The following is a 56737-nucleotide window of genomic DNA, read 5'->3' on the forward strand; positions in this document are numbered from 1 at the left end:
AGATCACGACAGCGCTGAGTGCCGCCACCGCCGCGCCCACACCCAGCTTCGGGATGCCGAACGCACCTTCCACCGCCTCGGCGATGGAGTTGGCCTGCACCGCGTTGAAGACCAGGCCGAAGGCGATCAGCAGGCAGACCGAGAACAGCGTGCCGGCCCAGGCCGCCTTCAAACCGCGCGCCATGTAGAAGGCCGGTCCGCCGCGGAAATTGCCGTTCTCGTCGCGGATCTTGTAGAGCTGCGCCAGCGTGCTCTCGGCATAGGCAGTGGCCATGCCGACCAGCGCCACCATCCACATCCAGAACAACGCGCCTGCGCCGCCCAGGTACATCGCCACGGCGACGCCGGCCAGGTTGCCGGTGCCCACACGCGACGCCAGACTGGTGCACAGTGCCTGGAACGGCGTGATGCCGCCCGCATCGGTCTGCGGCGCGCGCAGCACGGAGCGGATCATTTCCGGGAAGTGGCGGATCTGCACGAAACCCAGACGCAGCGTGAAATAGACGCCTACCGCCAACAGGCCGTAGATGAGCACGTAGCCCCAAAAGACGGTGTTCAGAAAGTCGATGACAGTGTTCATGGCGCGTCCGCGTCTGCTGTTGTTGGTGTGGGTGCAGGCTAGCACGGGTCGTGCCATGCGCCGAGGCGCGGCGCTCAGGGCACGTCAGCTCAATGCGCCGCCTGCGCCCCCGGCCTTGCCTTGTAGAACGTCATCGGCTGCGCCTTCGCCTCGTTCAGCACCGCGCGTTTGATCTTGCCGACCACGTGCATCTCGCAGGGCTTGCAGTCAAAGCGCAGCGTGAGCTTCTCCTTTCCGTTGATCAGCGCCAGCGGCTCGGCCTTCACCTGGCCCTGCACGCCCACCACGCCCTTGGCCTGCTTGGGGCACAGCGAGAGCGAGAAACGCACGCAGTGCTTGGTGACCATCAGCGAGACCTCGCCCAGTTCCTCGTGCGCCTCGAACGCGGCGGCGATGACCTGCACGCCGTGGCGGGCGTAGAACTGGCGCGCCTGGTCGTTGAAGACATTGGCCAGGTACGTGAGCGTGTCTTCGGGGTAGAGCGCAGGCGGCTCGACGGGCGTGGCGCGTTGCGGGCGTTGATAGGCGGCCAAACGTGCAGCCTCCAACGTCTCGCAGGCCTCGCGGCGCAGCTGGTTCAACAGCGAGGCCGGCACGAACCATGGCTGTGACAGGTCGAGCGTGATGTCCAGCGGCGCGAAGTCGGAGCCGCCGAAGCGGCCCAGGTGCTCGCGCAAGCTGGCCAGGCCCTTAGCCGCATCGCGGGCCGGCTCGTGCGCGTGGCGAGCGCGGGCCTCGGCGCTGTGGCCGTCTTCATCGGTCAGCTGCAGGCTGAAGCCGGCCGCCGTCTGCGCGAAACGCACCCACACGCCGATGCGCCGCTCGCTGGATTTCTTGTCCAGCACGCGCACCCAGTCCATGTCGCGGTTGCGGTTCAGCTCGGTTCCTTTGCGCAGGTCGCGCAGCCCCGCCAACGCATCCTTGGGGAACACGCGCCAGCGCTTCGGCTGCTTCGCGGACACCGGCTCGGCGCGGTTGACGGCCAGACCCACCAGCTCCTTCTGCAGGTCGTAGTAGCACAGGCCGTCGCCGTTGTGCAGCACGGTGGTGGCGTCCAGGGTCTCCAGCTCCACCCAGTTCGGCCCCACCTGCGTGACCCAGCCGATGGCGCGGCCCGGGTTCTTGGGCGTGTCGAAAGCGCCGATGTCGTCCTGCCGGCCGTTGACGAAGTAGTCGGTGAACGCGCGGTTGAAGTTCTGGTCCGGGTCGGGCGTGAAGGTGAAACTCGTGCGGCCGCTCGATGCACGCGAGAGCGGCGCATGCGCCGGGTCGTTCTCGCGCGCCTCGATCAGCTCGTCGATCAGCTTGCGGTAGTGCGCGGTGATGTTCTTGACGTAGGCGATGTCCTTGTAGCGGCCTTCGATCTTGAAGCTGCGCACGCCGGCGTCGACCAGCGCCGCGATGTTGGCGGACTGGTTGTTGTCCTTCATCGACAGCACATGCTTGTCGTGCGCGACGAAGCGCCCCTTGGCGTCCACCACCTGGTAGGGCAGGCGGCAGGCCTGCGAGCAGTCGCCGCGGTTGGCGCTGCGGCCGGTGTGGGCGTGGCTGATGGTGCACTGGCCGCTGTAGGCCACGCACAGCGCGCCGTGCACGAAAAATTCGAGCTGGCAGCGGGCCGGGTCGATCACGGCATGGATGGCGCGGATCTGCTGCAGCGTGAGTTCGCGCGCCAGCACGATCTGCGAGAAGCCGGCGTCCTGCAGGAAGCGGGCCTTCTCGGGCGTGCGGATGTCGGTCTGCGTGCTGGCATGCAACTGGATCGGCGGCATGTCCGGCAGCTCCAACAGACCCATGTCCTGCACGATCAGCACGTCGGCACCGGCGTGGTAGACGTCCCAGGCCATCTGGCGTGCCGGCTCCAGTTCGTCGTCGCGCAAGATGGTGTTCAGCGTGATGAAGACCTTGCTGTTGAAGCGGTGCGCATGGCGCGCCAGGCGCTCGATGTCGTGCACCGAATTGCTGGCCGAGGCGCGGGCGCCGAAGCCCGGGCCGCCGATGTAGACCGCATCGGCGCCGTGGTCGATGGCAGCAATGCCGATGTCGGCGTCGCGTGCCGGCGCGAGCAATTCGAGCTGGTGGGAGAGCAGGGACATGGCGGTGCGGCGCTCACTGGGCGGGTGGCGGCGGGCTACGTGGGGGAGGCGGATTTTATCGACGACGCTGCGCGCAGCCCGACGTCAAAACGCTTCTTTGCCCTGTGCCGGACCGAAGTCGACCACTGCATGCCGGTTGTCGCCTGTGATGCCGGCCAGCAGCTGTTGGCGCAGATAGTCCCGCGCAGCCTCCTCGATGAAGCGCGACAAGCTCTTTTGGCCGTTGGCGCTTTGTGCCGCGAGGTGCTGGCGGACGTGTCGATCAAGCTCAGCCGACACGGAGAGGTTCCAGCGCACGTTCATCTCATTGCCTTGTTTCGTTTCTTGACGGTCGGTGGATCGCAGCAGATACTGATTGTAAATACAGTATTCTTGCAGTCTCATGCCCGCCCACCTTGCCATCCTGTCGTCCGACCATCCCGCCCTGTGGCGGGCGGATGCCTTGGCGCGGGTGGATGCAAGCGTGTTGCCCAGCCAGTATCAGGCGCTGGACGCCGAGCTGCCCGGCGGCGGCTGGCCGGCGGCCGGGCTCACCGAGCTGCTGCAACCGCTGCGCGCATCGGGTGCCTGCCACGACTGGCGTTTGCTGCTGCCTGCCTTGCTGGCGATGGGCGCGCCCGGCCCGCTGGTGTTGATCGGCTCGCCCGGCAGCCTGCACCCCTTTGCCCCGGCGCTGGCCGCGCAGGGCCTGCCGCCCGCGCGGCTGCTGTGGGTGCGGGCCGAAGACGACAAGGCCCGACTGTGGGCCTGCGAGCAGGCGGTGCGCTGCGCCGATGTGCCGGCCGTGCTGGCCTGGCTGCCGCGTGCGCGGGCCGACGGGCTGCGCCGCCTGCACCTGGCGGCGCTGGACCACGGCAAGCCGCTGTTCGCCTTCCGACCTGCTGCGGCGCAGGCCGAATCGTCGCCCGCGCCGCTGCGGCTGCTGGTGGAGGGGGGCGACACGCTGCAGGTGCGGGTGTTCAAGCGCCGCGGCCCGCCGATGGAGCACCCCATCACTTTGCCCGCCCACGGGCCGCGCCTGGCCGCCTTGCTGGCGCTGCGCCAGCAACGCCGGGTCGAGCAACCTGCCGCCAGTGAGGCGCTTGCGCTTCACGATGCGCCGCGCCCGGCTGTACGGGGGCTTGCCGATGCACTGGATCGCGCTGTCGCCGCCTGAGCCTGCCGCCGCCGTGCCGGCCCTTGCACCATCCGCCTCCCAAAACGCAGGGCAGGTGAGGGTGGTGGGGGATGTCGAGGCCTGGTGCTGGCACGCGCTGCAGTTCACGCCGCGCGTGGCCCTGGAGCAGGGCGCCGTGCTGCTCGACGTGTCGGCCTCGCTGCGGCTGTGGGGCGGGCTGCGCGCGCTGCTTGGCCACCTGTTGCAGCCCGAGGGTCTGCCGGCCTGCACGGCCTGGGCCCGGGCGGCCACGGCCCCTGTGGCATTGGCCCTGCTGCGGCTGAAGCTGGCCGGCCGCCCGCGCCCGCCGCAGGTCGACGATCTGCCGCTGGACACACTGGCCGCAGCCTGGCCGGCGCTGGATGTGCTGGAGCGCACTGGCTGCCGCCGCTTCGGCCAGCTGCGTGCGCTGCCGCGTGCCGGCGTGGCGCGCCGTTTCGGTGCCGAGCTGCTCGAATCGCTGGACCAGGCCTACGGCAATCGGCCCAGCCTGTACCCCTGGTGCCGCCTGCCGGCGGTGTTCGACCAGAACCTGGAACTGCCCGCCATCGCCACCACGGCGCCCGAGCTGCTGTGGACCGCCCAGCGCCTGCTGGCCGCGCTGCACGCCTGGCTGCGCGCCGGTCAGCACGGCCTGCTGGCGATGGAGCTGCAGTGGACACACGACCTGCGCCGGCTCGATGGCCGCGTGCTGCCGCGCCACGGCCAGTTGGCCATCCGCACCGCCCGCCCGACGCAGGACATGGCCCACCTGCGCCGTCTGCTGGCCGAGCATCTGGACAAGACGCCCCTGCAGGCCCCCGCCAACCATCTGCGCCTGCGCACGCTGGAGACCGCCGCCTTCGCGCCTGCCAGCACCAGCCTGTTGCCCGAAGACCAGATCAAGGGCGACCGCCTGCACGAACTCGTCGAGCGCCTGAGCGCCCGGCTGGGCGCCGACCGCGTGCTGGTGCCGCAACTGGTGGCCGACCACCGGCCCGAATGCATGCAGCGCTGGGTGCCGGCGCAGGGCGTCGCGCCGTCCCTTTCCCCGGGGTCGCAGCCGGGGGCGATGGCCGAGGCGAGGGCAGGGCGCAGGGCCAAAGCCAAGCCCGGCACCCCCGCCATGCCCGAGGTGGCCGCCGACGCCGCGCTTTACCCCGCCTGGCTGCTGCGCAAGCCGATCGCGCTGCGCATGCAGGCCGGCCAGCCCGTCTTCCACGGCCCGCTGCAACTGCTGGGCCGCCCGCGCCGCCTCGACGGCCCCGGCTGGTGGGATCTGGCGTCGCCCCAGCCCGCCGTGCGCGACGACCGCCTGGCGCTGAGCGAGCGCTTCGGCCTGCTGTGGCTGTACTGCGAACGGCCGCACAGCGGCCAGGCCGATCCGCGCTGGTTCCTGCAGGGGGTCTATGCCTGATCCCTCGCTCAACGCCCAGGAAAAGCAGGCCGAGCGCGACGCCTGGAAATGGCCGTTGCCCCAGCCTGTCCCCGCCCCATCCGGCGCTGGCGATGCCCGCGACGCTGCCGATACGCCGGACCCGCTGGGCACCTACACCGAGCTGCACGCCCTGAGCAACTTCAGCTTCCAGCGTGGCGCCTCGCACCCGGCCGAACTGGTGGTGCAGGCCTACCGCCTGGGCTACCGCGGCCTGGCGCTGACGGACGAATGCTCGGTCGCCGGCGTGGTGCGGGCCCACATGGCGCTGAAGGACTACGAAGCCATGCTGGAAGAAGCCGAACAAGCGCAGCCCGGCGTGCGCTACCGGCGCTCCTTCCACTTCCTGCCCGGCAGCGAATTCGCCTTGCCCGGCTGCCGGCTGGTGGTGCTGCCGCACGATCTGACCGGCTGGGGCCAGCTGTGCGAGCTGATCTCGCAGGCACGCCGGCACGCGGACATCGTGAAGGGCGACTACCGCGTCGACTGGGACGACGCCTGGAGCACGCTCACGCAGTGCGAAGTGCTGTGCGTGGCCGAGCGCCACCCCGCGCCGGACGAGATGGCCCTGCGCGCCACGTTGCGCCGCCTGCGCGCGCTGTTCGGCGCGCGGCTGTGGCTGGCCGTGGCCCTGGTGGGCGAGACCGACGACGCGCTGTGGCTGCGCCAGATGCGCCAGCTGGGCGCGTTGACCGGTGTGCCGCTGGTGGCCGCCGGTGGGGTGCTGATGCACGCCCGCTCGCGCAAGATGCTGCACGACGTGCTGACGGCCGTGCAGCGCGGCCAACCGGTGGCCGAGTGCGGCTTTGCGTTGCAACCCAATGCCGAGCGGCGCCTGCGCTCGCGCGTGACGCTGGGACAGGTCTACCCGCAGGGGCTGCTGGCCGCCACCGAGGCGGTGCGTGCACGCTGCCACTTCAACCTGGGCGAGATCGCCTACCGCTACCCGCGCGAGACGCTGCCCGCTGGCCTCACGCCCACCGAGGCGCTGCGCCAGCTGACCTACGCCGAGGCCACGCGGCTGCGTTACCCGGGTGCGATGCCCGCGCCGATCCGCGCGCTGGTCGAGAAAGAGCTCAAGCTCATCGCCGAATGCCGCTACGAGATGTTCTTTTTGACGGTGCACGACATCGTGCGCTTCGCCCGCAGCCAGAGCATCCTGTGCCAGGGCCGCGGCTCGGCCGCCAACTCGGTGGTCTGCTACTGCCTGGGCATCACGGCCGCCAACCCGGAGGATTCACACCCGCTGATGGAGCGCTTCATCAGCAAGGAGCGCCGCAACGAGCCGCCCGACATCGACGTCGATTTCGAGCACGAGCGGCGCGAAGAGGTCATCCAGTACATCTACGCCAAATACGGGCGCGACCGCGCGGCGATTGCCGCCGTCGTCATCTGCTACCGGCGCCGCAGCGCGATCCGCGACGTGGGCACGGCGCTGGCCATCCCGGCCGCGCTGGTCGAGGCCTTCGCCAAAGAGCACCACTGGTTCGACCCCGGCCTGATCGGCGAACGGCTGGAGCAACTGGTCGCGCAGCTGCAGATCGACATCGACCCGCGCCGCGTGCTGCAGTGGTTGGGGCTGACGGAGCAGCTGCGCGGCTTTCCGCGCCACCTGAGCCAGCACGTCGGCGGCTTCGTGCTGACCGAAGGGCGCCTCACCAGCCTGGTGCCGATCGAGAAGGCGGCGATGGACGGCCGCTCCGTGATCCAGTGGGACAAGGACGACCTGGAGCGCATGGGCCTGATGAAGGTCGACGTGCTGGCGCTGGGCATGCTGACGGCGCTCAAGCGCTGCCTGGATTTCATCAACCCGCTGCGCGGCACGCAGTGGGACCTGGCCGGCATCCCGACGCAGGACGCCGCCACCTTCGACATGGTCTGCCGGGCCGACACCGTGGGCACCTTCCAGATCGAGAGCCGGGCGCAGATGTCGATGCTGCCGCGCCTGAAGCCGCGTGTGTTCTACGACCTGGTGGTCGAGGTCGCCATCGTGCGGCCCGGGCCGATCCAGGGCGGCATGGTGCACCCCTACTTGAAAGCCCGCGAGCGGCGCGACCAGGGCCTGCCGATCCACTACGAGAAGGAGGCGCTCCGGCCCGCGCTGGAGCGCACGCTGGGCGTGCCGATCTTTCAGGAGCAGGTCATGCAGCTGGCCGTCATCGCCGCCGGCTTCACGGCCGGCGAGGCCGACCGCCTGCGCCGCGCCATGGCCGCGTGGAAGAAGGACGGCAACATGACGCCGTGGCGCGACCGCTTGGTCAACGGCATGCTGGCCAAGGGCTACAGCCAGGCGTTTGCCGAGCGCATCTACCAGCAGATCTGCGGTTTTGGCGAATACGGCTTTCCTGAGAGCCACGCCTACAGCTTCGCGCTGCTGGCCTACGCCAGCAGCTGGCTCAAGTGTCACGAACCCGCTGCCTTTCTGGCCGCGCTGCTGAACGCCCAGCCCATGGGCTTTTACCCGCCCTCGCAGCTGGTGCAGGACGCGCAGCGCCATGACGTGCGGGTGCGCGCGGTCGACGTGTCGCACAGCGATTGGGACGCCGCGCTGGAAGACGCGCCCGGCGTGCGCGCGCAACCCGCCGAAAGCGGCCAGCCGGCGGTGCGCCTGGGGATGCGGCTGGTCAAGAACCTGCCGCAGGCCGCGGCGCTGCGCATCGTGGAGGCGCGCACGGCCGGGCCGTTCGCCAACGTGGAAGACCTGGCCCTGCGCGCCGCGCTGGACCGGCGCGAACTCGATGCACTGGCCGCGGCCGACGCACTGACCAGCCTGGCCGGCCACCGCCGCCAGCAGGTCTGGGAGGCGGCGGCCCGCCAGCGCGCGCCGGTGCTGCTGCGCGGCGCGCCGGTGCACGAGCCGGCCCTGCAGCTGGACCAGGCGAAGGAGGGCGAGGAAATCCTGTTCGATTACGACGCCACCGGCCTCACGCTGCGCCGCCACCCACTGGCGCTGCTGCGCGAACGGCTGGCGCGCTCGCGCATCCTGAACGCCGAGCAGCTGCAGGGCCTGCCGCATGGCCGGATCGTGCGCGCCTGCGGCCTGGTCACCATGCGCCAGCAGCCCGGCACGGCCAACGGCACCATGTTCGTGTCGCTGGAGGATGAGACCGGCCCCGTCAACGTCATCGTCTGGCAGCACGTGCGCGAGGCGCAGCGCACGGCCCTGCTGGGTGCGCGCCTGCTGGCGGTGGAAGGTATCTGGCAACGCGATGTCGACAGCGGCGGCCAGGTGTGCCATGTGGTGGCGCAGCGCCTGCGCGACTTGAGCCCGCTGCTGGGCCGCCTGGCACAGGTGCGCAGCCGCAGCCGGGATTTCCACTGAACCGCGTCCCCCACATTGCCAATTGCGTTGCAAGGCGCGCGCATTAAGATGCCAAAAACTGCCCGCAAATCGCGCGGGTCAATCCAACGAAACCGAATCCAACGGGAGCAGCGATGACGATTGCGTTTGCCAGGCCTGGTCACCAGGCGGCTTGCGCAGCCGCCACGCGCTGAACGGAGACTGCGCACCATGCCACTTGCCGGATCCCAGAAACTGAGCGACGAGCTGCTGTTCAGCGTCGTGCGCCTCGAATGCGACACGCCCTCGGGCGTGCAAAGCGGCACGGCCTTCTTTTTTGCGTTCCTGCTGGAAAACGGCAAACGCAGCCCTTGCCTGATCACCAGCAAGCACGTGGTGGAAGGTGCCCGCCAGGGCCGCTTCTACCTGCCGCGCAAGGACGCAGAGGGCCGCGTGCACTACCACGAGCCGCTGGAGTTCAAGGTCTCCGATTTCGAGGACAAGTGCCACCCGCACCCGGACCCGTCGGTCGACCTCGTGCTGTTCTTCGTCGGCGCCACGCTGCAGGCCATGAAGGCGCAGGGCAGCAGCTTTCCGATCACGTACCTGTCGCGCTCGGCCATCCTGGCCAAGGAGCAGCGTTCCGCGCTGGCGCTGGTCGAAGACGTCGCCGTGGTGGGCTACCCGGTGGGGCTGGTAGACCACGCGCACTGCCAGCCGGTGGTGCGTTCCGGCATCACGGCCACCCATGCGGCCTTGGCGTACAACGGCGCGTCGGAGTTTTTGATCGATGCGCCCTGCCACGCCGGCCTGGGCGGCGCGCCAGTGTTCCTGCGCATGCCGGCCGCGCCAGCGACCGAGGACTTCATGTTCCCGCACTCACCGGGTGTGGCGCTGATCGGTGTGCTGTACGCGCAGCGCCAGTGCGGCGTGCAGGGCGACGTGACGCTGGAGCACATCGTCGGGCGCCCGCACAGTGGTGCCGGCGCGCTGGCGGCGATGGCTGCGCGCCACCACGCGCCGCCGTTGGGCGTGGTGGTGACGACGGAGAAGCTGCTGGATTTCGAGCCGCTGGTGCGCGCCATGGTGCACGGCTACGTCTCCAGCTACTGAGCCTACGCGTCGCGCACGTCGGCCACGGGGTTGCTGCCGAAATCGGGCCGCGCCAGGTAGCCCAGCACCTTGGCCGCCGCGTCGGCCGGCGAGGTGAGCTGGCCACCGCTGTGCAGATTGGCGAAATTGCCCCGGTCCGGGAAGTGCGTGACGTCCGCGCTGCGCAGTTGCTGCTGCATGTCGGTGTCGATCACGCCGGGGGCCAGCGAGCAGACCCTGGCACCGTTCGGCTGCAGCGCTTCGTCCAGCGCAACACAGCGCGTGAAATGGTCCATGCCGGCCTTGGCCGCGCAATAGCCCGCCTGCGAGGCCATGGCGCGCCGACCCAGGCCGGAGGAGATGTTCAGCACGCGGCGCTGGCCGGGCCAGGCGGCCGTCGCCTTCAGGAAGGCGGCTGTCAGCTGCATCGGCGCCTCCAGCCCCACGCGCAGCGCGTGCGCCAGATCGTCCGGATCGGCACCGGACAGCGGCACCAGCGCGGGAATCACGCCGGCGTTGTTGATCAGCGTGACGCTGGCCCAGGCTGCGCCGTCCTGCGAGGCCAGCCAGCGGCCGAGCCGCGCCGCCACGGCGCTGCCCTGGGCCAGGTCGTCCTGCCACTGCGTGCAGCGGTCGGCGCCGAGTTCGTCCAGCTCGGGGTTGGGCTGGCGCGCGATGCCTAGTAAATGGTGTCCGCCTTGCAGCAGTTGCCGGGCCATGGCCAGGCCCATGCCACGCGAGGAGCCGGTGAGGATGGTGAGGTGTTGGGGCATGCGGTTCCGATGTGGTGAAGTGGGCAAAGAGAGGCTGGGCATCGTAGCGCTGCGCCCACTGATGCGCCTTCGGCCTTGCCTGCAGCGCGAGCTTGCTTGCGGCGCCCGGCGCGGTGTGGCACTTGTTGAGGCACTGTCGGCTTCGCCTGCGGAGCGAGCGCCTTCGGGCAGGCCGGGGCGAAGCTTGCGCCGCCCTGGTGGCTACTTGGCCAGCAGGTGCTGCACGAACAACTGCGCGGCCGGTGCCAGCGCATCCCCGTCGCGCAGGCACAGCACCAAGGCGCGCGCGGCGAAGGCATCGCTCAGCGGCACGGCCCGCACGCCGGCCGACCGCGCACAGCGCCGCGCCACAGCGAGCGGCACGATGCCCACGCCGATGCCCTGGCCCACCAGGCGGCAGACCGATTCGAAGCTGCGCAGCCGCACGCGGTAGGCCAGCCGCTGGCCCAGGCGCCGTGCCTGCTGCGCCAGGTGGGCGTGCAGCGCGCTGTCCTCGGCCAGGCCGACCAGCGGCACGCCGGCGACTTCGGCCAGGGTGATGTCGGTGCGCGCGGCCCAGGCGTGGCCGCGCGGGACCACCAACACCAGCGGGTCGGCGCATAGGCGGTGCACCTGCAGGCCGGCGAGATCGGCCGCGTCCGAGACCAGTCCCAGATCGCACAGGCCGTCGCGCAGCGCATCGGCGATGGCGTCGCTGGGCCGTTCCTCCAGGTCGACCGAGAGACCGGGCTGCGCGGCGAGAAAGCCGCTGAGCACGCGCGGTAGGTAGTCCGATAGCGCCGAGCTGTTGCACAGCACGCGCACCTGGCCCTGCAGGCCGGCGCCGAACTCCGCCAGGTCGGCCTGCAGCCGGTCGACCTGCTGCACCACCGTGCGCGCGTGCTGCAGCAGGCTGCGGCCGGCCGCTGTCGGCTGCACACCGCGCGGTGCGCGCAGCAGCAGCGGGGTGCCCAGCGAATCCTCCATCGCGCGGATGCGCTCGCTGGCCGAAGCCAGCGTCATGTGGCAGTGCGCAGCGCCGCCGGTGATGGTGCCGGCCGCGTGCACCTGCACGAACAGCCGCAAGTCGGTGAGGTCCAGGCGCATGGCGCGATGCTGCCACAGCACGCGCCTGGCTCAGGCATGGACTGAGGCAGGGTCAGCGAATGCCGGCTGGTGCGCGCGGTCGGCGGTCACCAGAATCGGCGGCCAACGACAACGCCACACGCCAACGCCAACGCCGCACGCCACACGCCACACGCCACACGCCACACGCTTCACACCATGGACTTGCCCGACAGCCTTGCCCGATCGCCCCTGTGGCTCCCCGTGCTCATCGCGGCCGTGTTCGTACTGGCCGGCATCGTCAAGGGCGTGGTCGGCATGGGGCTGCCGACGGTCGCCGTGGGCCTGCTGGCCTTGTGGATGACGCCGGCCGAGGCGGCGGCGCTGTTGATCGTGCCCTCGCTGGTGACCAACGTCTGGCAGATGCGGCCCTGGGGCCGGCTGGGTCCGGTGCTGCGGCGGCTCTGGCCGATGCAGGCCGGTGTGGTGGCCGGCACGCTGGCAGGCGCCTGGTGGTGGGGTGCGCCGGCCGGCGCCTGGGCGCCGGTGGCCCTGGGGGTGGCGCTCATCGCGTATGCCGCGTGGGGCCTCGCCGGCAAGCGCCTGGCAGTGCCACCCGCAGCCGAGCCAGTGCTGGGCCCGCTGGTGGGCGCGGCCACCGGGCTGGTGACGGCCGCCACCGGCGTCTTCGTGGTGCCCGCCGTGCCGTATCTGCAGGCGCTGCGCTGCAGCAACAACGACGAACTGATCCAGGCCATGGGGATCTCGTTCACGGTGTCCACGCTGGCGTTGGCGGCCGGGCTGCAAGTGGGCGGTGCGACATCGCCTGCGGTGTGGACGCTGTCGCTGTGGATGTTGCTGCCGGCGCTGGCGGGCATGGCGGCCGGCACGGCGTTGCGCCAGCGGCTGTCGCCGGCGTTGTTCCGCCAATGCTTTCTGATCGGGCTGTTGATGCTGGGCCTGCACATGGTGCTGCGCGGATGAAGGCGAGGAAACGATGTGGCTGCACGTAGCATCCCGCCATGCCCGCCCACATGACCTTCATCCGCCGACCATTCGGCCTGCCGCTCACGCTCGCCACGATGGCGCTGGGCTGCGCCATCGCCCACGCACAGCCCGCCGCGCCGCCGCCCAGCGTCGCCCCCACTGGCAAGGTCTGGTCCGCTGGTGCCGGCTTTCCCTTCGCCGACAAGGAGAAGAAGACGCGCCGCTCCGCGAGCGGCATCGCCTGCGCGCCGAACGCGGCCCAGGTCCGCGTCTGCCTGGTGGCCTTCGACGAAGGCATGGAGTCCCGCTTTGCCGAAATCGGCGTCGGCAAGCTCGTGCCACAGCCCGGCGGCGTGCGCTTCGCCGTGCCCGGCAAGGAGCTAGACGCCGAGGGCGTCGCCACCGATGGACGCTATTTCTACGTCACCGGCTCGCACGCCGTGAAACGCAGCGATTGCCAGGCCAACCCCAGCAGCGGGCATGTGCTGCGCTTTCAACGCGACCCGGCCACGGGCCTGGCGCTGGCCGCAGCCGATGGCGGCGCCTTGCCGGCCGGGTACCAGCAGACGACGCGGCTGCTGTCGCTGATCGCGGCGGACCCTCAGCTGCGCGACGCCGTGGGCCAGGGCCGTTGCCTGGGCACCGGGGCGCTGGACATCGAGGCCCTGGCCGTGCGCGACGGGCGGCTGCACTTCGGCCTGCGCGGGCCGACGGCGGGCGGCCACGCGTTCATCGTCTCCGTCGATGCCGAGGCCTTGTTCGGCAACGCCGACCCGGCCTTGCGCGTCACCCGCGTGCCGGTGGGCGCGCGCCGCGGCCTGCGTGACATGGCCGTCGCCAGCCAGGGCATGCTGCTGCTGACCGGCCCCGACGACCGGCCGGACAGCGACGACGCCGGTTGGGCCATCGTGCAGTGGAACGACCGGCAGGCACCGGGCCAGCCGGCCGACGTGCGGCCACTCGCCATGCTGGATCTGCGCAAGATCGCGCTCGGCAAGTGCGACAAGGAGACCAAGCCCGAGGCGCTGACCGTGCTGGAGGAGTCGGCGACGGCCTACCGCGTGCTGGTGCTGTCCGACGGCATGTGCGATGGCGGGCCACTGGTCTTCGACATTGCGCGTTGAGCGCCTGAGCGCCTGAGCGCCTGAGCGCCTGAGCGCCTGAGCGCCTGAGCGCCTGAGCGCCTGAGCGCCTGAGCGCGTGGCGCCTTCTTGCGGATGACCAAAAGCCATGCCCTGTCTTCGACCGATCCTGTCACGTCACCGGCCTGCTGTGCTGCCCTGGCCCCAGGCACGTAGGCACGACCGAGCAGTGCTGCAGCCCGGCCGCCAAGCCGGCAGTTACACCCGTGCGCCCATGTACTGGTTGGTCGTGAGTCCCATGGACACGTAGATGCTGGTCAGCCCCTCGATGCCGATGTCGGCCTGGCTCACCCATTCCTCGGGCACGTAGAGCAGGCCGCCGCCGACCGGCACCGGGGCCGTGGGGATCAGCACGCCAAGATAGCGCCGCCCGCCGTCCATGACCACCGGCTCGGGCGTGCACAGCAGCGCCAGCACGGCGACCTTCTGCGCGTCAGCGCCCTCGGCACCGTCGGCCGGCCGCCCGCCGAAGTGCAGCCACACCGGGCTCATCGATCCCAGGCCGTCACCGCTCTTGCGCGAGAACAGCTCGACCATGCGCGTGATCACGTCGTAGATGTTGCGCACCAGCGGGATGCGCTGCATCAGGCCGTCGACCAGGCGCTTCAGGCCGCGCTGCAGCCTGGCCTCCACCAGCAGGCCCAGCAGGTAGATCGCCACGCACAGCAGCACCAGGCCGAGCCCATAGCCCACCGATTCCGACCGCGAGACCGACACACCCACTGCCACCAGCACCGAGCCGAACAGGCTGGACGGGCCGAGCCAGGCCGACAGCAGTTGCCACACCCAGGTCAGCAGCGCGAAGGTGGCCGCCAGCGGCAGGATGGCCAGCAGCCCGGTCAGGAAGGGACGGGCGAGGCGGCGGTAGCTGTTCTGCAGACGGGTGGGCATGTGGCGGCGGTCGGGTGGACGTGGGGCGCGATGGTACGGGCTGGGCCACGCCGCACCCGGTCACCGGACGTCACCGCCCCGTAAACCCCCGCAGCAGCACGCCCGTCAACGCGTGCATGCCCCCGATTGCCGGCCCGCCCGGCGCCAGCCCCGGCACGAAGCCCTGCGCCTCGAAGCGCCGCAGCAACGCAGCGTCGGCGCTGATGAGGTGCACCGGCACATCCCACGACGCGCCCGCCCCGCTGACACCGGCAAACGCCTGGTGGTCGCCAATGACGATGGTCAGCAACTGCGCTGGCGCGCGTTCGGCCAGGTAGGCGCCCAGCCATTGCCAGGTCGACGCGATGGACTCCACATAGCCGGGCACCGGGTCGCGCAGCGAGACCGGTTCGTCCAGCGCAACGGCGCGCTGCTCGGCCGTGTAGGGCGTGGGGCCGGCCAGCCGGTCCCAGTCGGCCACGAAGGGCGCCAGTGGCCGGAACGGCACATGGCTGTTGACCGTGGGGAAGACGACGAAACGGGGTGGCCGTGACGCAGCCGGCGCCGCCAGTTCCTGCGCGTGCAGCAGTGCCATAGAGGCCTGGTCGGGGATGCGCCAGGGCCCGAACGGCAGGCCGGCGTAGCCCATGTTGGCCGCGCCCACCTCGCGCGCGAAACCGAAGAAGCGTCCTTCGGGCCAGGGCCGCTGCACGCCCGGCATCCAGCGCACGGTGTGCCAGCCGTGGGCATTGAAATGCTGCACCAGCGTGCGGCGCTCGGTGCTGAGCAGCACCTCGTAGTCCAGCGGGTCGCGCGTGTCGACGCCGGCCAGCAGCGCGCCGTGCGCCAGCCACGACCCACCGGCGTAGGTGGGTGAGCGCACGCGGGCGGACACCACATGGCGTCCACTGCCGGCAATGGCCTGCGCCAGTGCTTCGCGCGGGCCGGCCAGCGCGCGCGACTGCTGCGGGTCGTCCAGCGTGCTGACGCCGTAGGACTCGGAGAACAGCAACAGCACGTCGGCGCCACGCAGGGCGGCCAGGTCGGTGTCGAAAGCGGGGCTCGGCGTCAGGCGCGATGCAACGCCATCGTGGTCGAGATCGTGCATCAGCGCTGCGGCCAGTTGCACCTGCCGGGCCACGACGGGTGTCACGGCGCCGGCAAAGAGCGCTGGGGTTGCGGGCAGGACGTGGACCTGCAGGGCCAGCACGGCCAGCAATCCGGCACCGAGGGCACCGGCCGCGCGGCGCGTCCCGTGATGCGCCAGCGTGGCTTCGACCGCCTGCCAGCCCCAGCGCGCCAGGGCCGCCAGGCCGGCCAGCACCAGCGCTAGCGCCACCGCGGCGCCGGCCATGTGCCAGATGGGCATGCCGCTCATCGCCAGCATCTGGCCCAGATGCCGCCCGTCCCAGTACAGATGCAACGGCCGGCCGAACAAGGCTGCGGAGGTCACGTCCAGCACGCGCACGGCGATCAGCAACGCCGTCACCATGGCGAACGCTCGCAGCGGCAGGCGGCCGCGCCAGGCCATGCAACCGGCGGCGACGAGCAGCGCCACGCACAGCTCGGGCGCGATGCGCGGCGTGAGCTGGGGCCAGGGCGTGGGGCCCGGGTTGACCAGCGTCAGCAGCGCGTTGAGCAGCAACAGCGCCGCCGCAGCGCGCAGACCTTTCGTGGCGAATGCCCCCACGCTCCCCGCTGTGCGAGGTTCGCTGCCCCCCGAGGGGGCCGAGCCCGGACACGAAAGGTCCGGTGGACCTTTCGTGCCTGGCGAGGGGCCGGGGCGCAAGCCACGGCGCGGCCTGCAAGGCTGAGCTTGCTTGGGGCCGCCCGGCGCGGCGCTCACTTGCGGATGGCTTCGAACTCGATGATCAGTTGCACGTCGTCACCCACCCAGCCGTTGGCCACGGCGTAGTCCATGCCGTAGGCGCTGCGCTTGACGGTACCGGTGGCCGACACGCCCATGGTGTGCGCCTTGTTCATCGGCGAGGGCGCGCTCTTGTTCATGGTGGCCTGCAGCGTCAGCGGCTGGCTGCGGCCCCGCAGTTCCAGGGCGCCGGTGATCTCGAAGCTGCGCTCGCCGGTGCGCTTGCCGCCCGCTGCCGTGAACAGCATGCGCGGGAATTCCGACGCGTTCAAAAAGTCCCCGCCCTTGATGTGGCGATCACGCGCGCTGTGGTGGGTCGAGACGCTGGTCGTGTCGACCTCGATGCGGATCGCGCCCAAGGTGCCGCTGGCTTCGTCGAAGGTGTAGCTGCCACGCGCCGTGCGGAACTGGCCCAGCACCTTGGCATAGCCGATGTGGCTGACGAGAAAGCCCAGGCTGATGTGGTCGGGATCGATCTCGTAGCTGGCCGCCTGCGCGGCGGCGGGCGCGCCCGCGAGCGCCAGGCACAGGGCCAGGGCGGCGCGGGGCAGGGTGAAGGGCAAGCGTGACATGGCGTGTGGCCTCCGGTTCAGCGGAACATCAGGGGGGCACTGGCTGCAATGCCGGGCCGGCCGGCGGCTTGCCCAGATAGGCAAACGCCAGTTGCACCAGCCCGGCCGCCAGGCCGACGGCGGCGGCCACCTGCCAGGCCAGGTTGTAGCTGCCGAGCCGATCGTAGACCAGGCCGCCGCCCAGCGCACCGACGAAGCTGCCAAGCTGGTGGCAGCAAAAGGCCACTCCGGCCAGCATGGCCTGCCAGCGCAGGCCGAAGGTCTGCACGATCCAGCCCGACACCAGGGGCGCCACCCCCAGCCACAGAAAGCCCATGACGGCCGCGAACACCAGCGTGCTCTCGGGTGTGGGCAGTGTCTGGAAGTACCACACCAGCGCCATCGACCGCAGCACGTAGATGCCGCCCAGCAGCGCCTGCTTGTTGACGTGGCCGCCGGCCCAGCCGAAGAACAGGCTGCCCAGCACGTTGAAGCCGCCGATGGTGCCCAGCGCCTGCGCGCTGAGCATCGGGTCCATGCCGCACAGATCCAGGTAGGCGGGCAGGTGCGTCGTCAAAAACACCAGCTGCATGCCGCAGACCGAATAGGCCAGCGCCATCACCACGAAGGGGCCGCTGCGCAGCGCCGTGCCCAGGGCTTCGCGCGCGTTTTGCTGGCGCCCGGCACCGGTGGCGGGCAAGGGTTCCCCGTCTACCCGGCCGGCGATCCACGCCGCCGGCACCATCGCCAGTGCCAGCACCACGAAGGTCGCGACGCCCAAGCGCCAGCCCTGGTCCTGGCTGACGACCTGGCCCAGCGGCGCGGCCACCAGCGCGCCCAGCGAACCGGCCGCCGACACCATGCCCAGCACCAGGCTGCGCAGCGCCACCGGCACGGGCCGCGCCGCCACGGCCATGGCGATGGAACTGCCGGTACAGGCCAGCGCCATGCCGATCAGCACACCGGCACCCAACACGACACCCAGCAACCCCTGCGCCATGGCCAGCAGGGCCAGGCCGGCCACGTAGAGCAGGGCGCCGGCCAACGTCAGCTTGCGGTAACCGATGCGCACCACCAGCGCGCCCGCGAACGGCTGCAGGATGCCCCACACCAGGTTCTGGATGGAGATGGCGATGGTGAAATCCGACACCGAGACGCCCAGGTCGCGCGTGAGCGGCGGCATGAAGATGCCCAGGCTCTGGCGCAGGCCCATGGCCAGGCTGAGCATAACGGAGGCGCCGATCAGGATCGGCAGCGCGGGGCGCAGGGCGTGCAGGCGGGACATGGTGGGGGCGTGTGGCCGGCCAGCATAGCCACAAGGCTGGCAGACGTGACGGCCCACGCGCTGCGCCGCGTCGCCAGCGCGACTGGCGCCTCCCCCGCCGGTGGTCAGAACGCCATCACGGCCCGCGCCTGCAGCCCGGCCAGTGCCGGGCCGTTGCGCACCTTCACATCCTTCTGGTACTGCAGTTGCAGCTGCACGGTCTCGCTGAGCTGGTGCTGCCAGGTCAGCATGAGGTTGGTGTCGCGCCGCGCGCCCAGCACGGACATGCCGTACTGGCTCTCGCGCATGCCGTAGGTCTGGCGCAGGCTGACGGCCAGGGTGTTGGCGTCGGACAGGCGGTAGCTCAGGTGCGCGAAGCCGCGCGCCATGGGCCGGCGCGTGACGTCGGTCGTGCGGTCGCGGCTGTAGAACTCGACCTGGCCGACCAGGTCCAGCGTCCAGGCGCCGCCCAACCTGGTGATGTAGCCGCCCTCCAGGTCGAGTGCGTAGCGGTCTTCGCTGACGGCCAGGCCCTGCGCGCGCTTGCCGCCGGTGGGCAGCGACAGGTAGGCGGCCCAGCCCAGATGCCGGCCGGCCTGTGCGTCCGACAGTGTCCACAGCGTGGCGCCGACGATCACGTTGCCGATGCCCGATTCCGAATAGCCGGCTGCGTGCACGCGCTGGCGCGCCGTGGGCAGGATCACCTCGACATCGGCCGGCATGCCGCCCAGTTCGAAGTAGTGCATGGCGCGCACGATGCCCAGGTCCAGCTTCAGGCCCAGGTCGCCGGGGATGCGCCGGCCGTTGTCGTAGACGCGGTCGGCCGTCTGGTGCTGGGCGTAGAGGGCGACCACGGTGGCGCCGGCCGGCGCCGGCACATAGTCGCCCGGGTCGGGCAGGCCGGCAGCCTGGGCGGACGCTGCTGCGAGCAGGCCGAGCGTGAACAGGGAGGTGCGGGTGCTCATGGGGTGCTCTTCTTTCCGTCCTGGGCGGCGGCCCGGTTCAGGCCGAGGGTGGGCGTCTCGTCAAAGAAATTCCAGGGCTTGAGCAGCACGTTGACCCACTCGGTCGGCATGATGGGCCACTCTTCGGCACGCGCGATGTGGGTGGTGCCGGTGGTCAGCCAGACCACGTTGTCGGTGCCCACGATGGATTGGTTGTCGGCCGTGAACTGGCCCAGCCCCGTGTCCTTGTCCGAGCGGTTGGGGTACTTGCCCTCGGGGAAGGCCTCGTCAGGGTGGTAGCGCGTGACCCACAGCTGCTTGTCCATGAAGTTCAGCCGGTTGTAGATCCACTCGTCGCGCGCGAAGTTGGCGCCCTTGGCAATCGGGTGGGTGCCGCCGGCGTACGGGATCAGCTGGTAGGACACGGGGTTGCCCACCTTGTTGGTGCGCGCCGTGTTGCTCAGCAGGCGGATGGTGGACGGGTCGAACTTCTGCGCGGCGTCCTGCTCGGTGGCCACGGTGCGCGTGGTCGATTGCATGGTGCTGGTGCGCGGGCCGCCACGGGTGTTGGGCAGCACCACCGGTTCGATCTCGGTCAGCGTGTTGGCCTCGCCATCCACATCCAGGTCAAGCCGGAAGTTGTAGATGTGCTGGTGCGTGGTGCCCACGATGTGGTGGTCCAGCAGCGTGCCGTAGCGCGTGTCTTCTGCGGCGCTGGCATCCTGCATGGTGCGGCTCTGCACGCCCTTGACGGCCTCGATGCCGGTGGCGCCGGCGTTGATGCCGATGGTGCCGTTCTCGGCAAACACCCAGTCGAAGATGTAGTCGTAGTTGCCCACCGTGCTGACCCAGCGCACCACCAGTTCGCGCCGCTCGGCGCTGATGTTGGGCTGGCCCATCTCCTGGTGCTTGAATTCGGGGCCGGCGTAGCGCTCGAACACGGCAATCGCATTGGGCACCGTGGTCGGCTTGCCGGTGTAGTCGGCCAGCAGGGCGCTGAGCAGCACCGCGTTCTCGGGCGCGTCCTTGCCCTTCTCGATGGGCGAGGTCAGGGTGCCCATGCCGTACTCGCCCGAATCCAGGTAGGCCTTGAAGTACCAGCCACTGTCCGGGTCGCCGTAGGGCACGATCATGCCGCCCAGCCCGCCTTCGTACATCACCTTGCGCTTGGTGCCCTTGTCGTTGTAGGTGACGGTGGACAGCACGAGGCCCACGCGCGAGTCCAGCCGCACATGGAAATCCCAGTTGCGCCAGCGCAGCGTGTTGCCGGTGATGGTGTAGTTCTTGCCCTCGGGCTCGGTGATGTGCAGCGGCTTGGGCGCGGGCGTGGCCTGGCGGTCACGGCCGTCGAAGGGCGTGGCCTTCATCGGCACCGGGACGACGCCCTGGTCCTCGACCTTGACGACCTTTTTCTGCACCAGATCGACCACGGCCACCAGGTTCTCGATGGGGTGGGCCCAGTAGTTGCCGTCGCCCACATCCAGGTAGCTGACGACTTTCAGCAGCCGGTCTTCCTGCTTCAGCGCATCCTTGCCGGCGAAGTAGCCCACCGTCAGCGGCGTGCCGATGACCTTCTTCACGTCGGTGATGCCGCGCTTGGCCAGGGCCTGCGCGTATTCGGGGCTGGCTTCGATGGCGGCTTGCACCGAGGCGAAGTCGTCCAGCAGCACCATGCCGTGGGCGCCTGCGATCTCGTTCCAGCCGTGCAGCTGGCGGGTCACCAGGTTGACATTGCCTTCGATGACCTTCTTGCCGTCCAGGATGACAAACTGGGCCTGCCGCTGGGCGGCCATGGGCTTGCCGCTGAGTGCGTAGTCCCAGACCTGGTCCTTGGGCGGCGCCTTCAGCGTGATCTCGGTGAAGCGGTGGCTCGCCTGGTAGCGGCCGCTGGCCTTCAGCACTTCGACCACGGCGTTGATCTCGTCGGCCGTCAGGGGGTTCAGCGGGCTGGGGGTGCGCTCGACCACGAAGGTCTTGTCCAGGCCGGACTGGAACACCTGGTTGACGAAGCCTCTGGACACATAGGGCTTGCCGCCGCGCATCGTCACCGGCACTTCGAGCTTGAGCAGTGTGCCGTTGACGGTGGCGTCGCGCGAGCCGGGTTTGAGGCGCACCGTGGTGCTGTTGCGGTCAATCGTGTAGAGGCGGGCGAAGGCGTCCCAGCGCACGGTGGCGCCAAAGCCGTCGAGGGCCTTGGCCAGAGGCAGCATCTGGGCCGCGCCGCCGTGGGCGAGGGCGGGCGGCGCACCGAGCAGCAGGGCGGCCGCCGTGGTGGCGCCCAGGGCGAGCGCGCTGGCGCGGCGCAGGGTGGGGAAGGAAGGCGTCGACATGGTGATGTGCAGGTAGGGGAAAAAAAGCGGGGAGGGCGGATCAGTGCGCGAAGCAGACCGACTTGGTCTCGGTGCAGGCTTCGACCGCACCGCGGCCGAACTCGCGCCCGATGCCGGACTGCTTGACGCCGCCGAACGGCATGGCCGGGTCCAGCAGCACATGGGTGTTGACCCACACCGTGCCGGCCTCGATGCGCGGCACCAGGTTCATGGCCTTGCCCAGGTCGCGCGTCCACAGGCTGGCGCCCAGGCCGTAGTCGCTGTCGTTCGCCAGCGCAATGGCCTCGTCGTCGTGGTCGAAGGACAGCACGGACAACACGGGGCCGAACACTTCGTCACGCGCAACCGCCATGTCGTGCGTGACGCCGGCCAGCACCGTGGGCGCGACATAGAAGCCCGCGCGCGCCAGCGGCGTGCCGCCGATGGCCACGCGGGCGCCCTGGGCGCGGGCGTTCGCAATGTGCGCCTCGATGCTGCGCTGCTGGCGTTGCGACACCACCGGGTTGGTCTGCGCCGTCGGGTCCAGGCCGGGGCCGATGGACAGGCCCGCCACGGCGGCCGAGAGTTGTTCGGTGAAGTCTGCAACGCGCGATTGGTGCACGTACAGGCGCGAGGCCGCCGCGCACACCTGGCCCTGGTTCAAGAGGCCGCCCAGCAGCACGCCCTGCACGGCCTTGTCCAGGTCGGCGTCGGCCAGCACGACCATCGGGTTCTTGCCACCCAGCTCCAGCGTCACGCGCGCCATGTGGTCGATGGCTGACTTGCCGACCTGCTTGCCGGCGCGCGTGGAGCCGGTGAAGCTGACCTTGCGCACCAGCGGGTGGGCCACCAGGGCCTGGCCGGCCTCGGCGCCACCGGCCACGATGTTGAACACGCCCGGTGGCACACCGGCCTGCAGCGCCAGTTCGGCCAGGCGCAAGGCGGTCAGCGGCGTTTCGGCGGCGGGCTTGATGACGACCGTGCAGCCCGCCGCCAGCGCCGGCAGCACCTTCCACGCCGCGATCATCAAAGGGAAGTTCCAGGGCACGATGCCGGCCACCACACCCACCGGCTCGCGCCGCGCAAATGCGGTGTAGCGCGTGCCGGGTGGCACGGCGATGGACACGTCCAGCGTGTGGCCCTCGATCTTGGTCGCCCAGCCGGCCATGTAGCGCATGAACTCCACCGTGGCGCCAACGCCGATGGCGCGCGCGGCATGGATCGACATGCCCTGGTTGAGGGTCTCCAGCTGCGCCAGCTGCTCGGCGTGGGCCGCGACCAGGCTGGTGAAGTCCAGCAGGATGCGTTCACGATCAGCCGGGCGCAGGCCGGACCAGCGCCCGTCGCGAAAGGCCGCGTCGGCGTTGCGCACGGCACGGTCCACCAGCGCCGCGTCGGCCTGCGCCAGGCTGGCGATGGGGGCGCCGGTGGCCGGGTCCAGCACGTCGATGGGCGTGCCTTCGCGCACCGGCGCGCCGTCGATGAAGCTGCCGTGCTGGCGGTCCAGGAACGCCAGCGTCCCGTTCAAGAGTTCGATGTTTGCCACGTTGGAAGCCTTCGTTGGTGAGTCGAACGAAGCTTAGGCAGCAGCATGGGGTTGCTCTGTGGCCTGCCTGCCAGACGATGGTGTACGCCTGCCAGCTTGTGGCCTGCGCGCCAGCCCGGCGCGTCAGCCCGGCATGTCAGGCCGTGGCGGCGTAGCGCTGGCGGTAGCCGCTGGGCGAGACGCCGAAACGCGCCTTGAACGCGGCCGAGAAATGGCTGGAGTCGGCAAAGCCCCAGCTGTAGCCGATGGCCGACAGCTTGTCGGTGCCCCCGCTCAGCGAGCGCAGTTCGTCGGCGCAGCGGTCCAGCCGGCGGTGGCGGATGTGCTGGGCCACCACCAGGCCCTGGCCTGCGAACACGCGGTACAGCCCGCGCACCGAGACCCCGATCGAACGCGCGATCAGCTCGGGCGTGAGGTCGTCGCGTGCCAGTTCCGCGTCGATGAAGTCGCAGGCCTTGCGGAACAGCCGGTCACGGCTGCTGGGGAGGGGCTCAGCCACCGCGATGCCGGGACGCAGCAGGCTGACCACGGCATCCAACATGGCTTCGGTCTCGGGCAGCTCCAGCGTGCTGCGCGATTCGCGGAAGGCGCTGAGCATGAGCCGGCCGGCCAGGCCTGCCAGTGGGGAGCTGGCGGGGATGCGCCTGGCGCAGGCGACCCGCCCCGCGCTCAGGCCACGTTCGACCAGCGGGCGCGGCAGGATCAGCGACAGCTCGCGCGAGCCCTCGCCCATCGACACCTTGAACGGCCGGCGGGTGTCCAGCAAGGCCAGATCGCCGGCCTGCAGCAGCGCGCGTGCATCGTCCTGCTCCACGCCGGCACTGCCGCGCAGCTGCAGCACGCCGTAGAAGTAGCCGTCGTCGCTGCCGCGCATGTCGGCCCAGGTGCGGAACAGCTCGACGCCGCCAGCGTCGACCATGGTCACGCGCAGCGCAGAACTCTGGCGCTCGACCAGATGGCCCTGGAAACGCCCGGGCTCCGGCCGCGCGCTCAGGCGCCCGCAGGCTTCATTGATGCGGGCAATCCACTCGTCAAAAGTAACGGATGGTGCGGCCGGCAGCGTGTCTTGGTCCATGGGCTTCTTGTGTCTGGCGTCAGAGGGCGGTGCGGACGACGCTGATCCGCCTGGCGGTTCCAGCAAGTTTCAGACCAACGTGGCGAGCATCCGGCCGCCGCCGATTGTCGGGAGGGTCGGGGCGGGTGGCATTGGTATTTGCGACAGGTGGGGCGCAGGGCCCTGCCTCATCAATCGACCAGGCCCCAGCGCACCGCGTACTGCACCAGTTCAGCGTTGCTGCTCAGGCCCAGCTTTTCCAGGATGCGGTGACGGTGCGTGCCGATGGTCTTGACGCTCACGCACATCTGCACGCCGATCTCGGTCAGTGGAACACCGCGCACGATCTTCTGCATCACCTGCATCTCGCGCGGCGACAGTTCGCGGTGCAGCTGCGCCGGGCCGGCGGTGGGCGCGCACGACAGCACGGCGAACCCGCTCGTCACGTAGGTGCTGCCGCCGCGCACATGGCGGATGGCGCGCAGCAGTTCCTCGTGGCTCACGTCCTTGGACAGGTAGGCGTTGGCACCGGCCCGCAGTGCGCGCCGCGCGTACTGCGCTTCGTCGTACATCGACAGCATGATGACCGGCAACCGCGGCCATTCGGCCCGCACGACCGCCAGCGTTTCCAGGCCGTTGCGCGCGCCCAGATGGATGTCCATCAGCACCACGTCGAAATGGCCGCCCCGCACGGCGGCCAGCGCCTCGGCGCTGTCGGCTGCCTCGCCAGTCACGCGGATGTCGGGCTCGTCGGACATCAGGCGGCGCACGCCGGCGCGAAAGATGGTGTGGTCGTCCACCACGAGCAGATCAATCATGCAGCGCGCTCCGGCGCCGGCTGCGCCAGTGGCAGTGGCAGATGCAGCAGCACTTCGGTGCCACCGGCGGCACCCGGTTGCACCGCCAGCGTCGCACCGATCTCGCGTGCACGCTCGGCCATGCTGAACAAGCCGATCGACTCCGGGCGGGCCTCGGTGGCGCCGATGCCGATACCGTCGTCCGCCAGCCGCAGCGTGAAGCCTTGCGCGTTCTCGACCAGGCTGAGCGTGACTTCGCTGGCGCGTGCATGACGCACCACGTTCGTCAAGGCCTCCTGCACGATGCGGTAGATCTGCATCGCAATGGCTGGCGGCACACCTCGTGCGTCGCCCTCGCTGTGCACGCGCACGGCCAGCGCATGCCGCTCGCCAAAGCGCTCCACCGCCTGGCGCAGCGCCGCGTGCAGGCCCAGCAGATCCAGGCTGACCGGTCGCGCGTCGTTGGAGATGGCGCGCGCGGTGGTGATGGTGTCCTGCAGCAGCACCATCAACTCCTCGGCAATCTGGTGCACCTCGGCATGCTCCGGCGTGCGGGTGCGCCGCACGATGCGTGCGAGGTCGAACTTGGCCGAGGTCAGCATGCCGCCCAGCACGTCGTGCACTTCGCGCGCCAGCCGCGCGCGCTCCACCTCGCGCGTGCGGTTGATGTGGCGCGTCAAGGCCTGCAGCCGCTCGCGCGAGCGTGCAAGTTCCTGCTCGCGCAGCACGCTGGCCGTGATGTCCAGCGCCACGCCAGCCAGCGCCGGCTGGCCGTGGCGGTCAACCCGCGAAGCGTGCAGATCCAGGTAGACGATCTGCCCGTCCTTGCGCAGACCCTTGGTCAGGTAGCGGATCGAGCCAATCTCACCGGCCATGCGGCGCCGGTAGTTGTCCATGACCTGCGGCACCGAATCGGCCGTCACGCAATCGGCCATGCGCCGGCCGATGAACTCCGCACGCGTGTAGCCGAACATCGCCGCGAAGGTGTCGTTGGCATACATGAAGCGCTCGTCGATGACGACGTAGATGCCGGCGATGCTCTGCTCGACGATGCCGCGAAAGGGCACATCGTCCAACGCCAGTGCAGGTACGGGGGAGTCAGCCTCCATGACGGGGAATGGTACTGCGCAGGCCGTGTCAGAAAAGGCTGGATCACGGCCCGGACAAACCCCTGCCCGCTGTCAGAAAACGGCACCTGCCGCGCACCGCCAGCGCTGCCTAGCATCCATCTCCAACGACCACCACCCGTCCACGGAGAGCCCCACGCATGTACGCCCAGCTTGTCGATACCGGCGCCCAGCGCCTGCGCAGCAGCAGCGAGTTGCCCCCCGAGGAGCGCGCCTTCCAGGACCGCATCGATGCCGGCATCAAGATCGAGCCCAAGGACTGGATGCCCGAGAACTACCGCAGGACGCTGATCCGCCAGATCTCGCAGCACGCGCACTCGGAGATCGTCGGCCAGCTGCCCGAGGGCAACTGGGTCACCCGCGCGCCGACGCTCAAACGCAAGGCCATCCTGCTGGCCAAGATCCAGGACGAGGCGGGGCACGGCCTGTACCTGTACAGCGCGGCCGAAACGCTGGGCGTCTCGCGCGACGAACTGCTGGACGCACTGCACAGCGGGCGCGCCAAGTACTCCAGCATCTTCAACTACCCCACGCTGAGCTGGGCCGACATGGGCACCATCGGCTGGCTCGTCGATGGCTCGGCCATCATCAACCAGATCCCGCTGTGCCGCTGCTCTTACGGCCCCTATGCACGCGCCATGATCCGCGTCTGCAAGGAGGAGTCGTTCCACGCGCGCCAGGGCTACGACATCATGCTGGCCCTGTGCCGCGGCAGCGCCGAGCAAAAGCAGATGGCGCAGGACGCGCTGAACCGCTGGTGGTGGCCCTCGCTGATGATGTTCGGCCCGCCGGACGCCGACTCGGTACACAGCGGCCAGTCGGCCGCCTGGCGCATCAAGCTGCACAGCAACGACGAGCTGCGCCAGCGCATGGTCGACCAGACCGTGCCGCAGGCCGAGTACCTGGGCCTGACCGTGCCCGACCCTGATCTGCGCTGGAACGAGGAGCGCGGCCACTACGACTTCGGCGAGATCGACTGGACCGAGTTCCACGAGGTGCTGCGCGGCAATGGCCCGTGCAACCGCGAGCGCCTGCACACCCGCGTGCAGGCCTACGAGGACGGCCGCTGGTTCCGCGATGCGCTGGTGGCGCACGCCGACAAGCACGCCACCGTCTGACCCCCTCTGAACCCCCTTCAAGGAGCACGCAATGAGCAAGGAATGGCCTCTGTGGGAGGTCTTCATCCGCAGCCAGCACGGTCTGGCGCACAAGCACGTCGGCAGCCTGCACGCCACGGACGCGGCCATGGCCGTGAACAACGCGCGTGATGTCTACACGCGCCGCAACGAGGGCGTGGGCATCTGGGTGGTGCGCGCCAGCGACATCCATTCCAGCGCGCCTGGCGACAAGGAGGCACTGTTCGAGCCGAGCAACAGCAAGGTCTACCGCCACCCCACCTTCTTCCCGATGCCGGAAGAAGTGAAGAACCTGTAGCCGGGGCCGCACCATGCTGGACGACAAGTTCGACTATCTGCTGCGCCTGGGCGACAACGCCCTGGTGCTGAGCCAGCGCCTGTCGCAATGGGTCGGCAAGGGGCCGGCGCTGGAGGAAGACCTGGCGCTGGCGAACACCGCGCTGGACCTGATCGGCCAGGCCCGGCTGTGGCTCGGCTACGCCGGCCAGATCGAAGGCGCGGGCCGCGACGAAGACGCGCTGGCCTTCGGCCGCGACGCGCACCAGTTCCGCAATGTGCTGCTGGTCGAGCAGCCCAACGGCAGCTATGCCGACACGCTGATGCGCCAGTACCTGTTCGACCACTGGCATCTGCTGCTGCTCGACCAGTTGGCCACATCCGCCGACGAGCAGATCGCCGGCATCGCGGAGAAGGCGCGCAAGGAGGTCAACTACCACCTGCGCCGCAGCGCCGCCCTGGTGGTGCGCCTGGGCGACGGCACGCCGGAGAGCCACCGCCGCATGCAGCAGGCGCTGGACGCGCTGTGGCCCTACACCGGCGAGCTCTTCAGCACCGACGGCGTGGACGAGGTGCTGCAGGCCCAGGGCATCGCGCCCGGCGTGGACGCGCTGCGCGCGCCCTGGCTGGAGCAGGTGGCCCGTACCTTGGCAGCGGCCACGTTGAAGGTGCCCGACCCCGACGCCTGGATGCACAAGGGCGGCAAGCAGGGCCGGCACAGCGAGCACATCGGCTACCTGCTGGCCGAGATGCAGTTCCTGCAGCGCGCCTATCCGGGGCAGCAATGGTGAGCGACGCGCGCACGCCGGAGACTGCCCAGGTCTGGCGCTGGCTGGACGCGGTCGAGGACCCGGAGATCCCGGTGATCTCGGTGGTCGATCTGGGCATCGTGCGCGAGGTGGGTTGGGACGGCGGCACCTGTGTGGTGACCGTCACGCCGACCTACTCGGGCTGCCCGGCCACGCATGTGATCGAGGCGTCCATCGCCCAGGCGCTGCGCGCGCACGGCGTGGATGCAGTGCGGCTGGTGCAGCGCATCGCGCCGCCCTGGACCACCGACTGGATCAGCGACGCGGGCCGCCGCAAGCTGCTGGCCTATGGCATCGCACCGCCCATGGGCCGCGCCGCGGAGCAGCGCATCAATGTGGCCGACATCGGCCGCGCCGCCGCACCGCCGCGGCCCGCCTGCCCGCGCTGCGGCAGCACCCGCGTGCGGCTGACCAGCGCCTTCGGTTCGACGCCCTGCAAAGCGCTCTACGCCTGTGCCGACTGCCTGGAGCCGTTCGACTACTTCAAAAGCCACTGACGCCATGAGTACCTTCCATCCGCTGACGATCGCGCAGGTGCGCCAGGAAACGCGCGACACCATCGTGGCCACGCTGGCCGTGCCGCCGGCGCTGCGCGAGCGCTTTGCCTTCACGCAGGGCCAGCACCTCACGCTGCGCGCCAAGGTCAACGGCGAGGATCTGCGCCGTTCCTACTCGATCTGCTCGGCCGTGGGCGACCCGCAGTTGCGGGTCGCGATCAAGCGCACCACGGGCGGCCAGTTCTCCACCTGGGCCAACGACACGCTCAAGCCCGGCGTCGGCATCGAGGTGATGCCGCCGATGGGGCACTTCAACCTGCCGCTGGACCCGGCCCAGCGCAAACGCTACCTGGCGTTCGCATCGGGCAGCGGCATCACGCCCATGCTGTCCATCGTGAAGACCACGCTGCAGACCGAGCCGCTGTCCAGCTTCACGCTGGTCTATGGCAACCGCTCTTCGGCGTCGGTGATCTTCCGCGAGGAACTGGCCGAGCTGAAAGACACCTACCGCGAGCGCCTGAACCTGGTCTATGTGATGAGCCGCGAGCAGCAGGACATCGCGCTGTTCAACGGCCGCATCACGCGGGAGAAATGCGACGCGCTGTTCGCCAGCTGGATCCGGGTGGCCGACCACGACGCTGCCTTCATCTGCGGCCCCGAATCCATGATGCAGGCGGTCAGCGAGGCGCTGCGCGCGCAGGGCATGGCCAAGGAAGCGATCAAGGTCGAGCTGTTCGCCGCCAGCATCCCCAAGAAGAAGGCGCACACGGTGGCCGCGCAGACCGCAGGCGCGGTGCTGGAGAGCGAAATCGTCGTCATCGCCGATGGCAGCCAGCGCAGCTTCCAGATGGCGCGCGACACCGAATCGGTGCTCGACGCCGCGCTGCAGCAGGGCATCGACATGCGCTATTCCTGCAAGGGCGGCGTGTGCGCCACCTGCCGCTGCAAGGTGCTGGAGGGCAAGGTCGAGATGGACGCCAACTACGCGCTGGAGGACTACGAAATCGCGCGCGGCTTCGTGCTGAGCTGCCAGGCCTTTCCCGTCACCGAGCGCGTGGTGCTCGACTTCGACCAGGACGAGTGACATGGATTACCAGAACATCCTGTTCAGCGTCGCCGACGGCATCGCCCGGCTGACACTGAACCGCCCCGAGCGGCTGAACAGCTTCAACGTGGCCATGCACGAGGAGGTGGCCGACGCCCTGCGCCGTGTCGCTGCCGACAAGTCCGTGCGCGGGCTGGTGCTGACCGGCGCCGGCCGCGGCTTCTGTGCCGGGCAGGACCTGTCGGACCGCGCCGTGGCGCCCGACGCCGGGCCGCCGGACCTGGGCCGCTCCATCGAGCTGTACTACGGCCCGCTGGTACTGGCGCTGCGTGCGCTGCCGATCCCCGTGGTCTGCGCCGTCAACGGCGTGGCGGCCGGGGCCGGCGCCAACCTGCCGCTGGCCTGCGACCTGGTGATCGCCGCGCGCTCGGCCAGCTTCGTCGAGGCGTTCTGCAAGCTCGGGCTGATCCCCGACACCGGCGGCACCTACTTCCTGCCGCGGTTGCTGGGCCATGCCCGCGCGACCGGGCTGGCCATGCTGGGCGACAAGCTGAGCGCACAGCAGGCCGCCGACTGGGGCCTGATCTGGAAGTGCGTGGACGACGAGCGCCTGGCCGACGAGGTCGATGCACTCGCCCGCCACCTGGCCACCGCGCCCACGCTGGGCCTGGCGCGCACCAAGCAGGCGCTGGCCGCCAGCGGGCAGCACACGTTGGCCCAGCAGCTCGACCTGGAGCGCGACTGCATGCGCGAGCTGGGCCACAGCGCCGACTACCGCGAAGGCGTGGCCGCCTTCATCGACAAGCGCGCGCCGCGCTTCACCGGAGCCTGAGGCCATGCACGACGCGACAGGCCGCACCGCGCAAGCGCGCGCCGGAGGCGACGCCGGCGCGACCCCGGTGCCCACTGATCCGCAGGCCCTGGCCGAAGCCGTGGCCAAGGCCATGTACGCGCGCGACGCCGCGGCCCGGCATCTGGGCATCGCCATCGAGCGCATCGCACCTGGCCAGGCCGAGCTGTCGATGACGGTGCGAGAGGACATGCTGAACGGCCATGGCGTGTGCCACGGCGGCTTTCTGTTTGCGCTGGCCGACACCGCCTTCGCCTACGCCTGCAACAGCGGCAACCAGGTGACGGTGGCCTCCGGTTGCAGCATCGATTTCATGGCGCCCGGCCGGGCCGCCAGCCGCTTGCAGGCGCGGGCCCAGGTGCGCGCAGCGGGCGGCCGCACCGGCCTGTACGACATCGAGGTCAGCGACGAGACCGGCACGCTGGTCGCATTGTTCCGTGGCAAGTCGTACCGCATCGCCGGCCAGGTGATCGCCGGCGACGGCGCCACCTGACCCGCACCTGACCCTTACGAACCCCGCACCCGAACCACGCACCGCACCGTACCGAGCACGACACGAGGACCACACCATGCCCAGAAGCCATCCGACCCCCGAGGCACTCGACCCCATCGAACGCGCCAGCCGCGACGAGATCCACGCGCTGCAGCTGCAACGCCTCAAGGCCACGCTGGCCCACGCCTACCGCAACGTGCCGCACTACCGCGCCGCGTTCGACGCCAAGGGCGTGCACCCGGAAGACCTGAAGGAACTCAAGGACCTGTCCCGGTTCCCCTTCACCGGCAAGAAGGACCTGCGCGACAACTACCCGTTCGGCCTGTTCGCCGTGCCGCGCGAGCAGGTGGTGCGCATCCACGCCTCGTCGGGCACCACCGGCAAGCCCACCGTGGTGGGCTACACACGCAACGACATCGATACCTGGGCCAACCTGGTGGCGCGCTCGATCCGCGCGGCCGGTGGGCGTGCGGGTGACATCTGCCATGTGTCTTACGGCTACGGCCTGTTCACCGGCGGCCTGGGTGCGCACTATGGCGCCGAGCGGCTGGGTTGCACGGTGATCCCGGTGTCGGGCGGGCAGACCGAGAAGCAGGTGCAGCTGATCACGGACTTCAAGCCCGACATCATCATGGTCACGCCCAGCTACATGCTCAACATCATCGAGGAGATGCTGCGCCAGGGCCTGGACGCGGCCGAGTGCTCGCTGAAGATCGGCATCTTCGGCGCCGAGCCCTGGACCGACGCCATGCGCTCGGAGATCGAGACGCGCGCCGGCATCGATGCGGTGGACATCTACGGCCTGTCCGAGGTGATGGGCCCGGGCGTGGCCAGTGAATGCGTGGAAAGCAAGGACGGCCCGGTGATCTGGGAAGACCACTTCTACCCCGAGATCATCGACCCCGAGACCGGTGAGGTGCTGCCCGATGGCGAGGAGGGTGAACTGGTGTTCACCTCGCTCACCAAGGAGGCGCTGCCGATGATCCGCTACCGCACGCGCGACCTCACGCGGCTGCTGCCGCCGACCTCGCGCTCGATGCGGCGCATCGGCAAGATCACCGGCCGCTCGGACGACATGCTGATCATCCGCGGCGTCAACGTGTTCCCCACGCAGATCGAGGAGTTGATCTTGAGGCACCCGACGCTGGCGCCGATCTACCAACTCGTCCTCACGCGCGACGGGCACCTGGACAAGATGGAGGTGCTGGTCGAAGCCCGCCCCGAGGCGAATGGCCGCATGTCGCCGGGTGACAGCGACGCACTGGGCCGCCAGCTTGAGCAGGCGATCAAGACCTATGTGGGCGTGAGCACCCGGGTGCGCGTGCAGGCGGCGGACAGCATCGAGCGCACCAGCACCGGCAAGGCCAGGCGTGTGCTCGACAAGCGGCCCAAGCTCGTGCACGAACTGGCCAAGGGAGCGATCTGAGGTCGCGCAACGGCCACGGCAACGCCATTCGCAACCCGATGGAGCGCAATTCCGCCCCGCCGGTCACCGCGTGCATCTGCACAGCAAACCACCCACCACGAGGAGACATCCCATGAACAGACGCAGCCTGATGCAGCAGGTCGCCTGCGCCCTGCTGGCCGCCGCCGGCATCGCCCCGGCCCTGGCGCAGAACGAAGACATCAAGATCGGCGCCGTGCTGTCGGTCACCGGCCCGGCCGCCTTCCTTGGCGAGCCGGAACTCAAGACCCTGCAGCTCTACGTGGAGCGTGCCAACGCCCAGGGCGGCGTGCTCGGGCGCAAGCTGGCGCTGGTGCACTATGACGACGGCAGCGAGGCGGCCAAGGCCAACAACTTCGGCAAGCGGCTGATCGAGTCGGACAAGGTGGCGCTGATCATCGGCGGCACCACCACCGGCGCCACGATGTCGATGGCGCCACTGGTCGAGAAGGCTGGCGTGCCCTTCATCTCGCTGGCCGGCGGCGTGGTGGTGGTCGAGCCGGTGAGGAAGTGGCTGTTCAAGACCCCGCACACCGACCGCATGGCCGCCGAGAAGGTGTTCGCCGACATGAAGGCGCGTGGCCTTGCCAAGGTCGGCCTGCTGTCGGAGACCAGCGGCTTCGGCCAGTCCGGCCGCAAGGAGACGCTGGCCGTGGCCGGCAAGCACGGCATCGAGATCGTGGCCGACGAGACCTACGGCCCCAAGGACGCCGACATGACCGCGCAGCTCACCAAGATCCGCGGCGCGGCCGGCGTGCAGGCGCTGTTCGTGTTCGGCCTGGGGCAGGGCGCGGCCGTGGTCACCAAGAACGTGGCCCAGCTCGGCCTGAAGCTGCCGCACTACCAGTCGCACGGCGTGGCCTCGAACGAGTACATCCGGTTGGCCGGCGCTGCGGCCGAGGGTGTGCGCCTGCCGTCGCCGGCACTGCTGATCGCCGACGCCCTGGCCACGAGCGACCCGCAGAAGGCGGTGGTCACCGGCTACCACAAGGCGTACGCGGAGCGCTTCAAGGAGGAGCCGTCGACCTTCGGCGGCTATGCCTACGACGCGCTGATGCTGGCGCTCGACGCCATCAAGCGCGCCGGCGGCACGGACGGCGAGAAGCTGCGCGCCGCCATCGAGCAGACCCAGGGTTATGTGGGTGTGACCGGCCGCTTCAACCTGTCGGCCAGCGACCACATGGGGCTGGACCTCAGCGCCTTTCGCATGCTGGAAGTGCGCAAGGGCGACTGGGCGCTGGCGCAGTGAGGCACGGGCGCCATGTCCGCATTCCTGCAATTCCTGTTCTCCGGCCTCACGGTCGGCGCCACCTACGCGCTGGCGGCGCTGGGCTTCTCCATCATCTACAACGCCAGCGGCGTGATCAACTTCGCGCAGGGCGAGTTCATCATGCTGGGCGGCATGCTGGCGGTGGTGCTGGCCGGCCTGGGCCTGCCGCTGCCGCTGGCCATCGTGCTGGCGGTGCTGGCGGTGGCGGCGGTCGGCCTGCTGGTGGAGAAGGCCGCCATCGAGCCGGCGCGCAATGCCGAGGTGGTGTCGCTGATCATCATCACCATCGGTGCCTCGCTGTTCCTGCGCGGCATCGTGCAGGTGGTGCTGGGCAAGGGCGCGCATTCGCTGCCGGCCTTCAGCGGTGAGCAGCCGATCCTGCTGGGCGGCGCCACGCTGCTGCCGCAAAGCCTGTGGGTGCTGGGCGTGACGCTGCTGATCGTGCTGGCGCTGGCCTGGTTCTTCACGCGCACGCTGCAGGGCAAGGCCATGCTGGCGACCTCGCACAACCGGCTTGCGGCCCAGCTGGTGGGCATCAACACCAAGACCATCCTGCTGGCCAGCTTCGGCCTGTCGGCAGGGCTCGGCGCGTTCGGCGGCATCCTGGTCACGCCGATCACCGGCACCGCCTACGACGTGGGCATCATGCTGGGGCTCAAAGGCTTCGTGGCCGCCACGCTGGGTGGCCTGGGCAGCGGCATGGGGGCCGTTGTCGGCGGGCTGTTGCTGGGCGTGTTCGAGGCCATGACGGCCGGCTACGTGTCCTCGGCCTACAAGGACGCAGCGCCGTTCGTGCTGATCCTGCTGGTGCTGTTCTTCATGCCGCGCGGCCTGTTCGGCGCCAAAGTCACGGAGCGCGTATGAGTGCCCGCCCGGCCGTTTCGAAAGGCGTTCGCACCGCAGTGCGCAGCGCAGAGGGTGGTCCCGTGCGCGTGAACAAGGGGCTCGTGCTGCTCGCCGCGCTGCTGGCCTTGCTGCCGTTCGCGCTGGTCAACCCCTACCTGACCGACGTGGCGATCCGCATCGGGCTGAATGCCATCGTGGTGATCGCGCTGAACCTGCTGATCGGCTACACCGGCCAGATCAGCCTGGGCCATGCCGGCTTCCTCGGCATTGGCGCCTACGCCAGTGCCGTGCTGCCCGAGCGCTTCGGCTGGCCGCCGCTGCTGGCGCTGCTGGCCGGCGCGGCGGCTGCTGCCCTGCTGGCCTTCGTGGTGGCGCGGCCCATCCTCAAGCTCAAGGGCCACTACCTGGCCATGGCCACGCTGGGCCTGGGCATCATCATCGCCATCGTGCTGACCAACGAGGCCGCCTGGACCGGCGGCCCCGACGGCATGAGCGTGCGGGCACTGAGCCTGGCCGGGTGGGAAGTGGCGGGCGAATGGACCTGGTACGCGCTGGTGGCCGTGCTGCTGATGCTCAGCGCGTGGATGGCCTTGAACCTGGTCGATTCGCCACCCGGGCGGGCGCTGCAAGCCATCCACGGATCGGAGATCGCGGCGCAGGTGGCCGGTGTGGAGACCACGCGCGTCAAGGTCCGCATCTTCGTCGTCTCGGCGGCCGTGGCCAGCCTGGTCGGCAGCCTGAGCGCGCACTACGTGGGCTTCGTCTCGCCTGGCGTGGCGGGCTTCTTCCACTCGATCGAGCTGGTGACCATGGTGGTGGTGGGCGGCATGGCCTCGGTGTTCGGCGCCATCGTCGGCGCGGCCATCCTGACCATGCTGCCGCAGCTGCTGTCGACCTTCGAGGGCTGGGAGACGGTGGTCTTCGGCGCCATCCTGATGGTGACCATGGTGTACCTGCCGCGCGGCATCGTGCCCACGCTGGCGGCGCGCTGGCGCGGCAAGGGAGAGCGTTCATGAGCGCCGCGCCGGGCCGCCCCAAGCAAGCTCGCTCCCGCCTGGCGGGACAGGCCGCAGGCCGAAGGGTGCACCAATGAGCCAATTGATCGTCCAGGGCCTGACCAAGCAGTTCGGCGGCGTGAAGGCGGTGCAGGACGTGAGCTTTGCCATCAGCGGGGGCACCGTGCATTCGGTGATCGGCCCCAACGGCGCGGGCAAGACCACGCTGTTCAACCTCATCACCGGCATCTACACGCCGACCGCGGGCGAGGTGCGCTTCGAGGGCAGTGCCGTGGCCGGCGCGGCGCCGCACCTGCTCGCGCGGCTGGGCATGAGCCGCACCTTCCAGAACCTGCAGGTGTGCATGAACATGGGCGCGCTGGAGAACGTGATGGTCGGCGCGCACCTGCGCCTGCAGCAGGGCCTGCTGGCCAGTGCGCTGCGCCTGCCCGGCCTGCGCCGGGCCGAGCAGGCGTGCCGCGCCGAAGCGGCCGAACTCATGGACTTCGTCGGCGTCGGCGCCTGGCGCGATGCCCATGCGAGCCAGATGCCCTATGGCGCGCTCAAGCGCCTGGAGATCGCGCGCGCACTGGCAGTGCGGCCCAAGATGGTGCTGCTGGACGAGCCGGCCGCCGGCCTGAACGACACCGAGACGCATGAGATCGAGGCGCTGGTGCGCCGCATCGCCGACTCCGGCGTGACCGTGGTGCTGGTGGAGCACGACATGAAGCTGGTGATGAACCTGTCGGACCACATCCTGGTGCTGGACTACGGCAAGAAGCTGGCCGAAGGCACGCCGGCCGAAGTGCGGGCCAACCCGGACGTGATCGCGGCCTACCTGGGAGCTACCGCATGAGCGCGAAGACAAGGGGCCCCGCTTGCGGGGATCGGACCAGCGAATGCGGTATGGGCACCGACACAACGCCGGTTGCACAGATACAAGCGCACGGAGGTGCCGCATGAGCGCGGCATCAGTCGAGGCGCCACTGCTGCGCGTGCGCGGCCTGACCAGCCACTATGGCCGCATCCAGGCCTTGCGCGGGATCGACCTGGAGGTGCAGGCCGGCCAGATCGTGGCGCTGGTGGGCGCCAACGGCGCGGGCAAGACCACGCTGCTGCGCACGCTGTCGGGCGTGCAACCGGCCAGCGGCGGCGACATCCACTACCGGGGCGCCAGCATCATCCGGCAGCGGCCCGATGCGCGCGTGCGCGCCGGCATCTGCCAGGTGCCCGAGGGGCGCCAGGTGTTCGGGCCGCTGTCGATCCACGACAACCTGCTGCTGGGGGCCTACACGCGCCCGGCGGGCGAACTGGCGCACGACCTGGAGCAGGCCTACGCGTTGTTCCCGGTGCTCAAGGAGAAGCGCGCCCTGCCGGCCGGCACGCTGTCGGGTGGGCAGCAGCAGATGTTGGCCATGGCGCGTGCGCTGATGGCCCGCCCGCAGCTGCTGCTGCTCGACGAGCCCAGCATGGGCCTGGCGCCGCTGTTGATCGCCGAGATCTTTCGCGTGGTGCAGCAGCTCAAGGGGCAGGGCATCACGATCTTGCTGGTCGAGCAGAACGCGCATGCGGCGCTGTCGATCGCCGACCGCGGCTATGTGCTGGAGACCGGCGCCGTCACGCTGTCCGGCGCCGGCCCGGAGCTGCTGGCCAACGAACAAGTCCAGGCCGCCTACCTGGGCATGTGAACCCTTCCTGACGCATCCAACGGAGCCTTCCATGAGCACAGTTCCCCTTTTGCAAAGCCTGATCGCCGGGCGCTGGATCGGCAGCACCGGCGCCGCCACGCTGCACAGCGCCGTCAACGGCCGCGCGGTCTACCGCACCCATGAGGACGCCATCGACTTCGGTGAAGCGCTGCAGCACGCCCGCAGCACCGGCAGCCCGGCCTTGCGTGCGCTCGACTTCCAGCAACGCGCGGCGCGGCTCAAGGCCCTGGGCAGCTACCTGCTGGAGCACAAGGAGCAGCTCTACGCCATCTCGGCCCACACCGGCGCCACGCGGGCCGACAGCTGGGTCGACATCGAGGGTGGCGCCGGCACGCTGCTGGCCTACGCCGCTGTGGGCGCAGGCGAGCTGCCCTCGGGCAACGTGGTGCACGAGGGGCCGGCGTTGGCGCTGGGCAAGAAGGGCGGCTTCATGGGCTCGCACATCCTGGTGCCGCGCAGCGGCGTGGCGGTGCACATCAACGCCTTCAACTTCCCGGTATGGGGCCTACTGGAGAAGTTCGCCCCCAGCTTCCTGGCGGGCATGCCCTGCATCGCCAAGCCGGCCACGGCCACCAGCTACCTGACCGAGGCCGCCGTGCGGCTGCTGCACGCCAGCGGCCTGCTGCCGGCCGGCAGCCTGCAACTGGTGATCGGCGGCACCGGCGACCTGCTGGACCGGCTGGACGGGCAGGACGTGGTCACCTTCACCGGCTCGGCCGACACCGCCGCACGGCTGCGCGCCCATGCCAACCTGATCGCGCGCTCGGTGCCGTTCAACGCCGAGGCCGATTCGCTGAACTGCGCCATCCTCGCGCCCGACGTGTCGCCGGACGACCCCGAGTTCGACCTGTTCGTCAAAGAGGTGGCGCGCGAAATGACCGTCAAGGCCGGCCAGAAGTGCACCGCCATCCGCCGCGCTCTGGTGCCGCGCCAGCACCTGGATGCGGTGGTCGAGCGGCTGCGGGCGCGGCTGGCGCGCACCGTGGTCGGCGACCCGGCTGTGGAGGGCGTGTCCATGGGCCCGCTGGCCAGCCGCGCACAGCTGGCCGACGTGGCCGAGCGTGTGGCGCTGCTGGCGCGGTCGACCGAACTGCTGCTGGGCGGCAGCGGCGCCTGCACGCCGCGCGGCGAGGGTGTAGCCGAAGGAGCCTTCTTCGCGCCCACGCTGCTGCTGTGCCGCGACCCGCACGGCAGCGGCGCGGTGCACGATGTCGAGGCCTTTGGCCCGGTGAGCACGCTGATGCCCTACGACGGCATCGACGAGGCCATCGCCCTGGCCGCGCGCGGCCAGGGCAGCCTGGTCGCCACGCTGGTCACGCGCGACCCACGCACGGCCGCGCACGTGGTGCCGGCCATGGCGGTCTGGCACGGCCGGGTGCATGTGCTGGAGCGCGAGGCGGCGGTGGAATCCACCGGGCACGGCGCGCCGCTGCCCCAGCTCAAGCATGGCGGCCCGGGCCGCGCCGGCGGCGGCGAGGAACTGGGCGGCGTGCGCGCCGTGCACCACTACCTGCAGCGCGCGGCGGTGCAGGGTTCGCCCACGATGCTGGCGGCGATCACCGGCGAATACCAGCGCGGCGCCCAGGTGCAGGAAGAGGTGCTGCACCCGTTCCGCAAGTGGTTCGACGAGCTGCAGATCGGCGATTCGCTGCTGACGCACCGGCGCACCGTGAGCGAGGCCGACATCGTGGCCTTCGGCGGCATCTCGGGCGACTACTTCTACATGCACTTCGACGAAGTGGCGGCCAAGGCCTCGCCCTTTGGCAAGCGCATCGCGCACGGCTACTTCGTGCTGTCGGCCGCGGCCGGGCTGTTCGTCTCGCCGGCGCAGGGTCCGGTGCTGGCCAACTACGGGCTGGACACGCTGCGCTTCGTCAAGCCGGTGGGCATCGGCGACACCATTCAGGCGCGGCTGACCTGCAAGCGCAAGATCGACCGCCCGGCGCGCAAAGGCCAGCCGCCGCAGGGTGTGGTGGCCTGGGATGTGCAGGTGACCAACCAGGAGGGCGAGTTGGTCGCCAGCTACGACATCCTGACGCTGGTGCTCAAGCGGCCGGAGGCGGCGCAATGAGCGCCGCGCCGGGCCGCCCCAAGCAAGCTCGCTCCCGCTCGGCGGGACAGGCCGCAGGCCGAAGGGTGCACCAGTGAGCTGCTACGCCATCGACGGCGTGGTGCCGGTGGTCGATCCGAGCGCCCATGTGCACGACAGCGCGGTGCTGATCGGCGACGTGATCGTCGGCCCGGACTGCTATGTCGGCCCCTGCGCCAGCCTGCGCGGCGACTTCGGCCGCATCGAGCTGCGGCGCGGTGCCAATGTGCAGGACACCTGCGTGCTGCACAGCTTTCCGAACCAGGACGTGGTGGTCGAAGAGAACGGCCACGTCGGCCACGGCGCCGTGCTGCATGGCTGCACGGTGGGCCGCGACGCCCTGGTCGGCATGAACGCGGTGGTGATGGACGGCGCCGTGGTGGGTGCGCAGAGCATCGTCGCCGCCTGCGCCTTCGTGCCGGCGCGCACGGTGCTGCCGCCGCGCTCGCTGGTGGTGGGCACACCGGCCAAGGTGCTGCGCGGCCTGAGCGACGACGAGATGGCGCGCAAGCGCGAAGGCACCGCGACATACCACCGGCTGGCCGAGCGTTGCCGGGCCTCGATGCAGATGGTCACGCCGTTGGCGCAGGTCCCGGCCGTGCGGCCCCGGCTGCAGATGGAGGCGCTGCGCCCGCTGACGGCAGGTCGGCCCGCGGAACCTGTGCCCACCCCGGACGACGCGCCATGACCGGGGCCGGGGCCGTGGGCCCCGGCACGCCCGGCACGCTCGGCGGCCACAGCCGCCACGGCGGTCGCCGTATTTTTCACACGCCGATGGCGTCAGGGTGCCGAGGGTTCAAAACGGTGCTTTGCACTCAAAGTCCAGCCGGCCACCGTCTACCGGATGCCGCAGGGACAAGGCGCAGGCGTGCAGCAGCAGCCGGTCGGCCCGCGCGCACACCGGCCCGGGCGCGTACAGCGCATCACCGAGGATGGGATGCCCCTGCGCCGCCAGATGCACGCGCAGCTGGTGCGAGCGGCCGGTGATCGGCGCCAGCGCCAGCCGTGTCGTGCCGGCGACGGGGTCGGTGGCCAGCACCTGCCAGCGCGTCTGGCTGGGCTTGCCGTGCACCGGGTCGACGATGGACAGCGGGCGGCGCGGCCAGTCCAGCCGGATCGGCAGGTCAACCAGCCCCCAGCCGTCGTCGCCAGCCGGCAGCGCCCAGGTGCCGTCGACCACGGCTTCGTACCGCTTGGCGATGGTGCGGGCGGCAAACGCATCGCTGAGCGCGCGCTGGGCAGCGGCGCCGCGCGCCATCAGCATCAGGCCCGAGGTGGCCATGTCCAGCCGGTGCACGACCAACGCGTCGGGGTAGAGCTGCTGCACGCGTGCGGACAGGGCGTCCTGCTTGTCGGCGCCACGGCCGGGCACGGCCAACAGCCCGGCGGGCTTGAGCAGCACCAGCAGCGCCGCGTCGGCGTGCAGCACCTCGACCTGCAGGCCGGGCGGTTCGGATGCGGTGCCAACCTCTTCGGACGGCCGGGAGGGGGCCACTGCGGTGCCTGCGCCTCCGGCTGCTGCGCGAGCCTCTTCGGGCGGCCGGGCAAGGCTCATCGGGCCGCGCTGCCCTGCACCAGCCGCTGCACCGTGGCGCAGAGTTCCTCGACGTCGTTGGGCTTGTGGATCAATGCGCGGGCACCCTCGGCCATGGCCTCGGCTTCGATCTCGGCCGTGACATAGCCCGACGCCAGTGCCACCGGCAACCCGGGCCGCACCAGGCGGGCCTCGCGCACCAGGTCGACGCCGCAGTAGCCGGGCATGTTGTAGTCCGTCACCAGCAGGTCGTAGTCCTGCGGGTTTTTGCGCAGCGCGGCGGCAGCGGCGTGCGGGTCCGAGAAGCCGCTGACGCGAAAACCCCGCCGGCGCAGCAGCCGCTCGACCAGGAACACCAGCGCGTGGTCGTCGTCCACGTACATCACGTGCTTGCCCTGCCCGTCCGCGGCGGTGGGGGCGGGCGGCGCGGCTGGGGCCGCAGCGGCTGCGGGCGACTCTTCGCTGGCCGGAAAGTACAGCGTGAACACACTGCCCTGGCCGGGCTGGCTGCGCACGTCCACGGCGCCTGCGTGCGTGCGCATGACGCCGTGCACCACAGCCAGGCCCAGGCCGGTGCCCTGGCCGACCTCCTTGGTCGTGAAGAAGGGCTCGAAGATGCGTTCCTGCGTCGCGCGGTCCATGCCGGGGCCGTTGTCCCGCACCGACAGCGTCACATAGCGGCCGCTGGCCAGGCCCAGCCGGGCGCAAAGCGCGGTGTCGGGCTCGGCACTGTCCAGCGCGATGCTGACCGTGCCGCGCGTCTCGCCCAGCGCCTGGATGGCATTGGCGCACAGGTTCAGCAGCGCCTGCTCGACCTGCGTGCGGTCAGCCAGCGCGGCCGGCGCGCCACTGCCGATGTGCAGCAGCAGCTGCACCGAAGGCGGCAGCGTCACGCGCAGCAGCCGCTCGGTCTCGGTCACCACTTCGGACAGGCACAGGGGCACGCGCTTGGGCGCCTCGTTGCGGCTGAAGGTGAGGATCTGGCGCACCAGATCGCGTGCGCGGCGGCCGGCCTTGTCGATCTCCTGCAGGCTTTCCTGCGCCGCGGCGTTCAGCCCGGCGTCCTGCCGGGCCAGCTCCACATTGCCCAGAATGGCGTGCAGGATGTTGTTGAAGTCGTGTGCAATGCCGCCGGCCATCGTGCCCACGGCCTGCATCTTCTGCGACTCGCGCAGCTGCGCCTCCAGGGCATTGCGCCGGGCCTCTTCGCGCTTGCGGCTGGTCAAGTCGCGTGCGAACACGGTGATGGTGTCGCCGAAGGCCACGCTGACCTCCACCGGCACAGCGTTGCCGCTGGCGGTGCGTGCCTGCATTTCGGTAGGCGGCAGCTGGGTGTAGATCTGGTGCAGGGCCAGTGTCTCGGCCGCCTGCGGAAAAAACCGCGACAAAGGGCTGCCCAGCGCCTGGCCCGGCGGGCACTGGAACAGCGTCGCCGCCGTGGGGTTGAAGACGGTGATGCGGTGCTCGCGGTCGACGCAGACGATGGCGTCGAGCGAGGAGTTGATGATGTCGGCCAGCCGGCTCTCGCTGGTGCGCAGCTGCTCGTTGCGCTGCTGCAGTTCGGCGCCGCTCTGGCGCAGCGCGCGGCGCTCGGCCAGCAGCGGGCCTTGGTCGATCACGGCGCAGATGTAGTGGGCCACCGGCTCGTGCGTGTTCTCCAGCCGGGCGATGTGCAGGTCGCCGGTGATGGAGCCCTTCTCGCCGATGGCGAACAGCACTTCCTTGGCCTCGCCATGGCCGCCCGCTCGCGCCTGCTGAAAGGCAGCGCGCACGGCCGCATCGCTGCCGGCGCTGACGAAGGGCAACAGGAAGTTCAGCGGCCGATCGGCCTCGGTGGGCTGGAACGAGCGCTGCGCCATCGAATTGCTCTGCACCACCAGGTCGTGCTCGTCGACCACCATCAGCGCCAGCGGCACGCTGGAGAACAGCGTCTCGAAACGCTCGGACGCCGCCTCGGCCATGGACTGGCTGTAGCGCAGGACCTTGTTCTGGCTCTCCAGCTCGGCCTGGTAGTTGCGCAGGTCGCGCACCAGCTGGGGCAGCTCGTAACCGTCGAGCGAGGTCTCGGGCAGGCGGTGGGGCGACTCCAGCGGCATGTGGCCGCTGCTGGCGCCGCGGCGGCGCGTGGGGCCGGTCACGGGTGCACCTTTGGGCGAGCGGCCTGTCCCGCTAAGCGGGAATGAGCTTTCTCAGGGCGGCCCGGCGCGGCGCTCATCGGCGTTGCCCCGCGGGGACGGTCACGCCGTGGCGTAGTCCGCGATCGGCACGCAGCTGCAGAACAGGTTGCGGTCGCCGTACACGTTGTCGATGCGGGCGACCGGCGGCCAGTACTTGGCACGCTTGAGCGCCGGCAGCGCGAACGCGCCCAGCTCGCGCGGGTACGGCCGGTTCCACTCGGCCCGCAGCAGTGCGGCAGCGGTGTGGGGGGCGTGCTTCAGCGGGTTGTTGTCCTGGGGCCATGTGCCGTTCTCGACTTGCGCGATCTCCGCGCGGATGGCCATCATCGCATCGATGAAACGGTCGAGCTCGTCCAGGGTTTCGCTCTCGGTCGGCTCCACCATCAACGTGCCGGCGACGGGGAAGCTCAGCGTCGGCGCGTGAAAGCCGTAGTCGATCAGGCGTTTGGCGACATCTTCGGCCGTGACACCGCTGGTCTTGGTCAGGCCGCGCAGGTCCAGGATGCACTCGTGCGCCACGTGGCCGTTGGCCGAGGCGTAGAGCGTGGGGAAGTGGTCCTTCAGCCGCGCGCTGATGTAGTTGGCCGAGAGGATGGCGACCTCGGTCGCCTGCGTCAGCCCGGCCGCGCCCATCATGCGGCAGTACATCCAGCTGATCGGCAGCACGGCGGCATTGCCCAGCGGAGCGGCCGAGACGGCGCCCACGCCCGCATGGTCCAGCCCCGCCGTGTCGTGGCCCGGCAGGTAGGGCACCAGGTCCTCGACCACGCAGACCGGCCCCACGCCCGGCCCGCCGCCGCCGTGCGGGATGCAGAAGGTCTTGTGCAGATTCAGGTGGCTCACGTCGCCGCCGAACTCGCCTGGCGCGGCCACGCCGACCAGCGCGTTCATGTTGGCGCCGTCCACGTAGACGCGGCCACCGTGCCGGTGCACCAGCGCGCACAGCTCCTTGACCTGGGTTTCGAACACGCCGTGCGTGCTGGGGTAGGTGATCATCACGCAGGCCAGCTTGTCGGCGTGCTGTTCGCATTTGGCGGCCAGGTCGGCCATGTCCACGTTGCCCTGGGCGTCGCAGGCCGTCACCACCACGCGCAGGCCCACCATCTGGGCGCTGGCCGGGTTGGTGCCGTGGGCGGACGACGGGATCAGGCAGATATCGCGCTGCGCATCGCCGCGCGCCTTGTGCCAGGCGCGGATGGCCAGCAGGCCGGCGTATTCGCCCTGCGAACCGGCATTGGGCTGCAGGCTGACGCCCGCGTAGCCGGTGGCCTGGCAGAGCCAGTCGCACAGCTGGCGTTCCAGCAGCGCATAGCCTTGCAACTGGTCGCGCGGCGCGAACGGATGGATGTTGGCAAAGCCGGGCCAAGTGATGGGGATCATCTCGCTGGTGGCGTTGAGCTTCATGGTGCAGCTGCCCAGCGGGATCATGCTGCGGTCCAGCGCCAAGTCCTTGTCGGACAGGGACCGGATGTAGCGCAGCATCGACGTCTCGCTGCGGTGCGTGTTGAACACAGGGTGCGTGAGAAAGGGCGTTGTGCGGCGCAGGGCGGGCGGGATCAGCGTGGCGCCGTCGGTCGCCAGAGCGTCGAAGGTCGGGAGCGCCTGGCCATCCTGCGCGAAGATCTTCCACAGCAACTCGACATCGGCCCGCGTCGTCGTCTCGTCCAGCGAGATGCACAGGTAGTGCTGCCAGTAGACCCGCAGGTTCGCGCCCATCGCCACGGCGCGCGCGGCAATGCCGGCCGTGGCGCCGTCGGTCTTCAGCGAGAGCGTGTCGAAGCAGGCCTGCTCGCGCACCGGCGCGCCGAGTTGCTGCAGGCCCTTCGCCAGGATGGCCGTGTAGGCCGCCACGCGCTGGGCGATGCGCGTCAAGCCCTCTGGCCCGTGGTAGACGGCGTACATGCTGGCGATGACGGCCGGCAGCACCTGCGCGGTGCAGATGTTCGAGGTGGCCTTCTCGCGGCGGATGTGCTGCTCGCGCGTCTGCAGAGCGAGGCGGTAGGCCGTGTTGCCCTCTGCGTCCACACTGACGCCCACCAGCCGGCCCGGCAGTGAGCGCTTGTATTCGTCACGGCAGGCCATGTAGGCAGCGTGCGGCCCACCCGCACCCATGGGCATGCCGAAGCGCTGCGTGGTGCCGACCACGATGTCGGCGCCCCATGCGCCGGGCGGCGTGATCAGCGTCAGCGCCAGCAGGTCGGCCGCGGCGATGAAGGCGGCCTGCTTGCTGTGGGCCTTCTCCACGTCGGCTTGCAGGTCGTCGATGCGGCCGCTGGTGGCGGGGTACTGGGCCAGCACGGCGAAGTAGTCGCCGTCCAGCGCCGCATCCCACTCGCTGGCGGAGTTGGCCAGCACCACTTCGATGCCCAGCGGCTCGGCGCGCGTCTGGATGACTTCGATGGTCTGCGGGTGCGCATCGCCCGCCACCACGAAGCGGTTGCTCTTGCTCTTGACGCTGCGCTTGGCCAGCGTCATGGCCTCGGCCGCAGCCGTGGCTTCGTCCAGCATCGACGCATTGGCAATCGCCATGCCCGTCAGGTCGCACACCATGGTCTGGAAGTTGACCAGCGCCTCCATGCGGCCCTGGCTGATTTCGGCCTGGTAGGGCGTGTAGGCGGTGTACCAGGCGGGGTTCTCCAGGATGTTGCGCAGGATGACCCCGGGCGTCAGCGTGCCGTGGTAGCCCTGGCCGATGAAGCTTTTGAGCACCTTGTTCTGCGCGGCGATGGCACGCAGCTCTTCCAGCGCTGCCGCCTCGGTCACGGCCGGCGGCAACTGCATGGGCGTGGTGCGCGCGATGCTGCGCGGCACGATGCCGGCCACCAGTTCCTGGCGCGTCGCCGAGCCGACCACGGCCAGCATGCGCGCCTCGTCATCGGGGCCGATGCCGATGTGGCGGGCGATGAATTCGGAAGCGTTTTCGAGTTCGGCGAGGGTGCGCATGCTGTGGGCCATGTTCATCAGTTAAAGCTAGGTCAGTCGGAGCGTGAGGCCACCTGTCAGGCACAGGGCTTCCTTTGGCAAGCGCAGCGAAGCCCGTTTGGGAGCACCCGCGGAACCGGCTCTGCCGGGCCGCTGGGTGCGCCCCCTTGAGGGGGGATTCGGCTACACGCAGTGAGCAAGAAACGGGGGTGGGCTAATTGTTCGCGGCGAACGATTGGTAGGCGGTCTCGTCGAGCAGCGCGTCGAGCTGCGAAGCGTCCGACAGCTTCACCTTGAAGAACCAGCCCGCGTCCATCGGCTCGGTGTTGGCCAGGGCCGGGTCGGCGCGCAGGGCTTCGTTGACTTCGACGATCTCGCCGCTGACCGGCATGTAGACGTCGGCCGCCGCCTTGACGGATTCGACGACGCCGGCGACTTCCTTCTGCGCGATCGTCTTGCCGACTTCCGGCAGGTCGACATAGACCACGTCGCCCAGCGCGTCCTGCGCGTGCACGGTGATGCCGACGGTGGCGATGTCGCCCTCGACGCTGAGCCATTCGTGGTCTTCGGTGTACTTGATCATGGTGTGTCCTTGGGGGATGGAGGAAGGGATGTCGTTGTTCAGCCGCGGTGGTAGCGCGGCGGCAGGAAGGGCATGGCGCAGACCTCCATGGGCACGGCCTTGCCGCGCACGATGGCGTTCAACCTGGTGCCAGGTGCAGCAAATTCCGTGCGCACATAGGCCATGGCGACGGGCTTGTCGACGCTGGGGCCGAGCAGGCCGCTGGTCACCTCGCCAACGGGCTGGCCGTCTGGCGACTGCAGGGCCGTGTGCTCGCGCACCGGCACGCGCTCCAGCGCGACGAGGCCGACGCGCTTGCGCTCGACGGGGGTGCTGCCGCCCAACTGGCCCAGCACCTTGTCGGCACCCGGAAACCCGCCCGCGCGTTCGCCGCCGGTGCGCCGCACCTTCTGCATGGCCCAGTTCAGGCCGGCCTCGACCGGGCTGGTCGTGGTGTCGATGTCGTTGCCGTACAGGCACAGGCCGGCTTCCAGCCGCAGCGAATTGCGTGCGCCAAGGCCGATGGGCGCCACCTCGGGCTGGGCCAGCAGCGCGCGGGCGAGGGCATCGGCCCTGTCGCCAGGCACGGAAATCTCGAAGCCGTCTTCGCCGGTGTAGCCGCTGCGCGTGATGTACAGCGGCGCGCCCTGCCAGTCAAAGGCGCCGCCGGTCATGAACACCAGTTGCGCCACGCCGGGCATGAGGCGCGCCAGCGCGTCGACGGCCTTGGGGCCTTGCAGCGCCAGCAAGCCGTGGTCGGGCAGGGGCACGACCTCGCAACGCTCGCCGATGCGGGCCTGCAGGTGGGCGATGTCGTCGGCCTTGCAGGCACCGTTGACGATCACGAACAGGTGGTCGCCGCGGTTTACGAACATCAGATCGTCCAGGATGCCGCCGGCCTCGTTCAGCAGCAGGCCGTAGCGCTGCTTGTCCACGCCCAGGCCCAGCACGTCGACGGGGATCAGGGTCTCGAACGCGGCCGCAGCGTCGGCGCCGCGCAGTTGCAGCTGGCCCATGTGGGAGACGTCGAACAGCCCGGCAGAGGCGCGCGTGTGCAGGTGCTCGGCCATCAGGCCGGCCGGGTATTGCACCGGCATGCTGTAGCCGGCAAACGGCACCATGCGCGCACCCAGTTCGAGGTGCAGCGCGTTCAGCGGCGTCTGGTGCAGGGCGGTGGAGGACATGGCGGCTCCGATCAACAGGCAAGGCAGATTCACAACATGGCTCGTGAAAACCATGGGCTGCCTCGCTGTCCGCTTTACCTGAGAGATTCGCCGCTAGCGCGGGTTGCCCCTTCGGTGGATCCACACGGGGTGGACCTCTCTCCAGTGAGGAAGGTCGCAGGGCGACCGGGTCAGTCCGTTGTGCCTGAGCGTTCGGATCCAATCGTCCTGCGCCTTCGGCGGCCCGCTTGCATGCTGCAAACGGGCTCTCTCCTGACCGGGGCGAATTCTAACCAGCTACTTCGCGTATGCCAGGTCGCGCAGCGCTAGCGAGATGCCGGGGATGTAGGTGATCAGCATCAGGCAGCCGACGATCACCAGCACGAACGGAATCAGGTGGCCGATGATGCGGTCCAGCGGTATTCGGGCCACCGTGCAGGCGGCAAACAGGTTCACGCCGAAGGGCGGGGTGATCATCCCCAGTGCCAGGTTGACCACCATGATCAGGCCGAAGTGCACCGGGTCGACACCGAAGTGCATGGCCACCGGCGCGAGGATGGGCGCCAGCACGATGATGGCGGCGCTGGTCTCGATGAACATCCCGATCACGAACAAGGCCGCGTTCACGCCGATCAAGAACAGCGCGGGCGACTGCAGCACCTCCTGCAGCCAGCGGCCGATGGCGTCGGGCACACCCGCACGTGTGATGAGGAACGCGAACAGCCCGGCGTTGGCGATGATGAACATGATCACCGCCGAGGACAGCACCGACTTGCGCAGGATGGGGTAGATGTCCTTGAAGCCGATCTCGCGGTAGATCACCATGCCGATGAACAGCGCATAGGCCACGGCGACCGCCGAGGCTTCGGTCGGTGTGAACACGCCGCCGTAGATGCCGCCCAGGATGATGACGGGCATCAGCAACGCCCAGCCGGCCTGCCAGGTGGCAGGCAGCAGCTTCAGGCGGCCATCGCCGTCGTTCTTGCCCCAGCCCTTCCACTTGCAGTACAGCCAGACGAAGAGCATCAGCGCGCCGCTGATCAAGAGGCCGGGGCCGAAGCCGGCGATGAACAGCTCGCCGATGGACACCTCGGCGCTGACGCCATACAGGATCAACGGGATCGAGGGCGGGATGACCACGCCGAGTTCGGCGCTCGTGGCCTGCAACGCGGCGGCATAGCCCGTGGGGTAGCCGTGCTTGATGAGCGCCGGGATCAGGATGGCGCCGATGGCGAAGGTGGTCGCCACCGACGAGCCGGATACGGCCGCGAAGATCATGCAGGTCAGCACGCAGGTCATGGGCAGGCCGCCCTGCACGCCGCCGACGATGCTCTTGGCGAACTCGACCAGCCGGCGCGAGATGCCGCCGGTCTCCATCAGGTTGCCGGCCAGGATGAAGAAGGGAATGGCGGCCAGCGGAAACTTGTTGATGGCACCGAACATCTCCTTCACGGAGATCAACATGTTGATGTTGGCCACCTGGATGCCCAGGATGGAGGCCAGGCCGATGGAGACGGCGACGGAGACGGTGAGTGCGAAGCACAGCACCATCGTGGAGATCATCACGGTGGTCATGGGGTGCGGCTCCTATTGCGCGGTTTCGAGTTCGAGCCGCTGCGGGTCGAGCCAATTGCCGATGATGCCCAGCACGCAGAACAGGCCGCCCACCGGCATCGCGAGGTAGGCCCAGAACATGGTCACGCTCTCCAGCCCCGCCATGGACTGCACGCTGCCGCGCTGCGCATAGTCCCAGCCCCACCAGATGAGGATGGCGATCAATGACAGCGCGGCCAGCGCGACCACGGCGTCGAGCACGCGTTTGAGGCGCGGCGGGCTCCAGCGGTACAACACATCCACGCTGACCATGGCGCCCTGGCGGAACGCCATCGGAATGCCCAGGAACACCATCCAGATCAGCGAGAAGCGGATCAGCACCTCGGTCCATTCGGCCGGCTGCTCCAGCACGAAGCGGGTGACGATCTGGAACACGCCGAGCGAGGCTGAGATGACCAGCATCAGGCAGGCCAGCGCCATCGACGCCAGCGTGGTGGCGCGCTCGAATTGCAGGAAGGTGTTTTTCATGGGGAATCGCCGGCTCCGGCGGGTTGCGTCATGCGAAAAAAAGCCCGCACGGTGCGGGCATGTGCAGGCGCGTCAGGGCGCCTTACTGGACGGCGCGGATCTTGTCCAGCGCAGCCTTGGTGAAGTCCTTTTCGAACTGCGCGTTGACCGGCGCCAGCGCGCTGACGAACTTGGCCTTGTCCACGTTGTCGATGACGGTCACGCCCTTGGCGCGCAGATCGGCCACGCCTTTGGAATCGTCTTCGTCTACACGGGCGCGATTGGCCTTGGTGCCTTCTTTCGCGGCGTCCAGGAAGGCCTGCTTGTCGGCCGCGCTGAGCTTGTCGAACGCTGCCTTGCTCATCAGGAAGATGGCCGGCGAGTAGACATGCCCGGTCAGCGAGAGGTGCTTTTGCACCTGGTCGAACTTGGACGCGATGATGACCGACAGCGGGTTCTCTTGCCCATCCACGGTGCCCTGCTGCAGCGCCGTGAACACTTCGGGGAACGCCATGGGCGTGGTGATGATGCCGAAGCCCTTGTAGGCGGCGATGTGCACCGGGTTCTCCATCGTGCGCATCTTCAGGCCCTTCAAGTCTTCAGGGGCCTTGATGTCGCGCTTGGAGTTGGTCATGTGGCGAAAGCCGTTCTCGGCCCAGGCCAGTGCCTTGAAACCCTTGGCGTCGAACTTGGCCAGCATGTCCTGCCCGATGGGGCCGTCGAGCACGGCGCGTGCATGGGCCTTGTCGCGGAACAGGAAGGGCACGTCCAGGATCTTGGTTTCCGGCACGAAATTGGGCACCGGGCCGGTCGAGGAGAAGGTCAGCTCCTGCGTGCCGAGCTGCACGGCCTCGATCGACTCGCGTTCGCCGCCGAGCGCGCCGTTGTAGAAGGTCTGCACCTTGTAGCGGCCAGCGGTGCGCTTTTCGACTTCTCTGGCGAAGGTGTCGATGCCAACGCCCTGGTGCGAGTTCTGCGCCGTGGAGATGCTGATCTTCATCGTGGTCTGCGCGAAGGCGGCGCTGGCCAGGCCCATGCTCAACAGGAGGGCGGCGGCGATTCGGTTCAATGTCATGGATCGGTCTCTCCGGATTCAAAAAAAACACGGCGCCCCAGCGGCGCCGCAATGACGAATCCGCGCGACTATGCACGAGAACAGGGCAATTCCGACTCGGGATTTCTACGCAATTTGCGCGGGGAGGGCCGAAAAAAGGCGCCTTGCGGCGCCGTGAACGGTCAGGGCAGGTTACATGCCCGAGTAGTTCGGCCCGCCGCCGCCCTCGGGCGTGACCCAGACGATGTTCTGTGTCGGGTCCTTGATGTCGCAGGTCTTGCAGTGCACGCAGTTCTGCGCGTTGATCTGCAGGCGGTCCTGGCCGGCGTCGGTCTTCACGAACTCATACACCCCGGCAGGGCAGTAGCGCGCCTCGGGCCCGGCGTATTTCGCCAGATTGATCTGCAGCGGCACCATCGGGTCCTTGAGCGTCAGGTGCGCGGGCTGGTGCTCGTTGTGGTTGGTGTTGCTGATGAAGACGCTGGACAACCTGTCGAACGTCAGCTTGCCATCGGGCTTGGGGTAGACGATCGGCTTGCACTCGGAGGCCGGCTTCAGGCTGGCGTGGTCGGGCTTGTCGCGCTTGAGCGTCCACGGCACGTTGCCCTTCAGCACGAACTGCTCCACGCCGTTCATGATGGTGGCCACCGTCAGGCCCTTCTTGAACCAGGCCTTGAAGTTGCGCGCCTTGCGCAACTCTGTGTAGAGCCAGCTCTTCTCGAACGCTTCTGGGTAGCTCGTCAGCTCGTCGTGCTGGCGGCCGGCCGTGACGGCGGCGTAGGCAGCCTCTGCGGCCAGCATGCCGGTCTTGATCGCGGCGTGGCTGCCCTTGATGCGACTGACGTTCAGGTAGCCGGCTTCACAACCGACCAGCGCGCCGCCGGGGAACACCGTCTTGGGCAGCGACTGCAGGCCGCCGGCCGTGATCGCGCGCGCGCCATAGCCCAGGCGCTTGCCGGGTTTGATGCCCTTGGCCTCGTCGCCTTCCAGGTACCAGCGGATGTTCGGGTGCGTCTTCCAGCGCTGCATCTCTTCGAACGGGCTGAGGTAGGGGTTCGCGTAGTCCAGGCCGGTGATGAAACCCAGCGTGACCTTGTTGTCCTCCATGTGGTAGAGGAAGGCGCCGCCATAGGTGTTCTGGTCCATCGGCCAGCCGGCCGTGTGCAGCACGAAGCCGGGCTGGTGGCGCTGGGGGTCGATCTCCCAGACCTCTTTCACGCCCAGGCCATAGGCCTGCGGATCACGCCCTTCGTCGAGCTTGAAGCGGGCGATCAGCTGGCGGCCCAGGTGGCCGCGCGCGCCCTCGGCGAACACGGTGTACTTGCCATGCAGCTCCATGCCGAGCTGGAAGTCGCCGGTGGGTTCACCGTCCTTGCCCAGCCCCAGGTTGCCGGTGGCCACGCCCTTGATCGAGCCATCGTCGTTGTAGAGCACTTCGGCGGCGGGAAACCCGGGGAAGATTTCCACGCCCAGGTTCTCGGCCTGCTGCGCCAGCCAGCGCGTGACGTTGCCCAGGCTGACGATGTAGTTGCCGTGGTTCTGAAAGCACTCGGGCAGCAGGAAACCGGGCGTTCGCACACTGGACTTTTCGCCCAGAAACACCATGGCGTCGTCGGTCACGCGCTGGGTCAGCGGCGCGCCATCGGCCTTCCAGTTGGGCAGCAGCTCGGACAGCGCGCGCGGGTCCATGATGGCGCCGGACAGGATGTGGGCGCCGGGCTCGGAGCCCTTCTCCAGCACGACCACGGAGACGTCCGTGCCCTTCTCGGCGGAGAGTTGCTTGAGCCGGATCGCGGTGGCCAGGCCGGCGGGACCGCCGCCGACCACCACGACGTCGTACTCCATGGCCTCGCGCGGACCGTACTGGGCCAGGATTTCTTCGTTCGTCATGTGGGGTGTCTCACTCTGTGGGTTGGCGCAAAAGCCCTCCATTTTATTCGCGGCGTCTGCGGGCGCCCCAAGCGCCTCGGCGACAGGGCACTGTCACAATGAAAGCATCGCGGTGTTCACCGAGAAAGGGCTCTTCCATGGCGTACAGCATCGATCTCTCAGGCCGTGTGGCGTTCGTGACCGGCGCCTCCAGTGGACTCGGCGCGCAGTTCGCGCGGGTGCTGGCACGCGCTGGGGCGGCCGTGGTGCTGGCCAGCCGGCGCGTGGAGCGGCTCAAGGAGCTTCGCGCCCACATCGACGGCGATGGCGGCGACGCCCATGTGGTCGCCATGGATGTGACCGATCTCGATTCGATCCGCGCGGCGGTCGCGCGGGCGGAGACGGAGGTCGGCTCCATCGACATCCTGGTCAACAACTCGGGCGTCAGCACCACGCAGCGGCTGCAGGACGTGGAGGAGGACGACTTCGACTACATGTTCGGCACCAACGTCAAGGGCGCGTTCTTCGTCGCGCAGGAAGTCGGCAAGCGCATGCTGGCCAGGGCGCGCGGGGCCGCGCCGGGCAGCTTCACGGGCGGGCGCATCATCAACGTGGCCTCCATGGCGGGGCTGCGCGCGATGCCGCAGATCGGCGTCTACAGCATGACCAAGGCATCCGTGATCCACATGACGCGGGCCATGGCGCTGGAGTGGGGCAAGTACGGCATCAACGTGAACGCGCTGTGCCCGGGCTATATCGACACCGAGCTGAACCATCGCCACTGGCAGACCGAGCAAGGGCAAAAGCTGGTGCAGATGCTGCCGCGCAAACGTGTGGGCAAGCCTGAGGATCTGGATGCGCTGATCGTCATGCTGGCCAGCGACCAGAGCCACTTCGTCAATGGCGCCGTGATCGCGGCCGACGACGGGTTCTGCGCCTGAGCAGCCCGCGGGCGGGGATGGGGTGAGCCGGGCCCGCGCGCCCGATGGTCCACTGAATCCTATTTCTGCTTGGGCACGCGGCCCATCAGAAAGAACTCTGCATTCGGCTGCATGCCGGTGGCGCTCGCCATGCGGTTGGACAGGCCGAAAAATGCCGTGATGGCCGCGATGTCCCAGGCGTCCTCGCCATCGAAGCCGTGTTCGGCCAGGGCGGCGAAGTCGGCGTCGTCGATCTCGTGCGAACGCTCGCAGACCTTCATCGCAAACGCCAGCATCGCGCGCTGGCGCGGCGTGATGTCGGCCTTGCGCCAGTTCACGGCGACCTGGTCGGCCACCAGCGGTTTCTTCTCGTAGATGCGCAGCAGCGCGCCGTGCGCGACCACGCAGTACAGGCACTGGTTGCGCGCGCTGGTGGCGGTGACGATCATCTCGCGGTCGCCCTTGCTGAGGGGGCTGCTGCGGCCGGCACTCTCCGGATCCATCAGCGCATCGTGGTAGGCAAAGAACGCGCGCCATTCCGCTGGGCGCCGCGCCAGGGCCAGGAACACGTTGGGCACGAAGCCGGCTTTGTCCTGCACCTCCAGGATCTTGACGCGCAGGTCCTCGGGCAGGCCGTTCAGGTCGGGGAGCGGGTAGCGTTCGGCCATGTCTGTCTCGGTGTGGTGAATGTGCGATCGATGATACGGGGCGCTACCCCGCGATCAGCCGATGCACCAGATCGGCAGCCGTGCTGGCCTGGTACTTGCGCATCAGCCGTGCACGGTAAATCTCGACCGTGCGATGGCTGATGCCCAGCGCGCGCCCGATTTCCTTGGAGGTGAGCCCCTCCATGACATGCGCCGCCACCTCGCGCTCGCGCGGCGTCAGCCCGGTCTTGACGGCGCGGCGCGCGCTCAAGTCCTCGAAGCTCCAGATGCCGGCCTCGTGCGGCGCCGACCGGTTGAACGCGCGGCCGGTCACATGGCACCAGAACGACTCGCCTTTGAAGCGGCCGTCGACCCGCTGCATGATGCGTTCGTCGGCGTAAAAGCCCTTGGCATTCATGATCGGCGTGATGCGTTGGCCGGTGCGCTCGTACTCGTCGGTGCTGGGGTAGAGCACGCGGAACGACTGCCCCACCAGCTGCTCGCGCGCGGCGCCGAACATCTCACACAGTTGCTGGTTGCAGTCCACAATCGCACGCTGGCGCGACAGCACCAAGCCGATGGGCGCCAAATCGAACGCCATCCGGTAGTCGATCTCCATCGGGACTTCCCTTTACGAAACACTACGTACACGGCTACGTAGTATCGTCCCCCGTCTGATTGCAAAGGAGAACAGCGTGAACAAAATCTATCCCTCCGCCGAAGCGGCGCTGAAGGGGCTCGTCAAGGACGGCCAACTGCTGGCCGTGGGCGGCTTCGGCCTGTGCGGCATTCCCGAGGCGCTGATCGAGGCGCTGAAGGATTCCGGCGTCAAGGACTTGACGGTCATCTCCAACAACGCCGGGGTCGACGGGTTCGGTCTGGGCAAGCTGCTGGAGACGCGCCAGATCAAGAAGATGATCGCCAGCTACGTGGGCGAGAACAAGGAGTTCGAGCGCCAGTACCTGGCCGGCGAGCTGGAGCTCGAATTCACACCCCAGGGCACGCTGGCCGAGAAACTGCGCGCTGGTGGCGCCGGCATTCCGGCGTTCTTCACCAAGACCGGCGTCGGCACGCAGGTGGCCGAAGGCAAGGAGCTGCGCGAGTTCGATGGCGAAACGTATGTGATGGAGCGCTCGCTGGTGCCCCAGGTCTCGCTGGTGAAGGCCTACGCGGCCGACAAATCGGGCAACCTGCAGTTCCGCCGCACGGCGCGCAACTTCAACCCTGCGGCTGCCATGGCTGGCAAGATCTGCGTGGTCGAGGTCGAGAAGATCGTCGAGACCGGCGACATGGACCCGGACCAGGTGCATCTGCCCGGCGTCTACGTGCACCGCATCGTGCTCAACGCCCATCCTGAAAAGCGCATCGAGAAGCGCACGCTGCGCGCCGCCGCGCCGGTGGATGTGGCAGCCGCGAAGATCGAAGCACAGGCCGTGATTGCGCAGGCCGCCGCCGTCGATGAAATTCCCGTGCCCAAGGTGCCGGTCAACAAGCAAGCAGGAGTCTGAACATGGGCTGGACACAAGACCAGATGGCCGCGCGCGCGGCGCAGGAACTCGAAGACGGTTTCTATGTGAACCTGGGCATCGGCATCCCGACCCTGGTGGCCAATTTCGTGCCGGCCGACAAGGAAGTCTGGCTGCAGAGCGAGAACGGCATGCTGGGCATCGGCCCGTTTCCAACGGAAGAAGAGGTCGACGCCGACCTCATCAACGCCGGCAAGCAGACCGTGACCACGCTGCCCGGCACCTCGATCTTCGGCAGCCACGACAGCTTCGCGATGATCCGTGGCGGCAAGATCAACCTGTCGATCCTGGGCGCCATGCAGGTCAGTGCCGAAGGCGATCTGGCGAACTGGATGATCCCCGGCAAGATGGTCAAAGGCATGGGCGGCGCCATGGACCTGGTGGCTGGCGTGAAGCGCGTGATCGTGCTGATGGAGCACGTCGCCAGGAAGAAGGACGGCACCGAGGACATGAAGATCCTACCCAAGTGCACTTTGCCGTTGACCGGCGTGGGCGTGGTTGACCGCATCATCACCGACCTGGCCGTCATGGACGTGACGCCCGAGGGCCTGAAGGTGGTCGAGATGGCGCCCGGCGTGACGCGCGCATCGCTGCAGGCCAAGACCGGCGTCGAGCTGATCTGACGTTCCGGCCGTGAGCGGCCATTCCTCCGCCAGCGCAGCGCTGGCGGCCTTTGCGCCCCGCCTGCCGCTGGCCGTGGCCTACAGCGGCGGTGCCGACTCCACTGCTTTGTTGCTCGGCTGCGCTGCACGCTGGCCCGGTCAGGTGCACGCCGTGCATGTGCACCACGGCCTGCAGCCGGCAGCCGACGATTTCGCATCCCACTGCCGCGTGGTGTGCAAGGCTTTGAACGTGCCGCTGGCGGTCGCCCATGTGCAGGCCCGCCACGCGAGCGGCCAGAGTCCCGAGGATGCCGCGCGCCGCGCCCGCTATGGCGCCATCGCCGAGGT

The 56737-nt window shown here is 69.4% G+C and carries 51 protein-coding genes and 2 riboswitches (2 of these 53 running past the window's edge); of the genes, 25 read left to right on the top strand and 26 right to left on the bottom strand.

Going from position 1 to position 56737, the window contains the following annotated elements; genetic code table 11:
• The 3 genes from AC099J_RS15570 to AC099J_RS15580 all read right to left on the bottom strand — a co-directional run.
• Positions 1 to 580: the start of an alanine/glycine:cation symporter family protein gene (locus AC099J_RS15570; protein ID WP_479616175.1), read on the bottom strand. The gene continues 836 nt to the left of window position 1, outside the view; 580 of the gene's 1416 nt are visible here — the first part of the coding sequence; its start codon is at positions 578 to 580; its stop codon lies beyond the left edge, outside the window.
• Between the two features lie 89 nt (positions 581 to 669).
• Positions 670 to 2676, bottom strand: coding sequence for a peptidase U32 family protein (locus tag AC099J_RS15575; protein ID WP_479616176.1), 2007 nt, complete (start codon positions 2674 to 2676; stop codon positions 670 to 672).
• A gap of 84 nt (positions 2677 to 2760) precedes the next feature.
• Positions 2761 to 3060 carry a ribbon-helix-helix domain-containing protein gene (locus tag AC099J_RS15580; RefSeq protein ID WP_479616177.1) on the bottom strand — a complete coding sequence of 100 codons (300 nt, stop codon included), beginning with the start codon at positions 3058 to 3060 and terminating at the stop codon, positions 2761 to 2763.
• On the opposite strand from AC099J_RS15580, the gene imuA reads away from it, so the two are divergent.
• The 4 genes from imuA to AC099J_RS15600 all read left to right on the top strand — a co-directional run bounded on the left by imuA (position 3059) and on the right by AC099J_RS15600 (position 9639).
• Entirely contained in the window at positions 3059 to 3832 is a 774-nt protein-coding gene (imuA, locus tag AC099J_RS15585; protein WP_479616178.1) for a translesion DNA synthesis-associated protein ImuA, read from the top strand. The genes AC099J_RS15580 and imuA overlap by 2 nt on opposite strands.
• Before the next feature lie 64 nt (positions 3833 to 3896).
• On the top strand, positions 3897 to 5228 hold the full coding sequence (locus AC099J_RS15590) for a Y-family DNA polymerase (RefSeq protein ID WP_479616179.1): 1332 nt from the start codon (positions 3897 to 3899) through the stop codon (positions 5226 to 5228).
• Positions 5221 to 8568 carry an error-prone DNA polymerase gene (locus tag AC099J_RS15595; protein ID WP_479616180.1) on the top strand — a complete coding sequence of 1116 codons (3348 nt, stop codon included), beginning with the start codon at positions 5221 to 5223 and terminating at the stop codon, positions 8566 to 8568. The genes AC099J_RS15590 and AC099J_RS15595 overlap by 8 nt, the downstream gene beginning before the upstream one ends.
• A 189-nt stretch (positions 8569 to 8757) precedes the next feature.
• Entirely contained in the window at positions 8758 to 9639 is an 882-nt protein-coding gene (locus AC099J_RS15600; RefSeq protein ID WP_479616181.1) for a hypothetical protein, read from the top strand.
• Between the two features lie 2 nt (positions 9640 to 9641).
• Here AC099J_RS15600 and AC099J_RS15605 read toward each other — a convergent pair whose 3' ends face one another.
• Positions 9642 to 10391: an SDR family NAD(P)-dependent oxidoreductase gene (locus tag AC099J_RS15605; protein WP_479616182.1), complete on the bottom strand. Its 750-nt coding sequence runs from the start codon at positions 10389 to 10391 to the stop codon at positions 9642 to 9644.
• A gap of 201 nt (positions 10392 to 10592) precedes the next feature.
• Entirely contained in the window at positions 10593 to 11477 is an 885-nt protein-coding gene (locus AC099J_RS15610; protein WP_479616183.1) for a LysR substrate-binding domain-containing protein, read from the bottom strand.
• A 177-nt stretch (positions 11478 to 11654) separates the two neighbouring features.
• On the opposite strand from AC099J_RS15610, the gene AC099J_RS15615 reads away from it, so the two are divergent.
• Positions 11655 to 12419, top strand: a complete 765-nt coding sequence (locus AC099J_RS15615) for a sulfite exporter TauE/SafE family protein (protein ID WP_479616184.1) — start codon at positions 11655 to 11657, stop codon at positions 12417 to 12419.
• Between the two features lie 38 nt (positions 12420 to 12457).
• Positions 12458 to 13546 carry a DUF3616 domain-containing protein gene (locus tag AC099J_RS15620; RefSeq protein WP_479616185.1) on the top strand — a complete coding sequence of 363 codons (1089 nt, stop codon included), beginning with the start codon at positions 12458 to 12460 and terminating at the stop codon, positions 13544 to 13546.
• A gap of 216 nt (positions 13547 to 13762) precedes the next feature.
• On the opposite strand, the gene AC099J_RS15625 is transcribed toward AC099J_RS15620, so the two are convergent.
• From AC099J_RS15625 to AC099J_RS15670, 10 genes are all read right to left on the bottom strand, one after another.
• Positions 13763 to 14455 carry a DUF502 domain-containing protein gene (locus tag AC099J_RS15625; protein ID WP_479616186.1) on the bottom strand — a complete coding sequence of 231 codons (693 nt, stop codon included), beginning with the start codon at positions 14453 to 14455 and terminating at the stop codon, positions 13763 to 13765.
• A 70-nt stretch (positions 14456 to 14525) separates the two neighbouring features.
• The gene (locus AC099J_RS15630) at positions 14526 to 16124 is read right to left on the bottom strand and encodes a hypothetical protein (protein WP_479616187.1); all 1599 of its coding nucleotides are present in this window, start codon (positions 16122 to 16124) and stop codon (positions 14526 to 14528) included.
• 152 nt (positions 16125 to 16276) lie between these two features.
• Complete coding sequence (locus tag AC099J_RS15635) at positions 16277 to 16873, bottom strand: YceI family protein (protein ID WP_479616188.1); 597 nt, start codon at positions 16871 to 16873, stop codon at positions 16277 to 16279.
• A gap of 28 nt (positions 16874 to 16901) precedes the next feature.
• Positions 16902 to 18137 (bottom strand): MFS transporter, encoded by a 1236-nt coding sequence (locus AC099J_RS15640; protein ID WP_479616189.1) that lies wholly within the window; start codon positions 18135 to 18137, stop codon positions 16902 to 16904.
• Positions 18138 to 18241: 104 nt separating this feature from the next.
• Positions 18242 to 19081: a transporter gene (locus AC099J_RS15645; RefSeq protein ID WP_479616190.1), complete on the bottom strand. Its 840-nt coding sequence runs from the start codon at positions 19079 to 19081 to the stop codon at positions 18242 to 18244.
• Positions 19078 to 21390, bottom strand: a complete 2313-nt coding sequence (gene tynA / locus AC099J_RS15650; protein WP_479616191.1) for a primary-amine oxidase — start codon at positions 21388 to 21390, stop codon at positions 19078 to 19080. The genes AC099J_RS15645 and tynA overlap by 4 nt, the downstream gene beginning before the upstream one ends.
• A 40-nt stretch (positions 21391 to 21430) precedes the next feature.
• Positions 21431 to 22915, bottom strand: coding sequence for an aldehyde dehydrogenase family protein (locus AC099J_RS15655; protein WP_479616192.1), 1485 nt, complete (start codon positions 22913 to 22915; stop codon positions 21431 to 21433).
• A 136-nt stretch (positions 22916 to 23051) separates the two neighbouring features.
• Positions 23052 to 23990 (bottom strand): transcriptional regulator FeaR, encoded by a 939-nt coding sequence (gene feaR / locus AC099J_RS15660; RefSeq protein ID WP_479616193.1) that lies wholly within the window; start codon positions 23988 to 23990, stop codon positions 23052 to 23054.
• A 170-nt stretch (positions 23991 to 24160) separates the two neighbouring features.
• A complete protein-coding gene (locus tag AC099J_RS15665) occupies positions 24161 to 24787 on the bottom strand; it encodes a response regulator (RefSeq protein ID WP_479616194.1) in 627 nt (208 codons plus the stop codon).
• Positions 24784 to 25875, bottom strand: a complete 1092-nt coding sequence (locus AC099J_RS15670) for a PAS domain-containing sensor histidine kinase (RefSeq protein WP_479616195.1) — start codon at positions 25873 to 25875, stop codon at positions 24784 to 24786. Before AC099J_RS15670 ends, AC099J_RS15665 begins: the two co-directional genes overlap by 4 nt.
• A gap of 158 nt (positions 25876 to 26033) precedes the next feature.
• Between AC099J_RS15670 and paaA the strand changes: the two genes are divergently transcribed.
• The 15 genes from paaA (at position 26034) to AC099J_RS15745 (ending at position 40040) form a co-directional block, all read left to right on the top strand.
• Positions 26034 to 27011 carry a 1,2-phenylacetyl-CoA epoxidase subunit PaaA gene (gene paaA, locus AC099J_RS15675; RefSeq protein ID WP_479616196.1) on the top strand — a complete coding sequence of 326 codons (978 nt, stop codon included), beginning with the start codon at positions 26034 to 26036 and terminating at the stop codon, positions 27009 to 27011.
• A gap of 31 nt (positions 27012 to 27042) precedes the next feature.
• Positions 27043 to 27327, top strand: a complete 285-nt coding sequence (paaB, locus tag AC099J_RS15680; RefSeq protein WP_479616197.1) for a 1,2-phenylacetyl-CoA epoxidase subunit PaaB — start codon at positions 27043 to 27045, stop codon at positions 27325 to 27327.
• A gap of 16 nt (positions 27328 to 27343) precedes the next feature.
• Entirely contained in the window at positions 27344 to 28096 is a 753-nt protein-coding gene (paaC, locus tag AC099J_RS15685) for a 1,2-phenylacetyl-CoA epoxidase subunit PaaC (protein ID WP_479616304.1), read from the top strand.
• Positions 28090 to 28611 carry a 1,2-phenylacetyl-CoA epoxidase subunit PaaD gene (paaD, locus tag AC099J_RS15690; protein ID WP_479616198.1) on the top strand — a complete coding sequence of 174 codons (522 nt, stop codon included), beginning with the start codon at positions 28090 to 28092 and terminating at the stop codon, positions 28609 to 28611. The genes paaC and paaD overlap by 7 nt, the downstream gene beginning before the upstream one ends.
• Positions 28612 to 28615: 4 nt before the next feature.
• The gene (gene paaE / locus AC099J_RS15695) at positions 28616 to 29695 is read left to right on the top strand and encodes a 1,2-phenylacetyl-CoA epoxidase subunit PaaE (protein WP_479616199.1); all 1080 of its coding nucleotides are present in this window, start codon (positions 28616 to 28618) and stop codon (positions 29693 to 29695) included.
• A gap of 1 nt (position 29696) precedes the next feature.
• Positions 29697 to 30488, top strand: a complete 792-nt coding sequence (gene paaG / locus AC099J_RS15700; RefSeq protein WP_479616200.1) for a 2-(1,2-epoxy-1,2-dihydrophenyl)acetyl-CoA isomerase PaaG — start codon at positions 29697 to 29699, stop codon at positions 30486 to 30488.
• 4 nt (positions 30489 to 30492) lie between these two features.
• Positions 30493 to 30999 carry a hydroxyphenylacetyl-CoA thioesterase PaaI gene (gene paaI, locus AC099J_RS15705; protein WP_479616201.1) on the top strand — a complete coding sequence of 169 codons (507 nt, stop codon included), beginning with the start codon at positions 30493 to 30495 and terminating at the stop codon, positions 30997 to 30999.
• A 76-nt stretch (positions 31000 to 31075) separates the two neighbouring features.
• Complete coding sequence (gene paaK, locus AC099J_RS15710) at positions 31076 to 32425, top strand: phenylacetate--CoA ligase PaaK (protein ID WP_479616202.1); 1350 nt, start codon at positions 31076 to 31078, stop codon at positions 32423 to 32425.
• Positions 32426 to 32537: 112 nt separating this feature from the next.
• The gene (locus tag AC099J_RS15715; protein WP_479616203.1) at positions 32538 to 33692 is read left to right on the top strand and encodes an ABC transporter substrate-binding protein; all 1155 of its coding nucleotides are present in this window, start codon (positions 32538 to 32540) and stop codon (positions 33690 to 33692) included.
• A gap of 12 nt (positions 33693 to 33704) precedes the next feature.
• A complete protein-coding gene (locus tag AC099J_RS15720) occupies positions 33705 to 34577 on the top strand; it encodes a branched-chain amino acid ABC transporter permease (protein ID WP_479616204.1) in 873 nt (290 codons plus the stop codon).
• A 62-nt stretch (positions 34578 to 34639) separates the two neighbouring features.
• Positions 34640 to 35575, top strand: coding sequence for a branched-chain amino acid ABC transporter permease (locus AC099J_RS15725; protein ID WP_479616205.1), 936 nt, complete (start codon positions 34640 to 34642; stop codon positions 35573 to 35575).
• A gap of 73 nt (positions 35576 to 35648) precedes the next feature.
• Positions 35649 to 36410, top strand: coding sequence for an ABC transporter ATP-binding protein (locus tag AC099J_RS15730; RefSeq protein WP_479616206.1), 762 nt, complete (start codon positions 35649 to 35651; stop codon positions 36408 to 36410).
• Between the two features lie 103 nt (positions 36411 to 36513).
• Positions 36514 to 37242, top strand: a complete 729-nt coding sequence (locus AC099J_RS15735) for an ABC transporter ATP-binding protein (protein WP_479616207.1) — start codon at positions 36514 to 36516, stop codon at positions 37240 to 37242.
• A gap of 31 nt (positions 37243 to 37273) precedes the next feature.
• Complete coding sequence (gene paaZ / locus AC099J_RS15740) at positions 37274 to 39334, top strand: phenylacetic acid degradation bifunctional protein PaaZ (protein WP_479616208.1); 2061 nt, start codon at positions 37274 to 37276, stop codon at positions 39332 to 39334.
• Positions 39335 to 39407: 73 nt separating this feature from the next.
• Positions 39408 to 40040: an acyltransferase gene (locus tag AC099J_RS15745; protein ID WP_479616209.1), complete on the top strand. Its 633-nt coding sequence runs from the start codon at positions 39408 to 39410 to the stop codon at positions 40038 to 40040.
• Between the two features lie 108 nt (positions 40041 to 40148).
• Here AC099J_RS15745 and AC099J_RS15750 read toward each other — a convergent pair whose 3' ends face one another.
• The 9 genes from AC099J_RS15750 to AC099J_RS15790 form a co-directional block, all read right to left on the bottom strand.
• Entirely contained in the window at positions 40149 to 40847 is a 699-nt protein-coding gene (locus AC099J_RS15750) for an RluA family pseudouridine synthase (RefSeq protein ID WP_479616210.1), read from the bottom strand.
• A gap of 56 nt (positions 40848 to 40903) precedes the next feature.
• On the bottom strand, positions 40904 to 42982 hold the full coding sequence (locus tag AC099J_RS15755; RefSeq protein WP_479616305.1) for a PAS domain-containing hybrid sensor histidine kinase/response regulator: 2079 nt from the start codon (positions 42980 to 42982) through the stop codon (positions 40904 to 40906).
• A 141-nt stretch (positions 42983 to 43123) separates the two neighbouring features.
• Positions 43124 to 46006 (bottom strand): aminomethyl-transferring glycine dehydrogenase, encoded by a 2883-nt coding sequence (gene gcvP, locus AC099J_RS15760; protein WP_479616211.1) that lies wholly within the window; start codon positions 46004 to 46006, stop codon positions 43124 to 43126.
• A gap of 193 nt (positions 46007 to 46199) precedes the next feature.
• Positions 46200 to 46568: a glycine cleavage system protein GcvH gene (gcvH, locus tag AC099J_RS15765; protein ID WP_479616212.1), complete on the bottom strand. Its 369-nt coding sequence runs from the start codon at positions 46566 to 46568 to the stop codon at positions 46200 to 46202.
• 38 nt (positions 46569 to 46606) lie between these two features.
• On the bottom strand, positions 46607 to 47731 hold the full coding sequence (gcvT, locus tag AC099J_RS15770) for a glycine cleavage system aminomethyltransferase GcvT (protein WP_479616213.1): 1125 nt from the start codon (positions 47729 to 47731) through the stop codon (positions 46607 to 46609).
• 55 nt (positions 47732 to 47786) lie between these two features.
• A riboswitch (glycine riboswitch) is annotated at positions 47787 to 47886 on the bottom strand.
• 6 nt (positions 47887 to 47892) lie between these two features.
• A riboswitch (glycine riboswitch) is annotated at positions 47893 to 47996 on the bottom strand.
• A gap of 11 nt (positions 47997 to 48007) precedes the next feature.
• A complete protein-coding gene (locus AC099J_RS15775) occupies positions 48008 to 49285 on the bottom strand; it encodes a TRAP transporter large permease (RefSeq protein WP_479616214.1) in 1278 nt (425 codons plus the stop codon).
• 12 nt (positions 49286 to 49297) lie between these two features.
• On the bottom strand, positions 49298 to 49792 hold the full coding sequence (locus tag AC099J_RS15780) for a TRAP transporter small permease (RefSeq protein WP_479616215.1): 495 nt from the start codon (positions 49790 to 49792) through the stop codon (positions 49298 to 49300).
• Between the two features lie 82 nt (positions 49793 to 49874).
• Complete coding sequence (locus AC099J_RS15785; protein WP_479616216.1) at positions 49875 to 50846, bottom strand: TRAP transporter substrate-binding protein; 972 nt, start codon at positions 50844 to 50846, stop codon at positions 49875 to 49877.
• A 171-nt stretch (positions 50847 to 51017) separates the two neighbouring features.
• Positions 51018 to 52715 (bottom strand): electron transfer flavoprotein-ubiquinone oxidoreductase, encoded by a 1698-nt coding sequence (locus AC099J_RS15790; RefSeq protein WP_479616217.1) that lies wholly within the window; start codon positions 52713 to 52715, stop codon positions 51018 to 51020.
• A 137-nt stretch (positions 52716 to 52852) separates the two neighbouring features.
• On the opposite strand from AC099J_RS15790, the gene AC099J_RS15795 reads away from it, so the two are divergent.
• Positions 52853 to 53635: an SDR family oxidoreductase gene (locus tag AC099J_RS15795; protein ID WP_479616218.1), complete on the top strand. Its 783-nt coding sequence runs from the start codon at positions 52853 to 52855 to the stop codon at positions 53633 to 53635.
• Positions 53636 to 53694: 59 nt separating this feature from the next.
• On the opposite strand, the gene AC099J_RS15800 is transcribed toward AC099J_RS15795, so the two are convergent.
• Positions 53695 to 54282 (bottom strand): peroxidase-related enzyme, encoded by a 588-nt coding sequence (locus AC099J_RS15800; protein WP_479616219.1) that lies wholly within the window; start codon positions 54280 to 54282, stop codon positions 53695 to 53697.
• Positions 54283 to 54325: 43 nt separating this feature from the next.
• The gene (locus tag AC099J_RS15805; protein WP_479616220.1) at positions 54326 to 54880 is read right to left on the bottom strand and encodes a LuxR C-terminal-related transcriptional regulator; all 555 of its coding nucleotides are present in this window, start codon (positions 54878 to 54880) and stop codon (positions 54326 to 54328) included.
• A gap of 76 nt (positions 54881 to 54956) precedes the next feature.
• On the opposite strand from AC099J_RS15805, the gene AC099J_RS15810 reads away from it, so the two are divergent.
• The 3 genes in view from AC099J_RS15810 to tilS are tightly spaced (at most 10 nt apart) and all read left to right on the top strand, a layout consistent with a single transcriptional unit that may run on beyond the window.
• On the top strand, positions 54957 to 55769 hold the full coding sequence (locus tag AC099J_RS15810; RefSeq protein ID WP_479616221.1) for a CoA transferase subunit A: 813 nt from the start codon (positions 54957 to 54959) through the stop codon (positions 55767 to 55769).
• Between the two features lie 2 nt (positions 55770 to 55771).
• The gene (locus tag AC099J_RS15815) at positions 55772 to 56410 is read left to right on the top strand and encodes a CoA transferase subunit B (RefSeq protein WP_479616222.1); all 639 of its coding nucleotides are present in this window, start codon (positions 55772 to 55774) and stop codon (positions 56408 to 56410) included.
• A 10-nt stretch (positions 56411 to 56420) separates the two neighbouring features.
• Positions 56421 to 56737, top strand: partial view of a tRNA lysidine(34) synthetase TilS gene (gene tilS, locus AC099J_RS15820; protein ID WP_479616223.1) — the 5' end (the start) only. The gene runs 664 nt beyond the window's last position; only the first 317 of its 981 coding nucleotides appear in the window; the start codon lies at positions 56421 to 56423; its stop codon lies beyond the right edge, outside the window.

The organism is Rhodoferax sp. RT4P68 (assembly GCF_056521305.1).

Coding starts and splice junctions, on each gene's coding strand:
- paaB (WP_479616197.1), top strand. CDS start 27,043: ATGAGCAAGGAATGGCCTCTGTGGGAGGTCTTCATCCGCAGCCAGCAC.
- AC099J_RS15755 (WP_479616305.1), bottom strand. CDS start 42,982: ATGCCGCTGGAGTCGCCCCACCGCCTGCCCGAGACCTCGCTCGACGGT.
- paaZ (WP_479616208.1), top strand. CDS start 37,274: ATGAGCACAGTTCCCCTTTTGCAAAGCCTGATCGCCGGGCGCTGGATC.
- AC099J_RS15635 (WP_479616188.1), bottom strand. CDS start 16,873: ATGTCACGCTTGCCCTTCACCCTGCCCCGCGCCGCCCTGGCCCTGTGC.
- AC099J_RS15580 (WP_479616177.1), bottom strand. CDS start 3,060: ATGAGACTGCAAGAATACTGTATTTACAATCAGTATCTGCTGCGATCC.
- AC099J_RS15715 (WP_479616203.1), top strand. CDS start 32,538: ATGAACAGACGCAGCCTGATGCAGCAGGTCGCCTGCGCCCTGCTGGCC.
- AC099J_RS15730 (WP_479616206.1), top strand. CDS start 35,649: ATGAGCCAATTGATCGTCCAGGGCCTGACCAAGCAGTTCGGCGGCGTG.
- gcvH (WP_479616212.1), bottom strand. CDS start 46,568: ATGATCAAGTACACCGAAGACCACGAATGGCTCAGCGTCGAGGGCGAC.
- AC099J_RS15780 (WP_479616215.1), bottom strand. CDS start 49,792: ATGAAAAACACCTTCCTGCAATTCGAGCGCGCCACCACGCTGGCGTCG.
- paaE (WP_479616199.1), top strand. CDS start 28,616: ATGAGTACCTTCCATCCGCTGACGATCGCGCAGGTGCGCCAGGAAACG.
- AC099J_RS15775 (WP_479616214.1), bottom strand. CDS start 49,285: ATGACCACCGTGATGATCTCCACGATGGTGCTGTGCTTCGCACTCACC.
- AC099J_RS15800 (WP_479616219.1), bottom strand. CDS start 54,282: ATGGCCGAACGCTACCCGCTCCCCGACCTGAACGGCCTGCCCGAGGAC.
- AC099J_RS15795 (WP_479616218.1), top strand. CDS start 52,853: ATGGCGTACAGCATCGATCTCTCAGGCCGTGTGGCGTTCGTGACCGGC.
- AC099J_RS15575 (WP_479616176.1), bottom strand. CDS start 2,676: ATGTCCCTGCTCTCCCACCAGCTCGAATTGCTCGCGCCGGCACGCGAC.
- AC099J_RS15735 (WP_479616207.1), top strand. CDS start 36,514: ATGAGCGCGGCATCAGTCGAGGCGCCACTGCTGCGCGTGCGCGGCCTG.
- AC099J_RS15625 (WP_479616186.1), bottom strand. CDS start 14,455: ATGCCCACCCGTCTGCAGAACAGCTACCGCCGCCTCGCCCGTCCCTTC.
- AC099J_RS15665 (WP_479616194.1), bottom strand. CDS start 24,787: ATGATTGATCTGCTCGTGGTGGACGACCACACCATCTTTCGCGCCGGC.
- AC099J_RS15605 (WP_479616182.1), bottom strand. CDS start 10,391: ATGCCCCAACACCTCACCATCCTCACCGGCTCCTCGCGTGGCATGGGC.
- AC099J_RS15790 (WP_479616217.1), bottom strand. CDS start 52,715: ATGACGAACGAAGAAATCCTGGCCCAGTACGGTCCGCGCGAGGCCATG.
- AC099J_RS15615 (WP_479616184.1), top strand. CDS start 11,655: ATGGACTTGCCCGACAGCCTTGCCCGATCGCCCCTGTGGCTCCCCGTG.
- paaK (WP_479616202.1), top strand. CDS start 31,076: ATGCCCAGAAGCCATCCGACCCCCGAGGCACTCGACCCCATCGAACGC.
- paaG (WP_479616200.1), top strand. CDS start 29,697: ATGGATTACCAGAACATCCTGTTCAGCGTCGCCGACGGCATCGCCCGG.
- AC099J_RS15620 (WP_479616185.1), top strand. CDS start 12,458: ATGCCCGCCCACATGACCTTCATCCGCCGACCATTCGGCCTGCCGCTC.
- imuA (WP_479616178.1), top strand. CDS start 3,059: ATGCCCGCCCACCTTGCCATCCTGTCGTCCGACCATCCCGCCCTGTGG.
- paaA (WP_479616196.1), top strand. CDS start 26,034: ATGTACGCCCAGCTTGTCGATACCGGCGCCCAGCGCCTGCGCAGCAGC.
- tynA (WP_479616191.1), bottom strand. CDS start 21,390: ATGTCGACGCCTTCCTTCCCCACCCTGCGCCGCGCCAGCGCGCTCGCC.
- paaI (WP_479616201.1), top strand. CDS start 30,493: ATGCACGACGCGACAGGCCGCACCGCGCAAGCGCGCGCCGGAGGCGAC.
- AC099J_RS15815 (WP_479616222.1), top strand. CDS start 55,772: ATGGGCTGGACACAAGACCAGATGGCCGCGCGCGCGGCGCAGGAACTC.
- AC099J_RS15640 (WP_479616189.1), bottom strand. CDS start 18,137: ATGTCCCGCCTGCACGCCCTGCGCCCCGCGCTGCCGATCCTGATCGGC.
- paaD (WP_479616198.1), top strand. CDS start 28,090: ATGGTGAGCGACGCGCGCACGCCGGAGACTGCCCAGGTCTGGCGCTGG.
- AC099J_RS15670 (WP_479616195.1), bottom strand. CDS start 25,875: ATGGAGGCTGACTCCCCCGTACCTGCACTGGCGTTGGACGATGTGCCC.
- AC099J_RS15610 (WP_479616183.1), bottom strand. CDS start 11,477: ATGCGCCTGGACCTCACCGACTTGCGGCTGTTCGTGCAGGTGCACGCG.
- AC099J_RS15595 (WP_479616180.1), top strand. CDS start 5,221: ATGCCTGATCCCTCGCTCAACGCCCAGGAAAAGCAGGCCGAGCGCGAC.
- AC099J_RS15785 (WP_479616216.1), bottom strand. CDS start 50,846: ATGACATTGAACCGAATCGCCGCCGCCCTCCTGTTGAGCATGGGCCTG.
- gcvT (WP_479616213.1), bottom strand. CDS start 47,731: ATGTCCTCCACCGCCCTGCACCAGACGCCGCTGAACGCGCTGCACCTC.
- AC099J_RS15600 (WP_479616181.1), top strand. CDS start 8,758: ATGCCACTTGCCGGATCCCAGAAACTGAGCGACGAGCTGCTGTTCAGC.
- AC099J_RS15720 (WP_479616204.1), top strand. CDS start 33,705: ATGTCCGCATTCCTGCAATTCCTGTTCTCCGGCCTCACGGTCGGCGCC.
- AC099J_RS15645 (WP_479616190.1), bottom strand. CDS start 19,081: ATGAGCACCCGCACCTCCCTGTTCACGCTCGGCCTGCTCGCAGCAGCG.
- gcvP (WP_479616211.1), bottom strand. CDS start 46,006: ATGCGCACCCTCGCCGAACTCGAAAACGCTTCCGAATTCATCGCCCGC.
- feaR (WP_479616193.1), bottom strand. CDS start 23,990: ATGGACCAAGACACGCTGCCGGCCGCACCATCCGTTACTTTTGACGAG.
- AC099J_RS15805 (WP_479616220.1), bottom strand. CDS start 54,880: ATGGAGATCGACTACCGGATGGCGTTCGATTTGGCGCCCATCGGCTTG.